Source organism: Aquirufa regiilacus, assembly GCF_032470275.1.
GTDB classification, from domain to species: Bacteria; Bacteroidota; Bacteroidia; order Cytophagales; family Spirosomataceae; genus Aquirufa; species Aquirufa regiilacus.
The window spans coordinates 1-57,671 of sequence record NZ_JAVNWW010000008.1; the positions used below are offsets into that span (position 1 = coordinate 1).

Annotated in this window: 56 protein-coding genes and 1 tRNA gene (1 of these 57 running past the window's edge); 27 read left to right on the top strand and 30 right to left on the bottom strand. The window is 41.4% G+C overall.

Annotated features, from left to right (window positions below; translation table 11 throughout):
- Window positions 1–91: 91 nt before the first annotated feature.
- The 11 genes from PQG45_RS11370 to PQG45_RS11420 form a co-directional block, all read right to left on the bottom strand.
- Window positions 92–358, bottom strand: a complete 267-nt coding sequence (locus PQG45_RS11370) for a hypothetical protein (protein WP_316070881.1) — start codon at window positions 356–358, stop codon at window positions 92–94.
- Window positions 359–366: 8 nt separating this feature from the next.
- Entirely contained in the window at window positions 367–1,026 is a 660-nt protein-coding gene (locus tag PQG45_RS11375) for a hypothetical protein (RefSeq protein ID WP_316070882.1), read from the bottom strand.
- 48 nt (window positions 1,027–1,074) lie between these two features.
- A complete protein-coding gene (locus tag PQG45_RS11380; protein ID WP_316070883.1) occupies window positions 1,075–2,286 on the bottom strand; it encodes a BaiN/RdsA family NAD(P)/FAD-dependent oxidoreductase in 1,212 nt (403 codons plus the stop codon).
- Between the two features lie 76 nt (window positions 2,287–2,362).
- Window positions 2,363–2,560, bottom strand: a complete 198-nt coding sequence (locus PQG45_RS11385) for a hypothetical protein (protein WP_316070884.1) — start codon at window positions 2,558–2,560, stop codon at window positions 2,363–2,365.
- Complete coding sequence (locus PQG45_RS11390) at window positions 2,557–3,570, bottom strand: endo-1,4-beta-xylanase (RefSeq protein ID WP_315577249.1); 1,014 nt, start codon at window positions 3,568–3,570, stop codon at window positions 2,557–2,559. Before PQG45_RS11390 ends, PQG45_RS11385 begins: the two co-directional genes overlap by 4 nt.
- Before the next feature lie 47 nt (window positions 3,571–3,617).
- Window positions 3,618–4,703, bottom strand: a complete 1,086-nt coding sequence (locus tag PQG45_RS11395) for an alpha/beta hydrolase (RefSeq protein WP_316070885.1) — start codon at window positions 4,701–4,703, stop codon at window positions 3,618–3,620.
- A 1-nt stretch (window position 4,704) separates the two neighbouring features.
- Window positions 4,705–5,442, bottom strand: a complete 738-nt coding sequence (locus PQG45_RS11400; protein WP_316070886.1) for a hypothetical protein — start codon at window positions 5,440–5,442, stop codon at window positions 4,705–4,707.
- A 1-nt stretch (window position 5,443) separates the two neighbouring features.
- Window positions 5,444–6,223 carry a hypothetical protein gene (locus PQG45_RS11405; protein WP_316070887.1) on the bottom strand — a complete coding sequence of 260 codons (780 nt, stop codon included), beginning with the start codon at window positions 6,221–6,223 and terminating at the stop codon, window positions 5,444–5,446.
- Between the two features lie 107 nt (window positions 6,224–6,330).
- Window positions 6,331–7,110: a hypothetical protein gene (locus PQG45_RS11410; RefSeq protein WP_316070888.1), complete on the bottom strand. Its 780-nt coding sequence runs from the start codon at window positions 7,108–7,110 to the stop codon at window positions 6,331–6,333.
- Window positions 7,111–7,120: 10 nt separating this feature from the next.
- On the bottom strand, window positions 7,121–7,909 hold the full coding sequence (locus PQG45_RS11415; protein ID WP_315577254.1) for a hypothetical protein: 789 nt from the start codon (window positions 7,907–7,909) through the stop codon (window positions 7,121–7,123).
- A gap of 92 nt (window positions 7,910–8,001) precedes the next feature.
- Window positions 8,002–8,727: a hypothetical protein gene (locus tag PQG45_RS11420; protein WP_316070889.1), complete on the bottom strand. Its 726-nt coding sequence runs from the start codon at window positions 8,725–8,727 to the stop codon at window positions 8,002–8,004.
- A gap of 138 nt (window positions 8,728–8,865) precedes the next feature.
- Here PQG45_RS11420 and PQG45_RS11425 point away from each other — a divergent pair, with 138 nt between their 5' ends.
- The 6 genes from PQG45_RS11425 to PQG45_RS11450 all read left to right on the top strand — a co-directional run bounded on the left by PQG45_RS11425 (window position 8,866) and on the right by PQG45_RS11450 (window position 15,836).
- Window positions 8,866–10,017: a helix-turn-helix domain-containing protein gene (locus PQG45_RS11425; protein ID WP_316070890.1), complete on the top strand. Its 1,152-nt coding sequence runs from the start codon at window positions 8,866–8,868 to the stop codon at window positions 10,015–10,017.
- Between the two features lie 128 nt (window positions 10,018–10,145).
- A complete protein-coding gene (locus PQG45_RS11430) occupies window positions 10,146–10,886 on the top strand; it encodes a hypothetical protein (RefSeq protein WP_315577257.1) in 741 nt (246 codons plus the stop codon).
- Window positions 10,887–10,890: 4 nt separating this feature from the next.
- Window positions 10,891–11,640, top strand: a complete 750-nt coding sequence (locus PQG45_RS11435) for a hypothetical protein (RefSeq protein WP_316070891.1) — start codon at window positions 10,891–10,893, stop codon at window positions 11,638–11,640.
- 5 nt (window positions 11,641–11,645) lie between these two features.
- A complete protein-coding gene (locus PQG45_RS11440) occupies window positions 11,646–12,425 on the top strand; it encodes a hypothetical protein (RefSeq protein WP_315577259.1) in 780 nt (259 codons plus the stop codon).
- Between the two features lie 10 nt (window positions 12,426–12,435).
- On the top strand, window positions 12,436–14,952 hold the full coding sequence (locus PQG45_RS11445) for a serine hydrolase domain-containing protein (protein ID WP_316070892.1): 2,517 nt from the start codon (window positions 12,436–12,438) through the stop codon (window positions 14,950–14,952).
- 2 nt (window positions 14,953–14,954) lie between these two features.
- Window positions 14,955–15,836 (top strand): alpha/beta fold hydrolase, encoded by an 882-nt coding sequence (locus PQG45_RS11450; protein ID WP_316070893.1) that lies wholly within the window; start codon window positions 14,955–14,957, stop codon window positions 15,834–15,836.
- Window positions 15,837–15,882: 46 nt separating this feature from the next.
- Here PQG45_RS11450 and PQG45_RS11455 read toward each other — a convergent pair whose 3' ends face one another.
- A complete protein-coding gene (locus PQG45_RS11455) occupies window positions 15,883–16,767 on the bottom strand; it encodes a proline iminopeptidase-family hydrolase (protein WP_316070915.1) in 885 nt (294 codons plus the stop codon).
- A gap of 200 nt (window positions 16,768–16,967) precedes the next feature.
- On the opposite strand from PQG45_RS11455, the gene PQG45_RS11460 reads away from it, so the two are divergent.
- Complete coding sequence (locus PQG45_RS11460; protein WP_316070894.1) at window positions 16,968–17,621, top strand: glycosyltransferase family 2 protein; 654 nt, start codon at window positions 16,968–16,970, stop codon at window positions 17,619–17,621.
- The gene (locus tag PQG45_RS11465) at window positions 17,621–18,361 is read left to right on the top strand and encodes a hypothetical protein (RefSeq protein WP_316070895.1); all 741 of its coding nucleotides are present in this window, start codon (window positions 17,621–17,623) and stop codon (window positions 18,359–18,361) included. Before PQG45_RS11460 ends, PQG45_RS11465 begins: the two co-directional genes overlap by 1 nt.
- A 2-nt stretch (window positions 18,362–18,363) precedes the next feature.
- Here PQG45_RS11465 and PQG45_RS11470 read toward each other — a convergent pair whose 3' ends face one another.
- The 3 genes from PQG45_RS11470 to PQG45_RS11480 are packed head-to-tail and all read right to left on the bottom strand — an operon-like array spanning window position 18,364 to window position 21,198.
- Window positions 18,364–19,509 (bottom strand): dipeptidase, encoded by a 1,146-nt coding sequence (locus PQG45_RS11470; RefSeq protein ID WP_316070896.1) that lies wholly within the window; start codon window positions 19,507–19,509, stop codon window positions 18,364–18,366.
- 10 nt (window positions 19,510–19,519) lie between these two features.
- A complete protein-coding gene (locus tag PQG45_RS11475) occupies window positions 19,520–20,437 on the bottom strand; it encodes a hypothetical protein (RefSeq protein WP_316070897.1) in 918 nt (305 codons plus the stop codon).
- On the bottom strand, window positions 20,434–21,198 hold the full coding sequence (locus tag PQG45_RS11480; protein WP_316070898.1) for a hypothetical protein: 765 nt from the start codon (window positions 21,196–21,198) through the stop codon (window positions 20,434–20,436). Before PQG45_RS11480 ends, PQG45_RS11475 begins: the two co-directional genes overlap by 4 nt.
- 176 nt (window positions 21,199–21,374) lie before the next feature.
- Between PQG45_RS11480 and PQG45_RS11485 the strand changes: the two genes are divergently transcribed.
- The 3 genes from PQG45_RS11485 to PQG45_RS11490 all read left to right on the top strand — a co-directional run bounded on the left by PQG45_RS11485 (window position 21,375) and on the right by PQG45_RS11490 (window position 23,191).
- On the top strand, window positions 21,375–21,605 hold the full coding sequence (locus PQG45_RS11485) for a hypothetical protein (protein ID WP_316070899.1): 231 nt from the start codon (window positions 21,375–21,377) through the stop codon (window positions 21,603–21,605).
- Window positions 21,605–21,913 (top strand): type II toxin-antitoxin system RelE/ParE family toxin, encoded by a 309-nt coding sequence (locus tag PQG45_RS11870; protein WP_391486433.1) that lies wholly within the window; start codon window positions 21,605–21,607, stop codon window positions 21,911–21,913. Before PQG45_RS11485 ends, PQG45_RS11870 begins: the two co-directional genes overlap by 1 nt.
- A 72-nt stretch (window positions 21,914–21,985) precedes the next feature.
- A complete protein-coding gene (locus PQG45_RS11490) occupies window positions 21,986–23,191 on the top strand; it encodes a DUF1624 domain-containing protein (RefSeq protein ID WP_316070900.1) in 1,206 nt (401 codons plus the stop codon).
- Window positions 23,192–23,315: 124 nt separating this feature from the next.
- Here PQG45_RS11490 and PQG45_RS11495 read toward each other — a convergent pair.
- Window positions 23,316–23,390: transfer RNA gene (locus PQG45_RS11495), tRNA-Val, on the bottom strand.
- Window positions 23,391–23,540: 150 nt separating this feature from the next.
- On the opposite strand from PQG45_RS11495, the gene PQG45_RS11500 reads away from it, so the two are divergent.
- Window positions 23,541–24,353 carry a TerC family protein gene (locus PQG45_RS11500; protein WP_315577269.1) on the top strand — a complete coding sequence of 271 codons (813 nt, stop codon included), beginning with the start codon at window positions 23,541–23,543 and terminating at the stop codon, window positions 24,351–24,353.
- 225 nt (window positions 24,354–24,578) lie between these two features.
- Here the strand turns inward: PQG45_RS11500 and PQG45_RS11505 are convergent, their stop codons facing one another.
- The 8 genes from PQG45_RS11505 to PQG45_RS11540 all read right to left on the bottom strand — a co-directional run bounded on the left by PQG45_RS11505 (window position 24,579) and on the right by PQG45_RS11540 (window position 34,735).
- Window positions 24,579–24,992 carry a thioredoxin family protein gene (locus PQG45_RS11505; RefSeq protein WP_315577270.1) on the bottom strand — a complete coding sequence of 138 codons (414 nt, stop codon included), beginning with the start codon at window positions 24,990–24,992 and terminating at the stop codon, window positions 24,579–24,581.
- A gap of 71 nt (window positions 24,993–25,063) precedes the next feature.
- On the bottom strand, window positions 25,064–26,188 hold the full coding sequence (dnaN, locus tag PQG45_RS11510) for a DNA polymerase III subunit beta (RefSeq protein WP_315577271.1): 1,125 nt from the start codon (window positions 26,186–26,188) through the stop codon (window positions 25,064–25,066).
- 71 nt (window positions 26,189–26,259) lie between these two features.
- Window positions 26,260–27,927: a gliding motility-associated ABC transporter substrate-binding protein GldG gene (gene gldG / locus PQG45_RS11515; RefSeq protein ID WP_316070901.1), complete on the bottom strand. Its 1,668-nt coding sequence runs from the start codon at window positions 27,925–27,927 to the stop codon at window positions 26,260–26,262.
- Between the two features lie 60 nt (window positions 27,928–27,987).
- On the bottom strand, window positions 27,988–30,105 hold the full coding sequence (locus tag PQG45_RS11520) for a peptidylprolyl isomerase (protein ID WP_316070902.1): 2,118 nt from the start codon (window positions 30,103–30,105) through the stop codon (window positions 27,988–27,990).
- Between the two features lie 122 nt (window positions 30,106–30,227).
- Entirely contained in the window at window positions 30,228–31,352 is a 1,125-nt protein-coding gene (locus tag PQG45_RS11525) for an aspartate aminotransferase family protein (protein WP_315577274.1), read from the bottom strand.
- Between the two features lie 571 nt (window positions 31,353–31,923).
- Window positions 31,924–32,874: an N-acetyl-gamma-glutamyl-phosphate reductase gene (argC, locus tag PQG45_RS11530; RefSeq protein ID WP_316070903.1), complete on the bottom strand. Its 951-nt coding sequence runs from the start codon at window positions 32,872–32,874 to the stop codon at window positions 31,924–31,926.
- Entirely contained in the window at window positions 32,874–34,070 is a 1,197-nt protein-coding gene (locus tag PQG45_RS11535) for an argininosuccinate synthase (protein WP_315577276.1), read from the bottom strand. Before PQG45_RS11535 ends, argC begins: the two co-directional genes overlap by 1 nt.
- Window positions 34,071–34,072: 2 nt before the next feature.
- Window positions 34,073–34,735 (bottom strand): GNAT family N-acetyltransferase, encoded by a 663-nt coding sequence (locus PQG45_RS11540; RefSeq protein ID WP_316070904.1) that lies wholly within the window; start codon window positions 34,733–34,735, stop codon window positions 34,073–34,075.
- 226 nt (window positions 34,736–34,961) lie between these two features.
- Here PQG45_RS11540 and aat point away from each other — a divergent pair, with 226 nt between their 5' ends.
- Both aat and proB read left to right on the top strand, forming a co-directional pair.
- On the top strand, window positions 34,962–35,570 hold the full coding sequence (gene aat / locus PQG45_RS11545; protein ID WP_316070905.1) for a leucyl/phenylalanyl-tRNA--protein transferase: 609 nt from the start codon (window positions 34,962–34,964) through the stop codon (window positions 35,568–35,570).
- Between the two features lie 47 nt (window positions 35,571–35,617).
- Window positions 35,618–36,646 carry a glutamate 5-kinase gene (gene proB / locus PQG45_RS11550; RefSeq protein WP_316070906.1) on the top strand — a complete coding sequence of 343 codons (1,029 nt, stop codon included), beginning with the start codon at window positions 35,618–35,620 and terminating at the stop codon, window positions 36,644–36,646.
- 71 nt (window positions 36,647–36,717) lie between these two features.
- Here the strand turns inward: proB and PQG45_RS11555 are convergent, their stop codons facing one another.
- Window positions 36,718–37,077, bottom strand: a complete 360-nt coding sequence (locus PQG45_RS11555; protein WP_315577280.1) for a four helix bundle protein — start codon at window positions 37,075–37,077, stop codon at window positions 36,718–36,720.
- A 141-nt stretch (window positions 37,078–37,218) separates the two neighbouring features.
- The gene (gene secA / locus PQG45_RS11560; protein WP_315577281.1) at window positions 37,219–40,578 is read right to left on the bottom strand and encodes a preprotein translocase subunit SecA; all 3,360 of its coding nucleotides are present in this window, start codon (window positions 40,576–40,578) and stop codon (window positions 37,219–37,221) included.
- A gap of 152 nt (window positions 40,579–40,730) precedes the next feature.
- On the opposite strand from secA, the gene PQG45_RS11565 reads away from it, so the two are divergent.
- From PQG45_RS11565 to PQG45_RS11605, 9 genes are all read left to right on the top strand, one after another.
- Window positions 40,731–41,195 (top strand): hypothetical protein, encoded by a 465-nt coding sequence (locus PQG45_RS11565; RefSeq protein ID WP_315577282.1) that lies wholly within the window; start codon window positions 40,731–40,733, stop codon window positions 41,193–41,195.
- Window positions 41,196–41,259: 64 nt separating this feature from the next.
- Entirely contained in the window at window positions 41,260–42,630 is a 1,371-nt protein-coding gene (locus tag PQG45_RS11570; protein ID WP_315577283.1) for a DUF1800 domain-containing protein, read from the top strand.
- 3 nt (window positions 42,631–42,633) lie between these two features.
- Window positions 42,634–44,169, top strand: coding sequence for a DUF1501 domain-containing protein (locus PQG45_RS11575; RefSeq protein ID WP_316070907.1), 1,536 nt, complete (start codon window positions 42,634–42,636; stop codon window positions 44,167–44,169).
- An 81-nt stretch (window positions 44,170–44,250) separates the two neighbouring features.
- Window positions 44,251–45,207 (top strand): hypothetical protein, encoded by a 957-nt coding sequence (locus PQG45_RS11580; protein ID WP_315577285.1) that lies wholly within the window; start codon window positions 44,251–44,253, stop codon window positions 45,205–45,207.
- Window positions 45,204–45,881, top strand: a complete 678-nt coding sequence (locus tag PQG45_RS11585; protein WP_315577286.1) for a DUF6089 family protein — start codon at window positions 45,204–45,206, stop codon at window positions 45,879–45,881. Before PQG45_RS11580 ends, PQG45_RS11585 begins: the two co-directional genes overlap by 4 nt.
- Before the next feature lie 66 nt (window positions 45,882–45,947).
- Window positions 45,948–46,697, top strand: a complete 750-nt coding sequence (locus tag PQG45_RS11590; RefSeq protein ID WP_315577314.1) for an isoprenyl transferase — start codon at window positions 45,948–45,950, stop codon at window positions 46,695–46,697.
- Between the two features lie 9 nt (window positions 46,698–46,706).
- Window positions 46,707–49,367 carry an outer membrane protein assembly factor BamA gene (gene bamA, locus PQG45_RS11595; protein ID WP_315577287.1) on the top strand — a complete coding sequence of 887 codons (2,661 nt, stop codon included), beginning with the start codon at window positions 46,707–46,709 and terminating at the stop codon, window positions 49,365–49,367.
- 12 nt (window positions 49,368–49,379) lie between these two features.
- On the top strand, window positions 49,380–49,919 hold the full coding sequence (locus PQG45_RS11600; RefSeq protein WP_315577288.1) for an OmpH family outer membrane protein: 540 nt from the start codon (window positions 49,380–49,382) through the stop codon (window positions 49,917–49,919).
- A 47-nt stretch (window positions 49,920–49,966) separates the two neighbouring features.
- Entirely contained in the window at window positions 49,967–50,545 is a 579-nt protein-coding gene (locus tag PQG45_RS11605; RefSeq protein WP_315577289.1) for an OmpH family outer membrane protein, read from the top strand.
- Window positions 50,546–50,757: 212 nt separating this feature from the next.
- On the opposite strand, the gene PQG45_RS11610 is transcribed toward PQG45_RS11605, so the two are convergent.
- The 3 genes from PQG45_RS11610 to PQG45_RS11620 are packed head-to-tail and all read right to left on the bottom strand — an operon-like array spanning window position 50,758 to window position 53,273.
- Window positions 50,758–51,483 (bottom strand): sulfite exporter TauE/SafE family protein, encoded by a 726-nt coding sequence (locus PQG45_RS11610; protein ID WP_316070908.1) that lies wholly within the window; start codon window positions 51,481–51,483, stop codon window positions 50,758–50,760.
- Window positions 51,484–51,492: 9 nt separating this feature from the next.
- Window positions 51,493–52,077: a lipoprotein signal peptidase gene (locus tag PQG45_RS11615; protein WP_315577291.1), complete on the bottom strand. Its 585-nt coding sequence runs from the start codon at window positions 52,075–52,077 to the stop codon at window positions 51,493–51,495.
- Window positions 52,077–53,273 carry a proline dehydrogenase family protein gene (locus PQG45_RS11620; RefSeq protein WP_315577292.1) on the bottom strand — a complete coding sequence of 399 codons (1,197 nt, stop codon included), beginning with the start codon at window positions 53,271–53,273 and terminating at the stop codon, window positions 52,077–52,079. The genes PQG45_RS11615 and PQG45_RS11620 overlap by 1 nt, the downstream gene beginning before the upstream one ends.
- Window positions 53,274–53,385: 112 nt before the next feature.
- On the opposite strand from PQG45_RS11620, the gene PQG45_RS11625 reads away from it, so the two are divergent.
- A complete protein-coding gene (locus PQG45_RS11625) occupies window positions 53,386–54,480 on the top strand; it encodes a chorismate mutase (protein ID WP_315577293.1) in 1,095 nt (364 codons plus the stop codon).
- Window positions 54,481–54,679: 199 nt separating this feature from the next.
- On the opposite strand, the gene PQG45_RS11630 is transcribed toward PQG45_RS11625, so the two are convergent.
- Entirely contained in the window at window positions 54,680–55,630 is a 951-nt protein-coding gene (locus tag PQG45_RS11630; RefSeq protein WP_315577294.1) for a DMT family transporter, read from the bottom strand.
- A 16-nt stretch (window positions 55,631–55,646) separates the two neighbouring features.
- On the opposite strand from PQG45_RS11630, the gene PQG45_RS11635 reads away from it, so the two are divergent.
- The 3 genes in view from PQG45_RS11635 to PQG45_RS11645 are tightly spaced (at most 3 nt apart) and all read left to right on the top strand, a layout consistent with a single transcriptional unit that may run on beyond the window.
- Window positions 55,647–56,021 (top strand): Rid family detoxifying hydrolase, encoded by a 375-nt coding sequence (locus PQG45_RS11635; RefSeq protein WP_316070909.1) that lies wholly within the window; start codon window positions 55,647–55,649, stop codon window positions 56,019–56,021.
- Window positions 56,022–56,024: 3 nt separating this feature from the next.
- Complete coding sequence (gene gltX, locus PQG45_RS11640) at window positions 56,025–57,530, top strand: glutamate--tRNA ligase (RefSeq protein WP_316070910.1); 1,506 nt, start codon at window positions 56,025–56,027, stop codon at window positions 57,528–57,530.
- On the top strand, window positions 57,530–57,671 hold the 5' portion of the coding sequence (locus PQG45_RS11645) for a hypothetical protein (RefSeq protein WP_315577297.1). Its footprint extends 41 nt past the window's final position; the window shows 142 of its 183 coding nt (coding positions 1–142); it begins with the start codon at window positions 57,530–57,532; its stop codon lies off the right edge, out of view. Before gltX ends, PQG45_RS11645 begins: the two co-directional genes overlap by 1 nt.

The window sequence follows — 57,671 nt, forward strand, 5'->3', positions numbered from 1 at the left end:
CCTTCTTGAAGAATAGCTAAGCGATCCTCCGGACTGAAAATTCTTCTTTCTCTTTTCATAGTTCCCTAATTTAATTGGTTCTAAACTCTTTTTAAAATTTAGTCCAGTCTATTAGGGGGTTAGTACAATCTGTCTTCGTGCATTGAACCTCTTGGTAATCTAAAAGGCCGGTTTTGTCTTGTAAACTAAATTTGATGCACACGTCACTTGAGCCATAAGGAAAGTTGGAAATGGTATTTCCAGGAACATCCAAAGGGTTCGGATTGAGAATGACGGCTTGGTAATTCAATGTTTTGGTCTGTGCCAAACTGCTAAATGCTAGCAATGACACCAATGCGATGCGTATATAGGTCAACATAGGAATGCTTATGGATTGATTTTAACGCCCAACGAAAAGGTTGTTGGGATAATGCGTAAATGATTCACCGGATAATCAGGTTCTTTTACGGAGCTTAGGTATTGGTATTTCACGAAGCCGCTCACAAACTTACTGAGGTGATGTACGAGTGAGATCGAATAACCCCCATAGATCCGAATCTTCGAAAATTGCGGTTGGTCGTCTAAGGGCATGTATTGGTTGGCGATATACTGATTCCCGTTCCACATTTTCGCCACAGAAACGATGCCTTTGATATCCAAGGAAATGGCTTGATTGATCGGGATTTCGGGTCCTATTTCGCCGATAATTCCTAAGTGGTCTGCCTGGTAACTCAAGGCGATACCTTGTGTATTTCCGACGCTGTTGTATTGATTGTAGGTGAAACCAAAGGCGTATTTGATCGTGGGCACGTAGAGCGGATTGTCGTCTTTGTCGAAAGCACCAAATAGCTTGGATACTTTCCACAACACGTTTTCGCGTTTCAGTTGGACATGTAGGCCGGTTGCGGGTTTCAGGTAGTCGACAATGGCGCCGTTGAGATTTTGGTACTGGTATTCGGTGGAGTTACCGCCCACTTCGAACACGAGTTCTTGAGCGTTTGCTTGATTGAGCACGAGGCAAGCAAGCAAGAGTAATAGTATGCGCATGAATGTGTTATAACGTTTTACGAAGATACAAAAATCTGTCAGCTTCGTTTATACACCCGCGTTTTTTCCCGCGATGTATCCTGTTGTCCAGGCAGCTTGAAAATTGAAGCCTCCCGTGATGCCGTCGATGTCGGTCACTTCACCTGCAAAATACAATCCGGGAACGCGTTTAGATTCCATGGATTTGACGTCAATTTCATGGAGATCGATGCCACCTGCGGTCACAAATTCCTCTTTGAAGGTCGTTTTTCCTTGAACTTCGTAGCGGTCGTTGATGAGTGTATTGATGAGTTTATTGGCATGTTTGCCTGCTAGATCTTGCCAACGGGTTTCGGGCTTGATTTCGTTTTTTTCCAATAAGTATATCCACAAGCGATTGGGAATCGGGAAGGGATTGTGGTTTTGAAGCATTTTGGCTCCATGATTTTTTTGGATGGACGTGCATGTTGCTCGGAGGGCTTCCTCTTTCACCTCGTCGAGCCAATTCACCAAGATCGAACAACAGTAGTCCTTTTCGGCTAAGATACGCGCACCCCAGGCAGAGAGCTGAAGTATGGCAGGTCCACTCATCCCCCAGTGGGTGACGAGTAAAGGGCCGATGCCCACGAGTTTTTGCCCTTCAATGCGCACCCGAGCATGTTCGACGACCACGCCCATCAAGGCTTTGATGGGTTCTTTCGGCATGTTGAAGGTAAATAGCGAGGGTACAGGTGGGATGATGTTATGCCCAAAGGATTCAATGGCTGAAAACCAGGTGGATTTCGGTTGGCCTCCCACCGTGATAATCACCCTGTCCGCGACATGTTTACCCTGATTCGTTTCGATCTCAAAGCCTTTGTCGGTTTTTCGGATGCTTTCCACGGAATGACTCGTGTATAATTCAATCCTCAGTTTTCTGGCTTCTTGTAGGAGACAATCGATGATGCTTTGGGATTCGTTGGATAAAGGGAAAATGCAGTTATCGGGATAGGTCTTCAGCGCCACACCGCGCGATTCGAACCAGTTGACGGTATCCTGCGCGTTAAACGTTTCGAATGCTTTTCGTAGGAATTTCTCGCCACGGGGGTAGTTCTCCGATAGTAAACGACTGTTGAAGGTCGCATTTGTTACGTTGCATCGTCCGCCTCCGGAAATTTTCACTTTGCCGAGGAACTTGCTTGTCTTTTCCAGGATGCATACATGTGCATCTGGGAAATGGGATTTGGCAGCAATGGCGGCAAAGAAGCCTGCTGCTCCTCCGCCGATGATGGTGATTTTCAAAGACAAGTGTTTTGACAAAATTAAGACAAATATTTCATGGACAAACCTATTTGTCAGTCGGTTTTATGAATTTTAGTTAATGGTATCGATTCGCATCAATTACTAAACACAAGCCTGCCTGGAAGACAATCAGTGCGCCTGTGCCGTACCAAAACCAATCACCACCTTGCATTTTGGTCATGCCGGCATCGATAGCTAGGGAAAGTCCACTTCCGGTGAGGATAAGGCCGCTAGTCGCTTGAAGGACCCAACGGGTCGTAGATTTTTGTTTCATGGGTATAAAAGGTTTGAGTAAACGGGTTTTCGATGGTACTGATCGTCAAATAGGAGTGGATATTCTTTGGGTCTTTTAAAATATCCCCGAAGCCAAGAGTCCCGATCTCCCACATTCCAAAACGTAATGCCATATTGTTGTTGCTTAGGTATGGCACGATAGGCATTAAAAACAAGATTAAATTTTTGCATTTGTGCCTCCTTTGCAGCTTCGTTGAACACAAATGTTGAGTCGTTTTTGGGATTCACAGCAATATCTAATTCCGAAAAATGGATCGCAAGTCCCGTCGCGGTGGATTGCTCGATGACCCGACGAATATCTTCATTTTTTGCGCTGATATTGATGTGCATTTGTAATCCAAGTCCGTGAATGGGGATTTGGCGTGCTTGTAAGTCTTTGACTAGATTCAGGATAGCTTCCATTTTGTGGGGCTTGCCATCTTGTCCATAATCATTGTAAAACAAAAGTGCGTTCGGGTCAGCTTCATGCGCCCATTGGAAACTTTTGGCGATGTAATCGGGGATATTTTTTGACCAAATGGATGGCCTCAAACTGCCATCGTCTAAAAATGCTTCATTCACGACATCCCAACCACTTACTTGGCCTTGGTAATGTTTGGCAACGGTTTGGATGTGATTTTTTAGCATGTTTTCCCATGCCTGAAGATCCCCTGAAAATGCCAACATCCATGCGGGTACTTGATTATGCCAAACCAAGGTATGGCCATGCATGCGTTTATTATTATCACGAGCAAACTGGATTAGCTCGTCCCCTTTGCTAAAATCGAAGAGTTCGGAATCCGGGTGAATGAGCATCATTTTCATGTGATTTTCGGCGGTGATGCTGTTGAATTCGGATGTGGCTAGGTTTCGATAGGCCTCATTCGTTGATAATAATCTGGGGTTGACAGATGCGCCGATGGGAAATGTATATTGGTCTTTGATGTATCTGTCTTGGCTGTAGGCCATGTAGGTCAGACTCAATAGGAGACAACACAGAATGTTTTTCATGTAAAAGAGGTTTTTGCAAGATAATCATGCCAAACCTTAAAACAGATTTATTTGGAAATATACTTTTCATATTTTAATGGATAAAGCTTTTTATAATAAGCACGCAGCTTTTGCTGTCCGCGTTTATCTTGATTAATGGAATAAAACATATCGAAATATTCGAGTTCGGAAGGGCTAATTTTGAGTGGGGTTTTTAACTTCGCCGACAAGTTTTTATAGTAGCTATTAATGCGCTTTTCCGGGTCAAAATTCGGGTTAACTACTTCGTAATAGGACAATTGATGTGCCCTGAAGATATTGCGAAGGCCATCATAAGCCCCCACAAACGGAACTGACCCGTGGTCATCGTATGGATAATATTGATAACTAAAGGGCATGGATTTGGAGCGGCTTAACTTTTGGCAGAAACGTAAAATGCTTTTTTCGTGGACCGAAAATGCTGCTTTGCTAACTAACACTTTATTCAGATTCGGTTCATTTGTTGTATTGGCTAGGCCAATGAACAAAGATTTGTTCCTTAGTTTTCCTGCTTGAATTGTTTGCAAAACAGTATTTGAAAATCGGCCATTATCGTACCAAAGACTTGGATCTATCACGATGTAATCATCGAATAAATCTGGGTGCTTCTGTAAAACAGACAGCGCAAAGATTCCTCCGAAACTATGGCCAATTAACGCTCGGTAAGGGCTCGTGGGATATTTGGCATTTATGTGCGGAATGATTTCTTTTTCGATGACCTGAGTGAATGCTTCCGCTCCACCTGTTACATCAGCCATGGCTTTGGGTAGCATCGCGGAGGCATTAACCCGATAAGGAGTCAAGTCGCGCGTCCGATTGGTATTGTTAATAAAAACGACAATCATTTTGGGAAATATGCGATTGCTATTTACCTCTGTGAGGTAATGCATCATTCCGGAAATTGCCAAATAATTATCATCTCCATCGAGGACATAAAGGACAGGATATTGTGCTTGTTTTTGGTTTTTGTCTATGATTTCTTTAGGTAGATAAACACGAAAGGTTCTGGACTCATGTAATACATTTGAATAAATTGAATCTAGGACGATGTGGGTTTGTTGGGCTGCCAATAAATGCGAACTCCATACGAGCAGCATGATTAAAAGTGGTTTCATGTTACAAAGCTGTTTTAATGAGTTTGATTAAATCTTGTCCTTCCTTCTTTAATTTCTCCTCAAAATGCATCACCACATAATTGCTTTTATCCATCGCAAAAAACTGGGCCATCATGACATTGATTTTTGCCCGGTCATAGGTCAACAGGGGAGGGTTGCCCTGTGGGATTAAATTTGACGTATAGTTGCTTACGTTGCTGCCTGCATATTTCATGAGGACTTTTACATCAAAGACTTCTGCATTGGCTTTGGAATATTCACGTAAGTAATTCATTTCCCCTTCTTGGAATTTCTCAATCGCCGAAATCGAATTTTCGTAATGTTGGATGGCTTGAATGATTTTGGGATTGTGGATAAGCCGCAATCCTCCTGCATTTTTCATGAGTTGGAATCCCGCATCGGTTCTTTCGAATAAATAGCGGACGTGCAGGCGCCGACCGTTATAATAAAAAGGGCCGGAATCTTTTTTGTATTCGTCTTCGGTAAAGTTTTTAGTGAATTTTTTACTGATGTCGGCGCGAATATTTCGGTAATGTAAATTCGAGTCAACCATCGAAATATCCATTTGGATATCTTTCGCAATTAGGCTCAGGAATTCTTTTTCACGGGCACGTTCGATGAAATGTTCCCGGTAGTTTTCCACGAAGAACCCGAGTGTGACTGCCATGAACAGCATGAAAAACTCGCTGAAATATTCTTTCCAATTCTTAGGTGCGTGATGGGGGTGATGTACTTCCATGTTAGTTTGATTTAGGGAAATTAGACTCAATTAATTTACGTAGTTGGTAACTTTTTGCTTTGTAGGACTTATAATAGCCCGTCTCAGTGACATTCATGAGCCAGTCGCTACCGCGAAGCATATTGGCGGTTTTGTGATTTAAATCTGGCTGATTTGTCTCTAGAAAAAAGGGTTGGCCAGGTGCAGAACTTTGGTTTTTCTCCAACATAGCCATCATTTTACTCCTTGCTAATCCATTCCGATGTGCATCGACATGTGCTAGATTTAAATGATTCACCACCCATGGCTGAATATTGGCATAGAAATATTCCTTTTCGCGGTCCTGTCGGTATTCAATGCGCTTTAATTGCATTTTCAAATCTGAGATAGCTTTTGCCAAGGTGTCGTTTTTAAAATAGCGAAGAGAACCCGAACTAATGATTTGATCTAGATTTGCTTGACGAAATTCAGGATGTCGCCAAATGAAAACACCGCGGATAAAGTGATAATAGAGTGTTGGATCATTGGGTTTTAGGCCTTGTGATTCAATGATTTTTATAGCCTGATTAACCGATTTTCGTTCGATGATTCGGAGTTCTTGGAATTCTTTGAAGTCAACAGAGTCCGCAGCTAGGTCTTTTAATAACGATTGCGCTAATTCTTTTTCGCGTAATCCTTCGATGTAATGTTCGCGCTGGTTTTCCACTAAGAAACCAAGTGTTAGTGCGACAAAAATGACAATGAATTCACTGGCATAATCTTTGAGACTTTTGGGTGGGTGGTGGGGGTGATGTACTTCCATTTGTATTTTTTATTACCTTTCGTTCACTAAATCAACATTGATATGCCTTTAGCACTCATTTTAGGATTGTTGGCCGTAATTATTATTTTTTACCGCCGCCGCAGAGATTAGAAATCGCTTCCGTACGTATCCATTAATAGCTTGTTTAATGCGATGCATTGAGCTTTTAGTTGGCCCAAGTGTCCATTGATGTACCGGGTCGAATTCACGGGTGCGATTCCCAGGTTCACTAATTCATTGATATCTTCTGGTGTATTATGCTGTAACGGTCGTACATGCTTGGGCAATTCAAAACGATTCAAAAAACGTTGTTTTTCAGATCCATTCGGTGAATAGTTTAACAGTTGTTTTTGGTTCATTTCCCAGACGGTATAGGCATCTAGGATACTCCCCGTTTTCATGCGAAAATAGAGTAAGTTTTGGTCCATGCTCTCCTGCAAAGCATCGATGTTCGCAATACGAATTTCGATGAGTTGGATTTGTTTGATGATTTCATCATTTTCAATCAGGCGTAGACCTCCCGCATTTTTCAATTGATCAATACCGTTTTTTGAATGCTGAAAATAGCTTCGCAACGCTAGAGACTTAATTAAATAGTAAAATTGTGGGATGTCTGATTGATACCCTTTAGCATATAAATTAGTTAATTGTAGACCTAGTTTTTGTTTCAAGATGTTGTACTGCACAATTTTGTCAATCTCAGACATATCCCGTTCAAGGTCTAAATGAATGTTTTTTAGGTATTGGATTTCGCGGTGTTTTTCGATCTGATGTTCGCGTAAATTTTCGGCAAAAAATCCGAGCGTTACCGCGGCGAATAACATGATAAATTCGGTGAAATATTCACTGACTTTTTTAGGCGGGTGTGCGTGGTGGTGTACTTCCATGTAGCGTTATTTATTCAAAGTGATAGACGCGTCGTAAGTCGTTCAGTAGTTTGGTATTAATCTCGCGGTATTTTCTCAATTGATTTTGCCGAGTTGATGCGAGTGCGAATCGATAAAATTCAAGTGATTTTCGAAGCGATTTTAAGTAAGCTGGACTAGGTTTGATTTTGGGGAATTCCAGGTAATTCGACGAAGCCAAATATTCTTCTACCAATAGCGTAAGGGATCGCGTGTTTTTTCCATTTTGAGTTAACGCTCGAATCAAATCCATATTTTGAATTTCAATAAAATTAGGAAGCACGAATTGATGATACAAATCCGTCTCACGCTGCATTCGAATGCGTATTTTTTCCTGATCATTGATGATTTTCAAAAGATCTGCTTGTATCGCTTCATCTTTGAAATAGCGTAACATGCCAGAGGATTCCAGCTGGCGCAAAATAGCACTCCTAGGTTCAAACAATATTTGGGAATTCGCATTGACCCCAATGAATTGTGCGGCTTGAATTCGTTTTTGCTGGCTCGGATCATCCACATCCCCTTGGTAATGAAGATAAAGCTCATTGAGATAGGATTCTTTTTTGATTCGGAATGGAATGATCGCACCAAGCTCGATGGAGTCCGCTTGGGTTTCCAAATACAAACTGTGGGCTAATTCTTTTTCGCGTAATCCTTCGATGTAATGTTCGCGCTGGTTTTCAACTAAAAATCCCAAAGTTAATGCGACAAAAATGACGATAAATTCGCTTGTATAGTCCTTGAGGCTTTTGGGTGGATGATGTGGGTGATGTACTTCCATGAATTTGTATATACCTCGAAAAAGTAAACAAAAAAATCAAAATTTAATCTTTTCTAGGATTAAATTTTGATTTTTTGAGAATAAATTATCTTTTATTTAGATGACAAATCAGGCTGAAGTGTCATATAAACGGATTCGTTTTCCACGATGTAATTACGCATGATAGCGATGTCGCGGTCATAAGATCCTTTGCCATAGATTTCCTCGTAGGATGCTTTTAATTTGGATGGTTCATCCATTTCTTTCCAACCGTTCGGGAAGCGGCGAGAGAAAATGAGGCGCGCAGCACCAGAGGTTTGATAAGTTGCGATTTTGATTCCTGCTTTGTCCCAGGCTTTTGGTAAGCGTTTTATTACATCCCAAAACTCAGTAGCCGGCGCATATTTCAATGTTAAGATACTTGAACGAATTTTTGCTGATCGTTCACTTGGATTTGAGTTACTATAATCAGCTTGGTAGGAGATGATTTCACCGCCTGTAACGCTTTCGATGTGTGGAGAAACTTTCAAGTAGAAATCATCAGCAGCTTCCGTGTTTGTGGGTGTTGCCCCTAATTCGTCACGTTTAGCCCAGGACGTACCTATATTGTACAAGGACATGACTTCCCCATGATGACTGCCACCTACGAGATTGAAAATGGCCCATGCGTAGGGAGTACCCGCTTTGCGATATTTTGCTGTGTGATTTTTGAGGGCCTCGTTGAAGGCGCCGCGGTGACCAGGTTTAACTTTATAATATTGGAAATTAGCTGTATTTGCTTGGCCGAAAATCATTGTGGTAAGCAAGCAAAAAATCGAGAGAATAAATAATTTTTTCATATGAATTGGGGTTAAATGATTTGTTTCTGAAAATTAGGCCAAAGAATTCCTGACCCGTATTTTTTTCAGCCATGCTTTGTCTTGTTTTTTGAAAAATTTGTCTAATTTTCAACACATGTCTAACGAAGCGATCATTTAATGTTTGATTTTGTCCCTTATTTGTCGTTTTTGACTAGTGGTTTCGGTCTGTTTTTTATCTGCTATTTGTTGGTGCGTTTCGGAAAATTCCCAAAAGTTTATGGTCTGATTTACATCATCTTCGCTGTCGTTTTTCTTGAGTTTTATATTTATGCATTGACCTCCAAGCATATCTATCACATGCTTTTTATTTTGAGGACTCCGAACATCATTCGGATTTTTTTGCCCGTTGCCCTTTTTCTTTACGTGCGTGGTATGTTGTTGCCCTATAACCAATTAAAAGGTTTGCATTTCCTGCATTTTGTATTTCCAACTTTGTTAACGATCGGTGTAATGCCTGATTTGTTTTTGTCGGCAGCAGAGAAGACTGACATCCTCAATCATTATTATGCGCAGAACAAATACTTTATTACGAGGCCTATGGGTTGGATTCCGGCGGGTTTTGTCCAGCCCGTGTCGATTTTGGTGGGGATTGTGTATGGAATAGCAACGTTGGTTTTGATTTCTTTGACGAAAAAAAGGCAAGGGGCTGATTATGTATTTATTAACAGACAATCATTGGTGTGGCTGAATATGTTGAGTACGGCAGTTACCCTATATTTTGTATTGCAACTGTATCAATATCTCAATTTATTCATCAATAATTCTTTTGATCCTCCATCGCAATTAATAAAATGTGTGATAGGTATCATGTTATTTACCTACTTCATTACAACACCGAACGTACAGGAGAATATGGATGGCTGTATTCTGCCAAAGGGAAAATTGTTTCCTTCGATCCTGGAGATTTACCCGCATTTAATCCCTGAGTTTAAAGTGGATCAAGTTGCGATGAATTTAGACAAGCAAGTTAAAGCATCGAAAGCCTATTTATCAGCCGAATATGATTTGTCGGCCATGGCAAAAGACTTGGAAATACCTATTTCAAAATTTCCAAAGCTGATTAAGAAATATTATGGGGTGTCCTTTGTCGAATTCCTCAATCGTTTGCGTATTCATCATTTTTTGGAACAGCGGTCATTTTTTGACCAATTTACCTTAGAGACCTACATGTACCAAAGTGGATTTTCGAATCGGTCCACTTTCTATGCGGCTTTCAAAAAATATGTGGGGGTGAACCCCAGTTTTTATTTGAAGGAAATGGCTAATTGAACAGTTTTTTTGGACAAGAATAGTTGATTTCTAGACAAATTTCTCGGGCTTTCCACTTCGTATTTTATCCGTTTTAGTCAACTTGTAGGTTAATAACAGATATCCTATCAAGCCTTTCAAGATTACTTATGGAAGTACACCACGGGCACCATACGCCTAAAAATTGGAAAGAATATGTGATCGAGTTTTTAATGCTATTTACAGCTGTAACGCTTGGTTTTTTTGCCGAGAATGTCCGGGAGCATTACATCGAATCGCACCGGGAAAGCCAATACATGGAATCCTTAATGGCTGATTTAAAAATTGATCAAACCAATCTGCAAAATTCGATTCCCTATCAAGAAAAAAGAGTTGAAGCGATGGATTCTCTATTTGCTTTTTTTAAAAATCAGCCTAATGCTACGCAAGTTCCCGTTTCTGTCGTAAGGCATTTCAAAAGAGCTTCTTGGGAAATCAATTCATTTCGTAACACAACAACGATAAGCCAGTTGAAAAACTCAGGCGGATTGCGGCTCATTCAAAATAAAAAAGTGGCAGATTCCATTGATGTATACGACATGCGTTGGATTAGAATCGAAGTGTCAAATAATCGCTTTGTGACAAATTCGCGCGACATCTATTTATTGGAAGAGAAAATTCTGGATGCCTTTAATTCACTCGATGCTTACATCAAAAATAACGGATATGACAATCAAGATAATATTCCCAAAGAAGGTTTTGTTAAAATAAATCGAGAACATTTAAGTGAATATTTAAACCTGTTGGCTCGACAGCAAACGGTAACCCGCCAAGATATCAGATCATATAAGCGTGCGTTGAAGACAACGGAAAATTTAATCAAATTAATTAAAAGCGAGTATAAACTTTAGCTGCATGGAAGTACATCACCATGGGCATACGCCCAAAAAAGTAAGCGAATATTTTACTGAATTTATCATGCTTTTTGCAGCCGTTACACTCGGATTTTTTGCCGAGAACTTACGCGAGCATGCAATCGAAAAAGATCGCGAAGTCGAGTTTATCCAAATTGTGCATGAAGACTTATTAAACGACATTAAGGATTTAGATACCATTTCGTCCATTTACCAGTCGCGCATGAAGCGAGAAGATACGCTGTTGAATCTGTTAAGCCACCCTGACTATAAACAGACAAATGATCTGTATTATTTGGCTAGATTAAATTCGATTCGCGTGTTTTTTCATCATTCGAAGAATGGATTCCAACAACTTAAAAATGCAGGAGGCTTGCGCTTGATTGAAAATATTGAGGTGATTAAGAAGATTCAAGCTTACGAAAATGATGTGGATAAAATGGATGAGTTACAAAATCTCACCGAGCAGTTATTGATGAATTATCGGGAAAAAATGGCAACTATTTTTGATGGACGAGTATTTAAAAACATGATGGTCAATGCGAGTTCGAGAATCATTGAAGAGCGTTTTGCGCGACCGCTTAATAACCCTGCTTTAATTAATAAAAGTCCCACTGAGCTGAATGAGTTTTTAATAAAGACTTTGTATGTGCACAACAATAATTTAATGATTGCGAGTAGGTGTAAAGATTTGAAGAGCGTCGCGTTGGAACTAGATGAATTGTTAGTCAAAACCTATCATTTAAATTAAAACGAATGGAAGTACATCACCACGGGCACACCCCTAAAAAGTGGACCGATTACATCACTGAATTTGTTATGTTATTTGCTGCGGTTACGCTCGGTTTTTTGGCTGAAAATTTTCGAGAACATCAGATTGAAAATCATCGCGCCAAAGAATACCTTGAATTATTCAAGATGGAAATTAAGCGAAATAATAACGCAATTGATTCCGTTTTGAAATTTGGAACCCCTGTTTTAATCCAAAACGAAAAGCTTTACTTTTCGCTATTTTCAGACAAAAACATTTCAAACGAGACGATTGCAAAATCCATGGATTTAATGGTTTATCGTTTTTCGAATGATAAACGGATTTTCGAATTAATGAAAAATTCAGGCTCTTTGCGTTACATCAAAGACAAAAAGCTCATTGAAGAAATAAATGCCTACGAAACAGATGCTGATTTTGCTGAATTCAGAACCTTTGATCAAGAAAGTTCTGCGGGTAAATTATTTTGGGATTTTTTGGTCCAAAAGATGCCACCTGCGCTGTTGATGAAATGGTTAAATCGACCCGATCTTGATTATATTTCGAGTCTATCTCCGGCTTATGCTGGGTTGTATGCAGCGAACCAACAAGCTATTGAGGCCGATTTGAAAAATGTGCAGCTGCCTGAGGATGTGAAAATTGTCTTGATGAAATATTTAATGAACAAATGTACTATACAAAAATTGAGTATATTAAACCTTAAAATAATCAAGGAAAAATCCGATCCGCTATTATCTCATATCGATACCTATTTAGCTAACAATTAATTCCAATTTTATGAAATTACTACGTCCCATTTTCCTGCTGCTGTTTTGCGCCCATGTGGTATTTGCGCAAAAATTTGGAGCACTTGATCTGTTTTTGAAAAATGAAGTTCAAGCCAATAAATTAAAAGGAGTTCATGGCCTCGTTTACCATAAGAACAAGGTGGTGTTTAATCAATTTTATGGGAATCGAGATGCCGACAATAATATTCCGATGACAGGAAAAGAAATTTATTATTTGCAATCGATGTCGAAGCCCGTCATCACGGTCGCACTGATGACGCTCTTTGAACAAGGTAAATTCACCTTGGATGATCCTGTTGAAAACTACCTCCCAGAATTCAAAAATCTCAGCGTTGTTCAAGATGTCAACAAAGGGATGGCAAGTAGTAGGGAGCCGGCGACAAGTAAAATGACGATCCGACAATTAATTAGTCACACCTCTGGAATGTCGCATGGAATTACGCTGGTGAAGATGGATCGGGATATTTGGAATTCAATTGTATTTGATCAGCAGCTGACAACAATTGAAAAGAGAGTGGCGGCACTGGCTAAAATTCCTTTATCCTACCAGCCTGGAACCAAGTGGAATTACTCGTTTGGGCCGGATGTAGCATCTCGATTGATCGAAGTATTGACTGGGGAGACTACGGATGCCTATTTGAAGAAGACTATTTTTAAGCCCTTAGGGATGAAGGATATGGGGTATAATTTAAGTGTGGAGCAAGAAAAACGGGCGATGATTGTGTATGATTTTGAAAATGGAAAAAATTTAGTTCGTTCCAAAATGCAACCTCAAAGCAAAGATGTGACCGTTTTTGCAGGCGTAAATGCTTTGTGGGGCACGATGGAGGATTATTTGACTTTCGCAAAAATGTTGTATCAAGGGGGAACGTTGCGAGGGAAGCGCATTCTAAAAAAGGAGACATTGGACTTGATGCAAATGGATGTTACGGGTGAAATTGCACGTAAGCCAGATCAAAATTCGCGCATCTATAAAATAGCCAATGGCATTTCATTAGATGAGGATGGAAGTACGAACTTAGAACCTGGTTATGGATTTGGCTTGGGCTTTGGGATTTTAACAAATCCCATGGTCGCAAATAAACCGAATGTTTCCGCAGGCGAATATTTCTGGAGTGGTGCCAATTCTACCCACTTTTTCATCAATCCGAAAGATGAGGTAATCGGAATTTTCATGACGCAAATAGGTTCATTAGGTTCACCAAATCCCTATCAATTTTATTTTGGCGATGAGTTTAGAAAAGGGGTGTATGCTGGAATAAAGAACGAAGTACCTAAAATCGTAACGACTGATATAGCAAAGCCAGCGGAGGTGAAAGCCTTAGGCTTTGATCAAAAAGTATTGGATGATTTCCAAAATGAGGTCTCCAAAAGTATCCAACAAAAAGAGATAGCTGGCGCAGTTACTTTAATTGCACGCAAGGGTAAAATTGTTCATTTTGAGGCCCAAGGTGAATCGCAAATGGAAACGCATATCCCGATGCAAAAAGACGCCATTTTTCGTTTGGCATCCATGACGAAACCCATAGCTACGCTAGCTCTGTTGCTATTAATGGAAGACGGTAAATGTAAACCGAATGATTCCGTGAGTAAGTACTTGCCAGAGTTCGCGTCCCAACAAATCATGCTATCAAAAGATAGTGTAGATGGCATGTGGCTATATAAAACGCGCGCGGCGACAAAACCGATGTTGATTCGTCATGTATTGACACATACAACAGGCCAACCGAGTGCTTATGGTGGCAATATGCCCGAGGCTTATGCGGCGATTACCAAAAACGCCTATTCAAGTGACATTGAAAATTATGTGAAGAAATTAGCCAAATTACCTTTAAGCCATGAGCCGGGTGAGGGTTGGATTTACGGCCCTGGTCTATTGGTTGCGGGTCGTGTAGTAGAAGTTATTAGTGGGATGCCTTTCCAAGATTTTGTGCAGAAAAGAATTTTAGATCCCTTGGGGATGAAGGATACGCATTTTTTCTTGGAGCCAAAGGACGCGCCGAGGTTCACTTCGTATTATCAGCCAGATGTAAAAGGGGGATTGGCATTGATTGATCCTGGATCTGAAAAGAGTATACGTATTAGGGGCTCAAAAACGTATTATTCGGGCTCAGGTGGATTAAACTCAACGGCAATTGATTATTTTAAATTTAGCCAAATGATCCTTCAAGATGGGGAATTAAATGGGGTTCGTATCGCGAAACCGTCAACGATAGCGATGATGAAAACAGATCAAACGCCGTTGAATTTAGAGGCGGCGATTACGCCAACAGATGATTTGAAGAATAATGGCTTTACGTTTGGCTATGCGATTAAACGGAAGGATATTGGTAATGACCCAAGGCCAGCGGGGACCATCTATTGGAGTGGTGCTACGGGTCCAATATTCTTCATTGATCCGTCACATGAGATGATCGCCATGGTTTTGTATCAACGTCCATCTACTTCGCCAATAAAAATTCGGACGGATTTTAAGTCTTGGGTCATGAAAAGTTTAATCAAATAAATATGAAAGCATTCATTTTTTCGATTTTAGTTTGTTGGGCTGCAGTCGCACACGCGCAGATTCGGTATGGTTCAAATCCAGCTGTGGGCAAACGCATCCAAGTAGGTGACATCTCCATGTACTATGAAACCTACGGTAAAGGGGAGCCCTTGATTCTCTTGCATGGCGGCTATGGCTCTATTGAAACAATGGGAGGAATGATTGCTGCATTCTCAAAAAAATATCAAGTCTTAGCGGTCGATTCTCGCTCCCAAGGCAGAACCACTGATAGTGATGCGAAAGAATTAACCTATGCGCAAATGGCGCTTGATGTCAATGGCTTGATGGATTTATTACAAATTAAGAAAGCTAAATTCGTAGGCTGGAGCGATGGGGGAGATATTGCGTTAGAATTAGCCTTGATTCATCCTGAGAAAATGGATAAAGCGGTCATCATGGGGGCTAATTTTTTAGGGGAATCGAAGGGAGTAGCATTGACAATGGATACGACTTGGAAAATGAATTCCACAGATCCCCTATTTGCCAAAACCCGAAAGCCGCTTGCACAGTATTTTTCTACTTATGAGCGTTTGGCTCCAGATAAAACTAAGATTGCGGCCTCTAAAAAGAAAGTGGCGGATAATGCGTTTAATAATCCCAACATCAGCTTGGTTCAATTAAATTCTATTCAGGTACCATTTTTAGTGATGGCTGGAGATCATGATATGTTCACAATCGATCATACAATTGCCTTGTACAAGAATCTTCCTCGGGCTTCTCTTTATATAGTACCTGATGCTACGCATATCTCCCCTTTTGAAGAGCCAGAATTAGTCCATTCAGAGATTTTACGGTATCTGGCTAAACCCTATCGGAAGTTGGATGCCTTGTATTTTTGGAGATAAAAAAAAGCCACCCCTCTCGAGGCGGCCTCCTACTGAATAAGGGAGATTATTCCCCATCCACCTTCTTAATGAACGAAATGACACCGTTCATGTAGACTTTTTGGTCGTCCCACATGGCTAAGTGGCTGCCGTTAGGGCAGTATAAATAGGATCCTTTTTGGACTAATTGACTTTGTTTTTCCATTGCTTTAGGGTCCATGGTGTCGTATTTTGCCCCGATCATCAACGTAGGAACATAGAGTTCTTTTAAGCGATTTTTGATATCCCATTTTTCCAAAAGTCCGCTAATTCCGAACTCACTCGGACCTTGCATTCTCACATAAATCGAACTGTTTCCGTGTTTAAATGATCGATTTACCGCATCTGGCCATTCTTGTAAGCGGCAAATATGTTCTTTGTAGAAGTTCGGAATCAATAATTCTATATAACGCGGATTGTTAAAATCCTTTTTTGCTTCGATCGCCCTTACTTCCGCTAGGACTTTAGGGTCCATCTGTTTGGCCAAAACCTCCTCCGCATATTTTCCATATTCTGGAGCGCTTGCTACCATGTTTGAGACCAAAAGTCCCTTCATATTCTTCTGGTATTTCAGCGCATATTCCATGCCTAAAATGCCGCCCCATGAATTCCCAATGATGTAAAAGTTCGACGAATCTGCACCGATGGCCTTGCGTACTTGTTCTACCTCTTCTACGAATCGCTCCGTTTTCCAAAGTGTCGAATCCGTCGGTTGGTCACTATAATACGAGCCTAGTTGATCGTATTCGTAGAATTCGAAGCCCTCTCTTTGGAAAAAAGTCTCAAAACATTCCATGTATTCGTGCGTCATCGCCGGGCCGCCGTGTAATAAGAGAATTTTGATCTTAGGATTAGTGCCAAAACGCTTCGTCCACACCTTGAAGGTACCGGCAGGTGTTTGAATGGGAATCATTTTCACTCAACCAGCTTCTAAACTGCCTGAATAAGAGAAGTAGTTAGCAACCGTTTCTCCACTTTTCGTGCAGGAGGACAGGGTGAAAATGAAAAAGGCTAGTAGTAGGAGTTTGTTCATCGTTTTTTTTCTTAAACATAGTATTATTTGATTAAATTTGCTCCCCTAAAGCCTATATTGGTGGAATTTGATTTGATTTCATGTCTAAGCATGTAAAGATTTCCGTGTTAATGGCGGTATACAATACCGACTTTCAATTAACAAAAAGAGCCATAGATTCTGTTTTGCAACAAGATTTTCAAGATTTTGAGCTAATCATCATCGACGATGGCAGTACCGAAAATGACCGTAAAGCCTTGTTGGAGTACGTAGAAGCCCACGAAGAAAAAATCGTTTACATCCGGCATCGTAACCGCGGACAAGCGGAATCGATCAATCGGGGAATATTGAATAGTGTGGGAGAATTTATCACGATTCTTGATAGTGATGATGCATACAAACCGTTCCATTTAAGTACCTGTTTGATGGAGGTGGAAAATGTGGATTTAATTTGTTCGACGGCGGAGGCGGTGGTGGATTCCCTGGATGACTATTATGTTCCGGATAAAAATGACCTTACCAAAACGATACATTTAGATGATGCGGTGCTTTTTGGAACCTTGTTTGGCCATCAAAAAGTGTTTAAAAGCATAGACTTCAAGGGTGGTTTTTCGGCTGATTCAGCCTTTTACGAACGTGCCGAGATTCAGTTCAAAACGAAGAAGGTATTCCAGCGATCTTATATCTATTACCGAAATAATCCGAACAGCACCTGTGCTTTATTGAAGCAAGAACTCCTGTTGAACGCCAATTAATGAAGCCTCACCTTGTTTTAGCTTGTCACATTACGGGTGTGTACGATGTGAATCGGAACACGACCTTAGCCGATGATTCCTATGAACTCGTTCGGGCATGGGCGGAATCCGTCGCGGATGCCAAATTACAAGGGATTATTTTTCACAATAGTTTCTCCGAGGAAACCTGTGCACGGTATCAAAATGCGTACATTTCCTTTGTTCGGATTACGTACAATCCGGCTTTTAATCCGAATGTCTATCGGTATTTTGTTTACCGGGACTTTTTAGCGCAATACAAAGGTGCGATTCAGGGGGTATTTGTGACCGATGTGTCGGATGTGACCCTAGCTCAAAACCCTTTTATTCACCCGCTGTTTACCGCGAATCCAGGTGCCCTTTTCTGTGGGGATGAACCGAAAACCTTGCACAATGAGTGGATGCTGGCGCATGCGGAGCATTTGCGAGGCCAAATTTCGGATTACAGCGCTTACGAAGCGCGCTTTGCCTCCGAATCGCTCTTGAATTGTGGTGTTTTTGGCGGAGCCTTTCCTGTGTTTTATGATTTTTTACAGCAATTGTGTGCCTTGCATTCAACCTATAATCATAGTAACACAACGGCTTATACGGGCGACATGGGTGCCTTTAATTACCTAGCAAGAACCCGATTTAATGCTCAACTGCAGCACGGGGTCCCCGTGAATACAATCTTCAAAGCTTACGAAAATGAGCGGATGGATTGTTGGTTTCGGCATAAATAAGTCTAATGATTTGCCTGATAAACCCTCAGAAAATTCCCGCCTAAAACCTTGCTAATATCTTTGTTCGAATAACCTCGTGCGATAAGTGCCTGGGTAAAAACAGGGTAATCCAATACTGTTTTTAATTGCTTTGGCGCGGAATTAATTCCATCGAAATCTGAGCCTAATCCCACATGATCCACCCCAATAAGCTTGACGATGTGATCAAAATGCTTCATTAATTGCTCTAAATCTGGTTTAATGGCATCGCTTTCTGCTGCGTATTTATCTCCAATCAAGTTAAACGCATATTCCATTTGCATGCCTGCGCCAACTAATGAATCAATCTCAGAGCTATGCTTTTTACGAAATGCTTCATCTTTTTGCCAAAAATCGATATCCACAAAAGCCGAGTAAAAGTTTAAATGGATCACTCCGCCATTTTTTCCAATCGCTATAATTTGCTCATCTTTCAAGTTTCTAGAAACGGGACAAACACTATAAGCGTTGCTATGAGAAGCTATAATTGGTTTCGTAGTTGTGTTTATTACATCCCAAAACGTCGCCTCACCCACATGTGAAACATCTACTAACATGCCCATTTGGTTCATTTTTTTGACAACTTTTTTGCCAAAGTCATTCAACCCTTTGTGTCCCTTAAAGCTGGGATTCTTTTCATCCGCATGTGAACTCGCCCAGCTCGGTGAATTGTTCCAAGTCAACGTCATATACTGCACTCCTCGGTTATAAAAGGTCTCTAATTTCTGTAGATCATTCTCGATCATATGACCACCTTCCACTCCGAATTGCGCTACTAATTTTTGCTCTTTTAAGGCGCGCTGGATGTCTTTCCAGGTTTTAGCAATCACTAACTTATCCGAATTTCTGGCTGCCACCGCATACAAACTGTCCATCTCCCGCATCGCCCACACATATGGATTCGCTTTCTCCCCATCACACCAAACAGAAAATAATTGATAATCCACACCGCCCTTTTTAAAACGGGCTAAATCTGAATGATTAATTCCTGTCAAATCCTGATCTAGTGAAACGTTCTTTTCGATACATGCGGTTAAACAGTCGTTGTGCGTATCCACTAGAATCGATTTGAAATGGATATCTTGGGCGAAGGTGGAGAAAGAGAGGAGGAGGAATAAAAGGTGTTTCATGGGGTGTTTTTTAGTTAGATAGCCAATGTAACGTGTTCAATACGAACTGTTTCCAGTTATGATCCGTTACTTGCATGCCCGCAAAGAATTTTTTCCCAGCACCCATGTTGATGTACATGGCTGTAAATCCATTGCAATCTCCTAAAGCCACTAATTTGCCTTTTCCTACTTTGCCCACTAAACCTTGTGATGTGGCACTGCCGGAAGGATTAATGCCGCTCCAGCGTTTGATTTCAGAGGACGGTGAAAGCGTAAAAAGCGAAGTGTACTCAGGGCCAGTTAGGCCGCTGCCGCCATAAGTGACGATGGCATTAATTTGCTCGCCGGCTTGTTCGCCTTTGGTGATGGGATGTTCCGTATTTAGCAATCCGTTTTCTTTATTGAATTTTAAAAGTGTTTGAAAACCCTTCATTGGTATCGTTTTGTCGCAATTCAAAGAATCCCAAACAATCCCGATACTGGACTGAATCCCAAATTTGTTCAACACAGGCGTCATTGATTTGTCAATGGGCGCATGCTCGCTCAATAATAGTAAAGATCCACCATTATTCACCCAATCATGTAAGGCATCAATCTCAGCAGGAGTGAAGGTGGATTCCGTGGTGACCTCTTTTTTCGATCCAAACGTGAATGGCATAGCAGGGGTAATAACGACTATTTTGTAGTTCGATAAATATGCTTTTGTAAATAAAGAAGAATCGATGCTAGGCCTGTATCCATCAGCCGTGGCCACATCTACTAAAGGCTTCGCTAAACCCATTTCAACAATGAAATTGTGGTGAGCTGCATCGATAAGGAGGGCAGGGCCTTTGCCTTTTTTGAATTTTGGACGTTTTACACTCGCATCAAAGGTGCTGTCATTTACCATTTGTGCATTCATCGAAAATGCCGCTGCACAACATAAAAAGAGGATTTTTAGGTAGTTCATTTGATTTCGGCTCTTAGTAATTTGATTAGGGTATCATTACTTTTTTTAGCTTGTCTTAGGCTAGTTCGGTACACAAAAATGTAGTTGTAGTATTTTTGGACTTCATAAATAAAGTCATCTGATTGTAGTAATGCTTTCGTTTTAGGAAGGCTCAAGATGAAATTTTCAAAAAAAACTGGATTGTTCATTTCATAAGTTGTTTGAAACTGATTTTTATCCCTGATAAGCGATCCTAAGCCAATTGGTAATTGATTATTGAAATTGTTACCAATTTGGTCAAAAAATTCGTTCAGTGATTGAATCGCTTTAAAGTCAACTTCGTAGTAAATCGATAAGGTATGTTTTAGTTCACTTTCCTCTAATGACGTGAACAGGCCACTAGATTGCATGTTTTTAAACGAACTATTATTCATGTATAGAGTGCTGGTTCTAGCGAAAAACTCAGGTATAACTTTTATTGAATCAATAAATTGGGCCTGACTTATTCTATTGGTTTTAGATAAGTATAGAATGTGATTGACCTTATTAAATTTTTCAATCATTTTATCCCCAGAAGTAAGAACCTTCGCTATTTCAGATGAATCTGCTTGCAGATCTTTCAGAATAGCTATTTTATTCAGTTCGATCCGATGCTCGATCACCTGATGTTCTCGGTAATTCTCCGCTAAAAATCCAAGAGTTACAGCCGCAAAAAGCATGATAAATTCGGTAACGTATTCTTTCCACTTTTTGGGGTGATGGGAATGGTGGTGTACTTCCATGGTAGTTTAATAAGATAAGTTTCCTTGAAATTATCAGTTTTAATTGGTTACGCCAAAGAAGAGAAGTTAAGAGTTGAAATTAAGGTACCTGTTGGAAAAAATATCAATTTCTTGATTGTTGAAAATTCATTTTCTCGCATGTTTTTTTTGTATGTTTGTTCAATTAGAATAGACCTATGACAACTTCAGCCATTAAAAAGCAAGTGGATAATTATTTGCCTTTATTACCTAAAGGTCAACAAACCCTGGTTTTAGAGGTAATCAAAAGTTTAGTTGAGGAGCATAATACATCTGAACGAATTGATCACGCGCAGTACAATAAAGAAATAGATGCAGCTGTTGCGCGAATGGATGCTGGAGATTTTGTACCCCATGAGCGCGCTTTGGATGAACTATCGAGTTTGTAATGACTGCCAACTATACGGTAATTTGGGATAGAAAGGCTTTAGCGGAATTTAAGGCTATTTTAGTCTATCTGAATAATCAAAGTTCTATTGCCTCTGAAATCGTAAAACTCAAAATATTCAAGCAATTAACATTGATACAAATTAATCCAAGGTTAGCTGAAACCGATAAACTGAAAAGTGAGCCCAATTTGAATTTCCATGCCTTTGTTGTATTTAGTTATAGGCTCACGTATCAAATTGTTGATGAACAGAATCTTATCAGAATAGTAAGGATAAGGCACACAAGCAAAGAGCCATTATATTATTGATCGAAGCACTTCATTTTCTATGGAAGTTACCCCCTTAAAATCAAACCATTTCTACATTATTCATTAGCATTTATGTCGTCCAGTATATCGAGTACCACAGTAAAAAGAATTGATTCCATTGATGTATTGCGCGGCATCGTTATGGTCATTATGGCGATCGATCATGTGCGGGATTTTGTACACGATCAAGCCTATACGGGTGATCCCTTAAATGTGTTGACGACCACACCAGTTCTTTATTTTACACGTTGGATTACGCACCTATGTGCACCTACCTTCGTTTTTCTTTCGGGTCTTTCCATCTATTTGCAAAGCATTCGGAAAACAAAAGGCGAATTGAGTTCATTTCTTTTCAAACGGGGGATTTGGTTGATATTCGTCGAGTTTGGCTTGATTTCCTTGGCGATGACATTTAATCCTTTCTATAATTTGCTTGTTTTCCAGGTGATTTGGTCCATTGGAATAAGCATGATTATTTTGAGTTTGTTAAGTCGTTTGCCTTATAAAATTGTGTTGGCCGTTGGGTTGTTGATCGTACTCGGTCATAATTCCTTGGACTTTTGGGAGGCTGAACCTGGTTTTAAAGCCGGTTTTTGGTGGGATTTATTGCATCATGGGTCATTTGCGATTTATCCCATCAACGGGGATCATTTCCTTGCCATCATGTATCCATTTGTTCCTTGGACGGGTCTGATGATTTTGGGTTATTGCTTTGGTATTTTCTTTACTTCCAAATTCACCTCGGCTCAAAGGCAAAAAATCTTATTGTGGTTCGGGATATCTCTGCTTGGCTTTTTTGTGGTTCTCAGAGGGATCAATGTCTATGGTGATCCGCATTCGTGGACGACTCAAACAGATGGATTTAAGACCTTTTTGTCCTTTATCAATGTCCACAAATATCCCCCATCGTTGGCGTATATGTCGGTGATGATTGGAATTGCCATGCTAGGTTTAGCGTTTTTGGAAAATCTCCATAACCTCATAACGAACGTGTTCCGTACATTCGGTCGGACGGCATTTTTCTATTATATCTTGCATTTTTATGTTGCTCACCTGTTTGCCATGATTTTGTTTTTTTACAATGGCCATACAATGGATGATGCTAGGAAAGCTTTGCAAAAAATACCGTTTCTTTTTCAGATTCCCGGAGAAGGTGTGGGGCTTGGCGGTGTTTACTTGTTATGGATTCTTTTGATTATAGGCTTGTATCCTTTGTGTAAATGGTACGATGGCTACAAGTCGGCGCACAAGGAGAAATGGTGGTTGAGTTATTTGTAATCTTGCAATTGCGGCTATCTTGGTTTGATAAAATGCTTCGGTGCAATATGAATTGAGTCCTTCTAGTCGAAGTTGAGAAATAGCCGTAAAATAAAAAAAACCACCTCGTTTGAGGTGGTTTAAGTGGTCCCACTAGGATTCGAACCTAGGACCCCCTGCTTGTAAGGCAGGTGCTCTGAACCAGCTGAGCTATAGGACCATTCCGTGTGAATCGGTTTGCAAATATCTGCTTTTTATTTTTTTTATGCAAACCGGCACCTAAAAAAAGTTTATAAATTTTCGTTCAAATGCACTTTTGGTTGATTATCTGCCTGAAACACACCATCTTTACGCTTCAATATTTTTTTACATGGAATCACTTTTTAGTCTGGATAATCTGATCAGTTTACTGACATTGACATTTTTAGAGATCGTTTTAGGAATCGATAACATCATCTTCATTTCCATTACGGCCTCTCGTTTACCCCAAAAGGATCAAGCCAAAGCGCGTAACATCGGTCTTTTTCTTGCCATGATTTTTCGTGTTATCTTATTGTTTGGAATCTCCATTCTCATTTCCTTGCAAAAACCCTTCGCTCACATCGACTGGGGATTCATTAAAATGGCTCCCAGCGGCCAAGCGATTATCCTTTTCGTAGGGGGCTTATTCTTGCTTTATAAAGCCACGAATGAGATCTTCATGAAACTGGAAGGAGAGGAGGAGCATATCGCACAGGGTGGCAAAACGGTCAATAGCATTGCGAAAGTCGTAACCCAAATCGCACTCATCAACTTGGTCTTCTCCATCGACTCCATTTTGACAGCCATTGGCCTCTCTGATAACATGGGCGTGATGATCATTGCCGTAGTCGCTTCAGCGATTATTATGATGGGCTTTTCAGGGCCGGTTGGCCGATTTGTCAACAATCACCCTTCTTTACAAGTCTTAGGTCTTTCCTTCTTAATTATGATTGGTTTTATGCTCATCGCAGAAGCTAGCCACGATTCGGAATTAAGTATTTTGAACAATAGCATCGGTCAAATCCCGAAAGGCTATTTATACTTCTCGATTGCCTTCTCATTATTTGTTGAATTCATCAACATCCAAATGCGTAAACGTTCCAAGAAACCAGTTGCCATTCACGATTTGAAGAACCAAGCGGAGGCAGAGGGAATTATCTAGTGAGGTTAGAGTTAAGAGTGAAGAACTAAGAATGCAGAGTTTTTTCCATTTCATGACTCAAATTCTTCAACTTGATAACGATCTAGTTCTAAGTAAATCGTTTTCATAACGTTTGTTGAATCTTATTGCCATCAAAACAAAAAAGCCCAGGAAACTTTCCCGGGCTCTCAAAATCTCTTAACTTTTATCTCTTCACTATTAACTCTTCACTCTTAGTTCGAACCTCTATTTAACCCCTTTCGCCACTCCCAGCAACTCTTTCGCGCCGCCCTGTGGCAAGCCTAGTACTTTCTTTTTTACCTTCCCTGATGCATCTAAAAACAAGATGGTCGGGTAGCCTTCTACCGGATACATATTCGCTAAGGCTGGGCCTTCACCGGCTTCCATGTCTACGCCAATGGATACAAAGTGCTCATTGATATAAGCCCCTAATTCCTTGTTTGGGAATACCTTGTTTTTTAAGACCTTGCAGGGGCCGCACCATGAGGTGTAGGCGTCCAACATAACCATCTTCTTTTCCTTCTTCGCCTTCGCCAATGCCTGACGGAAACTTCCTTCAAAGAAATTCACCCCATCGCCTTCTGCGAAAGCGGGTAGTGTCAATAAGGCAAGAAACAGGATACTTAGTAGCTTTTTCATATTTACAAGTCGCTAGTTTATGTTGGTAAAAACCTCTCACTTCTTCATTCTTAACTCTTAACTCTTCACTCTTAATTATATGAATTTAACATCACCGGCATCACCAATAACAAGATATCTTCCGCCTCATCTTGATCCGATGGGATGATTAATCCTGCCTTGTTTGGCTCGCTCAATTTAATGTCCACAAACTTCGACGATAAATTGCTCAATAATTCAGATATCAATTTCGCATTGAAACCAATCTCCATGTCTTTACCTGCGTAATCACATGTCAATGCCTCATTCGCCTCGTTCGAGTAGTCTAAATCTTCTGCCGATAAAGTCAATTTATTAGCCGATAATTTTAAACGAATCTGATGTGTTGTCTTGTTTGAATAGATTGAAATACGCTTCACCGAACTCAAGAATTCCAAACGATTAATCGTCAGGATCTCATTGTTTTCCTTTGGAATCGCGTTTTCGTATTCTGGGAAACGCTCGTCGATGATCCGACAAATCAACTGAAAGCTTTGGAAACTAAAGAAGGCATTCGATGAGCTGAATTCTACCGTTACCGGTGTTTCATCGGATGGCAAGGTCGACTTCAACAATGACAATGCTTTCTTTGGCAAAATCAATGAACTGCTTCCTTCTGTCTTCAAATCCGTTCTGCGGTAACGTACCAAACGGTGTCCGTCCGTCGCCACAAAGTTTGTATGATCGCCCATCATCTGAATCAACACACCCGTCATCGCCGGACGCATGTCATCATTGGATACCGCTAATAAAGTATTGGCAATGGCCTCACCTAAGGTTAAGGCAGATAATGAAATCGATTGATTCTTTGCTACTTCTGGAATGCGCGGGAAGTCGATCGGATTCTCACCGCTCAACTTAAAACGACCGTTTTGTGTCGCAATTTCCGCTCCGAAGGTTCCTTGGTCAGCACCGATAGTTACTGGTTGCTCGGGTAAGCTGCGAAGGGTCTCCAACAATAATCGTGCCGGCAATGCAATCGAGCCGTTTTCAAAGCCCTCAACTTCTAAGGTCGTTGTCATCACCGTTTGCAAATCCGATGCTGTTAACATCAATTTGTTCCCCTCCAATTCCACTAAAATGTTTTCCAAAATAGGAATGATTGGATTGCTCGCTACCACGCCATTGATGGCTGATAGTTGCTTCAATAAGACGTTAGAGGCTACTAAAAATTTCATTGCTTTTAATTATTGATTAATGTTGAATTCAGACCTTGAAGTTAAATCAATTTGACTACAAAGCCAAGTGTTTAAGCTCTGTATTTGCGCTTGCGGTAAAGAATTACCAAAAGACTGATTAGGATTCCAAAACCGACCGGGACGAGCACATTCAAGAACTGATAATAGCTTCTCCCTTCCTGAACCTTTACCATGTCCAAAGGTCTCAATCGGATATTTTTATTACGAGCCAATAGGGCCTTTTGGTCATCTAATAAATAATGAAATGCATTTAAAATAAAATCTCGATTGGCGAAGGTATGCTTCGCAAAGGGATCAAATCCCAAAGGCGTCGGCCCCTTCGTATTCGGATCAATTCCATTCAAGGCCAAATCGCCATCTCCCACCACAATCAATCCGCCCGCTTGTTGGCCCTGTGCCACAAATCCATTCGCCAAACTATCCTGTGGCAATGGCCGATTCGCAAAGATGGACTTAAATTGCCCTTCGAGTAAATACGAAATCACCTGCGGTCCCGATGTATACTGCGCCGGATTAAAATCCTTTCCTGACGATGCAAAGGGTAGGGTAGCGGGTGCCTTTTGTGCTTGGGTGTAGGCACTTGTTACCAACAATGGGGTTTTCTTCAATCCACTGCTTCCCGAAACGGTATCGATGCTCGATACGAATTTGCCATAGATTGCATCTAGGTTTTTGGTAATAACAGAGGCTGGATTTCCTGTCAATAAGGGGAATGCCGGCCATGGCATTAATTGTAAGTTAGCTTTGTTACCAAAGTTCCCAACTTCCAACGGAATCATGCCGCTCAATTGCGCGTCTTTCACCCAGTTGGCATTCAGCCGTAATCCATAACGATACAACATCTCCTCCAGTCCCACATCCATGGGTGAACTCACCAAGCCTTGTCCTTGAATCGTATCCACACGAACCCCCTCGAGAAAGAATATTCCCTTACCCCCTTTGACTAAAAATTGGTCGATTTTAAATTGGTCTGTCGGACTGAATTTCCGATCAGGTTGGATCACACAAATGGCATCTAGTCCAACCAAAGTCGAGGAAGCACTTAAGTCGACGGGATATAAATCATAGCTTTTTCGTAAGGATGCAATCAAGCCTAATTGCTTGATGGCCGGAACTCGGCTGTAGTCCAAGAAGAAACCAATCTTTTTGCGGGCCGTGTCCATCAGGCTTTGGATGCCCTTCATGATCTCGTATTCGAGGCCTTCGACCGACTGGTTTAATACCTCTTGTGAGGACGCTAATTGGTTTCCTTTTAATAACAGAACTCCTGTTTTCTTATCACCTTTCTCAATCACCAAACCCGGGAAGACCATTTGTTGGACTTGCTTTCCACCCTCATTATTGACCAAATTCGTAGGAGGTAAGCCCAAAGAATCTAATTGGAATATTTGTTGCTCGCGTAATGAGGCATCCGGATAGGCTTCGTAAAGATCAATCGTCTCAATGCTAATCGTTTGCGGACTGCTTCGCTGAATGTCCTGAAGAATAGCAAAGCTTGCTTTTTGAAGGCGCTTAAATCCACCGGGAAGATCCTTGCCGGCCAGATAGACTTTGATTCGAATAGGGCCGTCTAAGGCTTGTAAGGTACTAATCGTAGACTCACTCAGGGTAAACTTCTTTTCTTCGCTTAAATCCCAACGAACGAGGATATACGGACTTGCCAGGAGCAATAATAGCCCTGCAGAAATAAATAGTATCCAAGCACGTATATTTTTCATGGCATCTAAACAAGAAAAGCATCCCTTCCAGAATGCTTTTCTCTTAATGGGTAAGTACTACTAATAGAACTTGTAACGCTGATCTACAATCTTAGCATTCTCTTTGATTGCCTCGTTGATGTAGAACGATGAACGTTGAACGCCCATCATTTGAATTTGATTTTTGTACAATGAGTAATCCGCTAATGCCGGAGCTGCAACACCGCCTGTTTTTTCAGCGATGAAAACACCATTATCACCTACGAATACTGCACTACGTTTTCCGTTTTTCAAACCTGCAATACGTCCCAATGCAACAGCATCTGGACCTGCCGTGTTCAACATACCTGCTGACAATGTTTGATCTTGTACCGTTTCAACCAAAGCACCCGCACCATATTTCTGTGCAATTTGCTCCAATGTACCTTTGATACCTGCTAGTTTCTTCGAGATTTGCTCGCCTTTGATTTCGTTACGAACCAAAGCCGTCAATTCAACTCGGAAGTCTTCTACCTTCACGTTCTCTTTCTCCGTTTTACCCGTCAAGAATGCTACGATGTATTGGTTATCTTGCTCAAATACTTTCTTTGAACCGTCACCTACCGCTGTATTGTCATCAAATGCCCAACGAACGATTTCACGTGCATTAGCCAAGTTGTTTATAGCAGAAGAGTTTTCTTGTAAACGATCTGCACGCATCATGATGATCGATTTATCTTTCTTCATAGCTGCTTCGAAAGCTGCTACGGTTCCATTCGCATTAGCAAAGGCATCCGCTTGCGTGAATACTTTGTCCAATGTCGCTTGAGAAGGAGCGATTGTCTTGTTGATAGCTGCTAATTTATAGCTTGTGTTTGTTTTAGCATCCGTTACTTTCACAACATGATAGCCAAAATCTGTTTCAATAACACCTGGCATCAAACCTGTTCCATTAAATCCAAACAAGGCTTTTTCGAATGACTTCACCATTCCGCCATTGTTTTTGAAATAGCCTAAATCGCCACCGTTTTGCGCAGTGCCATCCATGCCATTCATTTGAGCTAATGTCTCAAAGCTTCCGCCGCCCTTTACTTGCGCTAAAATTGCCTCAGCACGTTGTCTTGCTTGTGCTTTCGCTGAATCCGATTTGTTGGCCGGTGCAATCAAGATATGACTCGCACGCATCGTGAACAAAGAATCTTTCTTCACACCACCGTATTTGTAAATCGAATAAGTTAAACCTTCTTTGAATGGACCATAGATACCACCCACTTGGAATGTTGGCAACATTGATTTCACCGCTGCTGGAATTTCAGCATAGGGCAATAAGTAAGGTGTGCGAACATCTGAATTCAACATGGCAAAAGCTGAATCGTTTGGTGCAACCGCTAAGTCTTTCGCTAATTTCTTGATTGACGAATAGAACTCTGCTGTATCTTGTTTCGTAGGAATAACGGGGAAAGACGCGTATTGGATCGCACGTGTGTTAGTTCCTTTGAATTGATCTTTATGTTTAGCTAAATACTCCTCTAATTGTGCATCAGTTACTTTCACAGTTGTGTCAGCTACCGAGAAGAATGGAACAAATAAGAAACGCGCATTGAACTTTGCGTTTTGCGCTTGGTATTCTTTTTGTGCATCTGCTTGCGTTACATAATTAGATAAACGCAATAAGTTCTCATATTTTGAACGAATACGATCTTGAGAAATTGATTTCTCAAACGCCGCCCAAGCTTGTTGTTGCTGTGCTGGCATCGTTTTCAAATTCTTCAAAAATTGGATCACAAACGTTTTGTCAAATTGACCCGTTTGTGGATTCGTGAATTGTTGGCGTACCGATGGGTGGATGTAATTTCCTTGAACCATGTCGATCAACTCCTCTTCCGAAACCTTTAATCCTAAGGCATCAAATTCTTTCTTGTAAGCGATATCCAAAACGAATTGGTTCCAAACTTGCTCACGAATAGAGGCAGCTTCTTGCTCAGATGGGCCTTTTCCTGTTTGAGCGGTGTAATTAGCCGTAGCTTCTTCCACTTTCTTTTGGAAGTCTTGAATCATGATGCTTTCGCCCGCGATTTGACCTACTTCTTGTGAACTTGAACCGAATAAGGATGATTTACCTTGGAAAATATCACTTCCCACGAGAAATAACACTAAACTGATCGCGATAGCCGCTGCCGCAATTCCCGATTTCTCTCTAATTTTTGTAATTAATGCCATTGATACTATTATCTAATTGTTTGTACGCTTTCTTTTTCTTTTTATTGTCGACTTTATCTTGAACAAAAGAAACGCAAAATAATCACATTTCTAATGAAAAAGCAAGTCATTTGTAAACTAATCTAGCCTTTTAAAACAGCTCGTAAACTTTCAAGGAAACGATCCGCAATCGGCTGGTCTATCGCCAAACTTGGTAATAAACGTAAGGTATGCTTACCTGCATAGCCCATAAAGATGTGGTGCTGATGCAATAAGGCATCCCGAATAGGCCCCACAGCCTCTTCTAACTCGATTCCGATCATCAATCCACGTCCGCGTACTTCTTTGATACCTGCCATTCCCGCTAATTCTTGCTCAATATAGGCACCTATTTTTGTAGCGTTGTCCAAAAGATTATCTTCTTCCATGATATCCAAGACCACATTCGCTGCTGTACAGGCCAAATGATTTCCACCAAATGTAGTACCTAACAAGCCATAACTCGCCTGAATATGGGGGGCGATCAACACACCACCAACCGGGAAGCCATTGCCCATGCCTTTTGCTGTGGTCATCATATCCGGGTTAATGCCTGCATATTGGTGTGAGAAGAATTTTCCCGACCGACCGTAGCCGCATTGCACCGAGTCCAAAATCAATTGTGCTCCCGTTTCATCGCAACGCTGACGCAAGGCTTGTAAAAAGGGTGTTGAGGCCACTTGGATACCGCCTACGCCTTGAATTCCTTCTACGATAACAGCTGCCGTTTCTTCGGTAATGACATCCGATAATCCCTCGATTTGATTGAAGGGATGGAATGTTACATGGGAAGTATCGTTGATAGGTGCCACAATGCTCGGATTATCCGTCACTGCAACTGCCCCAGCCGTTCTGCCATGGAAGGCTTTGGTAAATGATACAACCTTTTTGCGACCCGTATGGAAAGAAGCCAATTTTAGTGCGTTCTCATTCGATTCAGCTCCTGAATTCGTTAAGAATAATTGGTAGGTCGGGTAGCCCGAAATGCGGCCCAGCTTCTCGGCTAATTCAGCCTGACCACCGATGACGATCGAATTTGAATAAAAACCGATGTTGGACAATTGTTCCGACATCTTCGCTACATAGGTCGGGTGAGAGTGACCAATCGAGATCACCGCATGCCCGCCATATAAATCTAAGTATTCCTGTCCATTTTTATCCCAAACCGTGCTTCCTTGGGCTTTCACCAATTCGATAGGGTAGAGGGGATATACGTCAAATAGTTTCATGTTATCAGTCGCTAGTCTCTAGTCGCTCGTTTAAATTTTAAAGGTTCCTCAGGTTAAAACCTGGGGTTAATGTTTTTTATAGCCCCGGACTTTAATCTAGGGATTCCTCAGGTTAAAACCTTGGGTTAATGTTTTTTATAGCCTCAGACTTTAGTCTGGGGAATCCTCAGGTTAAAACCTTGGGTTAATGTTTTTTATAGCCCCAGACTTTAGTCTGGGGAATCCTCAGGTTAAAACCTTGGGCTAATGTTTTATTTTATAGCATCAGACTTCAATCTAGGGATTCCTCAGGTTAAAACCTTGGGTTAATGTTTTTTATAGCCTCAGACTTTAGTCTGGGGAATCGGCGCAAAGCGCCTCAAAATTTGGCAATCCTAATAGGTTTGCCAAAGAGTCTAATGTCTAAGGTCTAATGTCTAACATTTTCGTTGAAATAGACGCGAAGTATCGCGCCTCTACAATCTATCGACTAATCGCCGCATTTCATGCGTCTCAAACTTTGGCAATCCTGAAAGGTTTGCCAAAGACAAAACCTTTTAACTCTTCACTCTTAACTCTTAATTCTTACCTCTTAAAACCCTATCGCCTTCAATCCCAATCCCGCCGTTTCCGGCCAGCCCAACATCAAATTCATGTTTTGAACCGCCTGTCCCGATGCGCCTTTGATTAGGTTATCAATCACAGAGCTGATCAACAATTGGCCATCATATACTTCTAGATGTAAAAAACATTTATTGGTATTCACCACTTGCTTCACATCGACATCCTTTGGACTAACGAAAACGAAGGGAGAATCTTGGTAATAGTTTTCATATAATTCAATCGCCTCTTCCTGTGTTCCCGTGTAAGCGGTGTAGACATTGGCCATAATGCCGCGTGAAAAGTTTCCTCGGTAGGGGATGAAATTCACCTTCGGTGCTGGAGATTTTGCTCCCAATACCATCCCGATTTCGGTTAAGTGCTGATGCGTAAAGGCCTTGTAAATACTTACGTTATTATTTCTCCAAGAGAAATGACTCGTATTTGACAAGGATTGCCCTGCGCCTGTTGAGCCCGTCACCGCGGAGACATGTACATCCGATTGCAATAAACCCGCTTGTGCCAAAGGCAACAAAGCCAATTCAATCGATGTTGCGAAACAGCCTGGGTTGGCGATTTTAGTCGCCGACTGGATTTTTGACTTTTGAAATTCGGCTAATCCGTAGACAAATCCCTCCGACTCATCACGGAAATCCGTGCTCAAATCGACGATTTTGGTATGCCATGGAATCTCATTGGCCGCTAAGAATTTCTTAGATTCGCCGTGGCCTGAGCATAAGAATAGGACATCAACGGGGCTCAAATCAGCGCAGAAACGGGCATTCGTTGATCCCAAAAGATCCGTGTGCACATCCGATACCAATTTGCCTGCTTGTGAATTCGACATAATGCACGTCAAGTGTACATCCGGGTGATTTACCAAGATGCGCAACAATTCGCCACCTGTATAGCCCGCAGCGCCTACGATTCCTATTTTTGCCATTAGTTTGATTCGTTTACTTTCCGGTGAATCATTGTTTGATTCGAAACGATTTTGGAGAATCCTCGCACATCATCGCCCGACCAAGCTTTATTCATCTCTCCATATGCCCCAAAAGCAGATGACATCAAATCAAATTTCGATTCAATACCCGTCACTTGGAACTGATAAGGTGATAAAACAACGTTTACGGTTCCTGTTACATTGTCCTGCGTATCGGCTAGGAAAGTTTCGAAATTCCGCATAATCGGATCCAAGAATTGTCCTTCATGTAACAAGGTGCCGTACATATCGCCAATGTTTTGTTTCCAGTACAATTGGTGTTTTGTCAACACATGTTTTTCCAATAAATGGTGTGCCTTGATGATAATCAATGGGGCAGGAGCCTCAAAGCCCACACGGCCTTTGATACCAATGATCGTGTCACCTACGTGAATGTCCCGACCGATTGCATAAGCACCCGCACGCGCTGTTAGTTCGCGAATTGCGTCAACAGAGCTTGGGTATTTCTCGCCATCGATTCCGACCAATTGGCCATATTCGAATTGCAAAGATATCTTGCTTGGTTTCGTTTCAGTTAATTGAGTTGGCCAAGCCTCTTCAGGCAAATAGCCATCGGACGTTAAGGTTTCTTTTCCACCGACAGATGTTCCCCAAAGTCCTTTATTAATTGAATAGGTTGACTTATGCCATTCTTGTACAACACCTTTTGATTTCAAGAAATCGATTTCGGCCTCGCGAGACAATTGCAAATCACGAATGGGAGTGATTACTTCACACTCGGGAGCCAAAATGCGGAATACCACATCGAAACGAACTTGGTCATTCCCTGCACCTGTACTTCCGTGCGCGATTGCTTTGGCACCTAATTTAGCTGCATATTTTGCCACAGCTGTTGCTTGGAAAACACGTTCAGCCGAAACAGATAATGGATAAGTGTTGTTTTTTAACACGTTTCCAAAGACCAAATACTTGATGCAATCTTGGTAATATTCTTCTACGACATCTAATGTCACGTGTGAAGTCACACCTAATGAATAGGCTTTTTCTTCAATCGTTTTTAATTCCGCTGGCGAAAATCCACCTGTATCTACCAAAGCCGAGTGCACTTCCATGCCGCGTTCTTCGGTTAAGTATTTCACACAAAATGATGTATCTAATCCTCCACTAAATGCTAGTATTACTTTCGGCTTGCTCATATTTATTTGGATTTTCCTTTCTTGTGAAAAGGCATTAATAATTTCTCTTTAATTTTTTTCAATTGGGTGAAGTCGGCAAGGTTCTTTAAAAAGATCCATTTTTCATCTTTTTCTGGCGTTGCTACGGCTTGGTTAGGGTCATAAATCATTCCCGTACACAAACAAATCTTACGTTCGGTACGTGTGAGAATGTCATAATTCACACAGGATTGACAGCCTTTCCAAAAATTATCATCTACTGGTAATTCCGAAAAAGTCGTTGGTTCATATCCCAAATCCGAATTAATCTTCATGACCGCCAATGAAGTCGTAATACCAATGATTTTGGCATCCGGAAAACGGCTACGTGATAAATCAAAAGCTTTGGACTTAACCGCTTTGGCTACACCATATTGGCGATAGGATGGCTTAACAATCAAACCGGAGTTGGCCACAAACTTACCATGTTGCCAGGTTTCGATGTAGCAAAAGCCTACGAATTCACCCGTCACATCGTCTGTTGCGATGATGGCTTTGCCCTCCGACATTTTTTCTTGTAAGTAGTCTGGTGTTCGTTTTGCGATACCGGTGCCACGTGCTTTGGCAGATTCTGCCATCTCGTGGCAAATAGATTCCGCTAGGTCAAAATGGGCTTGACTAGCGATTTGAACAGTATATGAATTCATGAATGGAATCAAGTATAAATGAAACAAATAGGTAAATCAATCTTATAGGGGATCATACCCTAAAGATGAATCTTCGTCGTCGGAGTGACGTGACTACATACCTAATTGAATTATTTATCTTCATGTTCTTGATAAACAGCGTGATTAAACGCTAATTTTGTCCAGATAATAGGGGACAAATTTCAGTAATTCAACGGGGAAATCCCAACAATCAACTGATTATTTCATGGAAAATGATAATTCTTTAACTGCTGAAGCGTTGATTTACGCCTATACCTCGGGCGTTTTTCCCATGGCGGAGGCGGATGGAACGATCTATTGGTACCGACCAGATCCCCGGGCCATCATCCCGATTGATACCTATAAGCCTGCCAAATCCTTGAAACCGATTCTGAATCGGGGGCAATTCGAGGTGCGCATAAATACCCAATTTGAAACCGTGATGCGTGCTTGTGCGGCTCCTCGGGCCTACGAGCAGGAAACATGGATTTCGGAGGAAATCATTCAGGCCTATGTTGATTTGCATTTCATGGGATTTGCGCATTCGGTGGAGGTTTATGAGCATGGTGAGTTGGTCGGCGGATTATATGGCGTCCATATTGGTTCGGTGTTTTTTGGCGAATCGATGTTTATGAAAGTATCAAATGCCTCCAAAGTAGCTTTTCATTACTTAATTGAGATTTTGCGGTTCAATGACTTTGGTTTGTTGGATACCCAGTTTATAAACGATAACGTGCAGCGCTATGGGGCAATAGAGATCAAGCGCACAGCTTATGAAAAGTTATTGTCCAAATGTTTGCTTCGAGCCAGTGAATTTAAATTGCCAGCCAAATAGCCTAAATTTCAACTGAAAGGGCTAAATTGTATCAAATTTTACAGATTATGTCAAAGCCGATTCTCGTCATTAAGTTTGGTTCATCTTCCATTACCCATTCAAATGGGGATGTGAATGAGCAAACACTCGAGAAAATCGCGGCTCAGGTTTCAAGTCTGCAAGCAGAATATTCCATTGTATTAGTATCCAGTGGTGCCGTGGCAGCCGGAAAAGCTTCTTTGAAACAATACAAAGGAACTTTGTCGGAGCGCAAAGCCGCCGCCGCCGTGGGTAATCCTTTGTTGATCGCCAAATACAACCATTACTTTCAAAAATACGGTATCTCCATCGCGCAGAGCCTTTGCGAACGCCATCATTTTTCGAAACGCGAATCCTTCTTACAATTGAAGGAAACGTATCAAGAGCTTTGGCGCAATGACATCATTCCTATCGCGAATGAAAATGATGTTGTCAGCAATGTGGAGTTGAAGTTTTCGGATAACGACGAGTTGGCGACCTTAATCGCCACGGGATTCGGAGCTGAAAAATTATTGATCTCCACATCCGTGGGAGGTTTATTGGACGAGCAAGGACAAATCATTCGACATGTCCCCGAGATCAATGCTTCCATTTTGGATGTAGTTAATACGGACACCTCTAGTACAGGTTTGGGTGGGATGATTTCCAAACTAACGTTTACCCGTTTAGCTACGAGGATGGGAATCAAGGTGGTGATTTTTGGACTGGATCAAGCCAATGGGATCATTGATGCTTTGCATGAAAATATCGGAACAGTCTTTGAACCACAAACGGCTACTTTATCTGCCCGACAAAAATGGTTGGCCTCCGGCAGTGTGATCACAGGCAGAATTGTATTGGACAAAGGTGCTGTCAAAGCTATCCAAAATCGGAAGAGTCTTTTGTCGGTCGGTGTACTTGAATACATCGGCGATTTCGAAAAAGGGGAGGTGGTCGAGATGCTTGACCCACAGCAAAATCCGGTGGCAGTTGCCCGTGCGCGCTATTCCAAAGCGGAGTTAGTTAATTCATCTGAAAGCAAAGAAGTTGCGAATGCGGATGATATTGTGATTTGGTAGGTTAGAGTGAAGAATTAAGAGTGAAGAGTTAGAGTATAGGGTTTCTGATATTTATATTTATTTGATGCAATTTATTTCTGATTTTTTCTCAGTGTAAGCAATGTAGAGCCAAGTAATCGCTGCAGCTCTTCCAAATCCAAAATTAATTCATCAAATGTTTCTAAGTCAATGATATGACTTGCCTCTAGTAGTTTAAGCCAATAAACGGTTTCTCTTGCCTCTTTGTAGGCAATCGATATTTTGAACTCAAAATCTTTACGCGAAAACGCGTAAAGACCTTCCGCTACATTTGCGCCGATTGACGTACCTGATCTAAGCAATTGTTTGCTTAAAATAAACTCCTTGTGGGTATGATTTATTATCCGGTGTGTCTTGATGATTTTCAAGGCAAACAGAAAGGATTTAACAGATATAATACTTTCTGTTTTCATGAATTTGGATTTATGTCACAAGCATAGCAACATAAATCCAAATGATGTATTGTAGAACTGATAATCTTGAAAATTATCAATTAACATATCTTTTCACTCTTCACTCTTAACTCTTCACTCTTAATTCTTCACTCTTAACTCCTAAGCAACCACCACCGCTTTCCCGCTCTCCACATCCGCCTCAACGGCTTTATATTTCACATTTTCCTTAATGCTTCCATCTTGGTATTGTACCGTTACCCGTTGGTTACGGTCCGCGATTTTAATCGCTTGACGTGGTGCAACGCGCTCCGCTTGACCTGCCGATGGATCATGGTAACCTGGTTCGTCTTGTGCTCCAGCTAGTCCTCCCAATAAAGATGATAAAGCCTCGTCTTTGCTCATTTGCAATTTAGGTGCTTTCTCCTTCGGTGCTTTTGGCGCCGTTTGGTTTGTCGATTGCGCCGCTGGAATTTCCGCTTTGATCACAAAGCTGATTGTATCGGAATTCACGCGCGCCACAAAGCGCTGGAATAAATTAACCGCCTCAAATTTGTAAATCAATAATGGGTCTTTTTGCTCAAATACCGCATTTTGTACGGATTGCTTCAAGTCGTCCATCTCACGTAAATGCTCTTTCCACTCTTGATCAATCAAGGTCAACGTGATGAATTTCTCCATCTCCGTAATCACTTCTTTACCTTGACTCATCAACGTTTTGTCAGCATCTACCACAACACCTGTGACCATTTGGCCATTCGAGATGGGTACTTGAATACCTGAGAAACCTTGACGTTTCGCCTCTTCCGCTACTTGAATAACTTGGTGAGCAATAGCCTCATTCTTCGCCTTGTAATGTAATTCTGCCGCCAAGAACAATTGCTCAGTACGCTTGTCTACCGCCAAACGATTGAACTCCTCCGCCGTGAACGGTGGCTCCATGCCCAATAATTCAATCACTTTCAATTCAAGCTCCTCGTAATTCGAATAGCTCGTTGTGATGTCTTGGCATACATCGAATAAAATGTTGATGATGTCCAATGATAAGCGCTCGCCCAACAAAGCATTTTGGCGACGCTTATATATCGCATTCCGTTGGTAGTTCATCACGTCATCGTATTCCAATAAACGCTTACGAATACCAAAGTTGTTTTCTTCTACTTTCTTCTGAGCACGCTCAATCGAATTCGTAATCATGGAATGTTGAATCACTTCACCTTCTTCCATGCCCAAACGATCCATCACTTTCGCAATACGATCCGAACCGAATAAACGCATCAAGTTATCTTCCAAGGATACAAAGAACTGTGACGAACCCACATCTCCTTGACGACCCGCCCGACCGCGCAACTGGCGATCAACCCGACGAGATTCGTGGCGCTCCGTACCGATGATTGCTAAACCACCTGCGGCTTTTGATTCCGGACTCAATTTAATATCCGTACCACGACCAGCCATGTTGGTCGCAATCGTTACTTTTCCTGATTGACCCGCTTCAGCAACAATTTCCGCCTCTCTTGCATGTTGTTTGGCATTCAAGACATTGTGCTGAATCTTACGGATATTCAATAAACGACTCAATAACTCCGAGTTTTCGACCGAAGTCGTACCCACCAATACCGGTCGGCCAGCTGCAACCAATTCCTGAATTTCCTCCGCAACGGCATTGTATTTCTCACGAACCGTGCGATACACTTTGTCCTCATGGTCTTTTCGTTGGATCGTTCGATTCGTCGGAATCGAAACTACATCCAATTTGTAAATTGTCCAGAATTCACCCGCTTCCGTTTCCGCCGTTCCCGTCATACCGCCTAATTTGTGGTACATACGGAAGTAATTTTGCAACGTAATCGTCGCATAGGTTTGAGAAGCATCTTCCACGTTCACGCCTTCTTTGGCCTCAATCGCCTGATGTAATCCGTCAGAATAACGACGGCCTTCCATCACACGACCCGTTTGTTCGTCGACAATCTTCACTTTGCCTTCCACCAAGATGTACTCGGTATCTTTTTCGAATAGGGTATAGGCTTTTAATAATTGGTTGACCGTGTGAATGCGTGATGCCTTCTCATTGTATTCCAAGATCAATTGCTCCTTTTGTGCCAAACGCTCCGCGTCCGACAAGTCCTTATTCTTTTCAATTTTATTTAAATCGATCGACAAGTGTGGCAAGACGAAAAAGTCGGGATTCTCCGTGTTTCCACTCATAAAGGCTAAGCCTTGTTCGGTCAATTCTACTTGATTGTTCTTCTCCTCAATCGTGAACAATAATGGCTCATCAGCCTGTGGCATCAATTTTTGGTTTTCCGCCAAATAAATGGATTCCGTTTCGTTCATCAATTGCTTCATGCCGCTTTCCGACAAGAATTTAATCAAGGGTTTTGATTTAGGTAAACCGCGATAAGCACGGAATAAAGCTAAACCACCTTCTTTTTTATTGCCGGCTGCAATTTCCTTTTTGGCCTCAACCAAGAAGTTTTGAACGATTTGCTTTTGTGCTTCTACTAATTTGTGAACGCGTGGCTGGAATGCTTCAAATTCCTGCTCATCTCCTTTTGGAATAGGACCTGAGATAATCAATGGCGTACGCGCATCATCAATTAACACGGAGTCAACCTCATCCACCATCGCAAAATGATGTGGACGCTGAACTTGATCCTCTAAGCTGCGCGCCATGTTGTCACGCAAATAATCAAAACCAAATTCGTTATTTGTTCCGTAAGTAATATCGGCCAAATAGGCCTGACGACGCTCCTCGGTATTCGGTTCGTGTTTGTCGATGCAATCCACCTTCAAACCATGGAATTCAAATAAAGGGGCATTCCATTCCGAGTCACGTTTCGCTAAGTAATCATTCACTGTTACTAAGTGAACACCGCGTCCGGCTAAGGCATTTAAATAGGTCGGCAAGGTCGAAACCAAGGTTTTTCCTTCTCCCGTACCCATCTCAGAAATCTTTCCTTGGTGTAAGACGATACCACCGATCAACTGTACATCGTAGTGGATCATGTCCCAGGTAATCTGGTTGCCAGCGGCTAACCATTGATTATGCCATATCGCTTTGTCGCCTTCAATCACGACATTCGCCTTTTTGGCAGCGATGAATTTATCTTCAACCGTAGCGCTTACAACTAATTTCTTGTTTTCAGTCAAACGACGAGCCGTTTCTTTTACAACAGCGAAGGCCTCTGGAAGAATTTCCATGAGAACGACTTCCAATTGTTTGTTGCGATCCTCGTTTAATTTGTCGATTTGAAGAAAGAAAGTTTCCTTCTCATCGATATCCTCAGTCGCGTTTCCCTGCTCGCGCAAGGCTACAATTTGTGCATCGATATCTGCTAAAAATGCTTGAATGCGTTGCTTGAATTCGTATGACTTTCCACGAAGTGCATCATCGGAAAGCTCATGCAAACGAGCATATTCCTCCTTGATTTTATCCACAATCGGCATGATTGCCTTGATGTCACGTTCAGATTTCGTGCCAAATATTTTTGTAACGCTTTTGCTTAGTATTGAAAACATGGTAATATAGGGCCTACCTAGGCTTAGTGATAATTTAATTTGCAATTTACCAATTTGAATTTTTATCCTCGCTATGTTCCGACAATTAATCCGAAATTTTTACGGATTTCAATTCGAAAATCATTTGTTTTGTAGTTCAATGTTGAATCCTTATGGCTGATAATCCAATTCCTCCACGTCGCGCACCCCGGAAAAAACTCAAGATGCCACTTTTTGGCGATATGATGAGCGGTTCTTCAGGTCAAGGAGCATCGAAAAATTTCACAACGTATTTATTTGTGTTGGTAGGTTTGGGGATGATAGGCCAACTCCTTTTGCCGCAATTGTGGGCCGAAAAAGTCTATGATTCTGAATCCGAGGTTCGCGAGATGGAAATCGATGGCGTCTTACGTAAAAAGTATGCAGACGCGAGTGATCGAAGAGAGGTTCATTACTTGTTAGTCGTCGTAGAAAAGGAGGGAAAGCGCAAGAAACTCGACCTGTATCGTGCAGATTCCTTATTTTTTGAACAAGTGGCTGTTCCTCAGCGTATTAAAAAAGAGTCGGGAAGTTTGAAAGTTCGTGTTACTCGCTATTCAAAGCCTGATACGACCTTGGAAATACGATTTAAGAAATAAATTTTATCAGTTTTTTGATAATCTATATATTCAATTTACCTTAGGGCAAAATTCTACTAGATCAATGCCCATCCTTTCCCTACCCAACGCTAAACATTTGTTGGCCAGAACCTTATTTGGTTTTTCCAAAGAGCAGCTGCAACAAGCCATGGGGTATGGTACCATGGAAGATCTGGTGGACAAGGCATTGCTGGCTGATGTAAAAACTCCAGCAGCACCGAATACCTGGGTGAATACAACTCCGGCGCAAGTACAACAAGATTCAGGGGATACTGCAAAATGGTATCGTGAGTTGACCTATTGGTGGTATAATCGCATGTTCTCCGAAGGTTTATCGATGCAGGAAAAGATGGTTTTGTTTCTGCATAATCATTTTTCATGTGAGCGCGACAAAGTGAATTATCCGCAATACATGTACCAACAAAATCAACTGTTTCGAAAATTCGCCTTTGGCAATTTCAAGCAATTGGTCAAAGAAATAAGTAGCGATCCTACCATGCTGATTTATTTGGATGGAAATAATAGTAGAGGAACAGGACCCAACGAAAATTACGGTCGGGAACTCATGGAGCTTTTTACGCTCGGAATCGGAAATTACACCGAAAATGATATCAAGCAAGCTGCAAAAGTTCTTTCGGGTTGGCAAGTTAAAGGTCTAACGGCTGTTTTTGATCCAAACCGATGGCACAAAGAGGCCAATCTGACGATTTTTGGAAAAACGGCTGCATTCAAAGTCGATACCTTGGTTGATTTGATCTTTGAACAAAAAGCGTGTGCTGAATTTATTTGCCGGAAACTTTATAAAGCCTTCCTTTATTATAAGCCTGATGAGGCATTTGTGTCTCAAATGGCGACTGTTTTTCGCTCGAATAATTTCGAGATGAAACCCTTGTTGCGTTTCATGTTTTTGTCTGATCATTTCTATCAAATAAGTTTTCAGGCAACACGCATCAAAGATCCTCAGGAATTAATGGTCGGGTCGTTAAAAGCCTTACAAATTAAGGTGCCGGATATTGTCAACTTATATGACATGGCAAAACTGATGCAAATGCAATTGTTGCAACCACCCGATGTAGCCGGTTGGCCAGGTCAGCGTGATTGGATTAGCTCAACAACCTATTCCTATCGCGGAGGCTTCACGGATTCATTGTTAACAGGTAAGCGCTTTAATGGAACGACTGTTACCGGGAAATTAGATGTGTTGGCTTATGCAAGGAGTTTTCCCAACAGCGAAAAAGCAGCCTTATTCGTGAATGATGTCATTGATTCGTTGGTCTCATTCCCGATTTTAGAATCCAAACGTCAGTTTTTGTTGAATACGTTGTTGGATGGAACCATTGCTGCCAACTGGTCTACCTATACACCGCAGGCGGATGCTCGGATTGTCCGACTGTTGAAAGCGATTATGCGATTACCTGAATATCAACTGAATTAGGCCATGAAGAAGCAAATGAATCGGAAAGCATTTTTACAGCAAATGGCCATCTTATCAGGTGGTGTAGGGATCGGTTTAGGGACTGTGACAGGAAAAGCCTTTGGTCAAATACCAGCTGCATATGCCGGTAATGCAGAAGCAGGAAAAGTACTTGTTATTATACAGTTGGGTGGTGGAAATGATGGCTTAAACACCGTTATTCCGGCAGAAGATGATTTATACCATGCGGCGCGTCCGAATATTTCGATCAAAAAAGATGCGGCATTAAAACTCGATCAGGGGATGTATTTGCATCCATCAGCGGTGGGTTTAAAGAAATTGTACGACGAAGGTCAAGTTAGTATTGCTCAAAACATTGGTTATCCGAATCCCAATCGTTCGCATTTCCGTGCAACCGATATTTGGAACACCGGGTCGGATGCTGGCACCCTTTGGGATGAAGGCTGGGCAGGTCGTTATTTAAAGACGCGTTACCCTGAGTTTCCGATCGCATTAGCCAAACATCCGATGGCCATTCAATTGGGTTCCGTCGAATCGCTTTTGTTTCAATCAGATCAAGGAGGATTTAGTACCGTTTTTGAAGACCCTAATTTATTTTATCAATTAGTCAGTGGCACCCCCGCTGATACCGATATTCCACCGGCGACTTTGGCTGGGGACGAGCTCGGGTTCTTGAAACAGATCGCTGCGGCTTCCGTTCAATACGCGGGCGTTATTCGGGATGGGGCAACGAAGGGGAAGAATTCGCTTTCCTATCCGACGTCAAATTTAGGTCGGCAATTCAGCATCGTTTCAAAATTAATTTCAGGTGGTTTAGAGACCCCTGTTTATTTATTGAACATCGGTGGTTTTGATACGCATGCCAATCAATTGACGCAGCATGCCAACTTGTGGAAGACAATATCGGAAGCCGTGAAAACCTTTCAGGTGGACATGGATAATCAAAATTTATCGGACCGAATCAATATCATGACCTTTTCGGAATTCGGTCGGCGTGTTAATCAAAACGGTACAGCCGGTACCGATCATGGTACGGCCGCTCCGATGTTCTTTATCGGCAAAACGGTGCGCGGAGGCTTGATCGGAGCAAATCCTAATTTGAAGGCATTAGATAACAATGGCGACTTGAAGTTTAATTATGACTATCGCCAAGTTTACAGCACGGTTTTACGGGATCATTTGGGATTGGATAATGTACGCACGCAGCAAATCTTTAATTCAACCTTTGAGCGTTTGCCTATTTATAAAAATTCGCCAGATGCACTTCCTGAAGCGGTTTCAATCGAATTAACTTCGCCTTGGCCAAATCCAGCGACAGATAACACGTTGTTGCAATTTGGCATATTTGAGGAGGCGTATATCAACCTTGCGCTATTTGATTTGCAAGGTCGCCAACTGAAACTCATCGACTCAGGCTTGCGTAAAGTAGGGTCTTATTCGGTTCGTTTTGATGTGAATGGATACGCTTCGGGTCATTATTTGATCAGTTTAAGTACAAATCGGGGTGGTCGAGTGACGCGTCAATTGGTGATTCAATAGATAAATTGTTATCTTCGAAACTTGAATTTCGCACAACAATCAATTCAGTAATTCGTTGTTGCTAAAACGCTAGGTATATCTATGTTTCGAATAATCGTAATGGTCTTGTTATTGGTTGGTTTGAATCGCGTTGATTCAAATGCCCAAATGTGGTTCTTAGGTCAAAAAGGCAGGAAGAAATCACCTTTCCCTGTATTTAAAAAACATACCTCTGTATCTTTTGGAGCGGGTTCCTCACATTACATCGGTGACTTAGTGCCTGTGGCAGGCTTATTTTCGGTTGCGGCACAAACGACTCGATGGAACGTGGGCGTTAATTTTACGCGGCATTTATCGCCAAATTTCAGTGCTAATCTGGGCTTGAATTACATTCGCATTGCGGGAGATGATAGTTATTTTTCTCCGGTAGGTGATTGGGATGCCAATTTTTTGCGAAATCTTCATTTTCGAAATGATATCAAAGAATTATCGCTTGTGGGGATGTATGAAATCGGAGGTAATCCGGAAAATAACTTGAAGCGCAATGCTGTTTCGCCCTATGTTTATTTAGGAGTGACGGGCTTTTTACATTCCCCCGATGCACGCAAGCAGGCGGGTGTTGATGGATCTGGTAATCCCGTTCAGAGTCCTTGGTTATCGGAGAGCAATGCAAGTTTATTAGATTATAAAAATGAAGGTGTTGATTATTCGCTCATGGGTATTTCCATTCCCTTTGGCGTTGGGTTTCGCTATAAGATTACGAGCAGTATGGATGTGGGTTTCGATTTTGGTTACCGCATTGCCTTGACAGATTATTTGGATGATGTGACGGATATTCGAAGCTCCGTGGTTCCTTTATCTATTGCTGGAAGTATGCTTTATACAGACCGTTCCGGCGAGCCATTTGCTGCGAATACCTTGGTGAATCGAATTCCTGTTCCCTCGACCGTATCGGCACCTAAAATTTCAACGGGTCCTGACCAGTATTTCACGACGCAAATTCGGTTAATCTACCATTTGCGAAATAAAATTGATTGTCCACCATTGCCCATTCAATGAGTAAGTTAGTCACCTTATTTTTAGCTGTTTTTCTGAGCTTTTCCTTGCATGCGCAACGCTGGAGTATGTCGGCAGGTGCTGGGGCAAGTATGTACAAAGGGGATTTGTCCGACTGGCATTTGATTCCTCATTTATCTCAGTTGAAAACACTTAATACGGCGGTCAACTTTCAGTTGCGTTATCAGCCAGATCAAGCGATTGCTTACCGGGCGAAATTAACTTTTTCGGGTTTAGATGGTGATGGAGCTAATTATTTGCTTCCCAGTAGTTCGTTTTCGGAAAATAAATTTTCGAGTCCCTTGATTGAACTTTCGGGATTGGTCGATTATAATTTTAAGGATTACCAGGCTAACCGTAATCTTCGAAATTGGACACCCTTCATTTATGGAGGATTGGGTTTTTTATTTGTAAGTCCTGAGGGAGTCATCGATACACCTAAGACCTATTTTACGTGGGCGATCCCTTTTGGAGTAGGCATAAAGGCACAATTGAATAACCGAGTGGGCTTGCAATGGGAATTTGGCATGAGTAAGTCTTTGTCAAATATCTTGGATGGGCAAGCAGCCTGGGGAGAGCAGCCCAAGATTTTTACGCTGAATAAAACGGACCAATATTTGCAAAGTTCGGTATCGATAACCTATTCGTTAATTTCAGTTTATTGCCCTCGGGATTAATGTTTTGAATAAGGGGAGGGATTAGCTATCTTTGCCTCTTGTATTTATTAAGTTGTGAGTCAAGAAATAAAAGATTCTATTGATGTAAACAATCTGCCGGCACACATTGCCGTTATCATGGATGGTAATGGTCGATGGGCGAAACAGCAGGGGTTTAAAGACCGTATATTCGGTCACCGACACGCTATTGCGGCTGTTCGAGAGACGATAGAAGGCTGTGGAGAACTGGGTGTAAAGTATTTGACTTTATATGCCTTTTCTACGGAAAACTGGAATAGACCCCCAGCAGAGGTGAAGGCTTTGATGAGTTTATTGGTGAGTTCCATCCACGATGAATTGCCGGGCATGATGAAGAATCAAATACGCCTCAAGGCAATCGGAGATTTGGAATCGCTACCGAAAGGTTCACAGAAAGAATTAGCTTCAGCGATGGAGCAAACGGCTGATAATAAGGGACTTACTATGGTTCTTGCATTATCTTATTCCGGAAAGTGGGATTTGACGCAAGCGACAAAAAAGATTGCGGAAAAGGTTGCTTCCGGCGAAATAGATGCTTCTCAAGTAGATGCAAATATGATTAATGCGCATTTGTCAACGGCAGGAATGCCGGATCCCGACTTGATGATTCGCACTGGAGGGGATCACCGAATTAGTAATTTTATGCTGTGGCAATTGGCCTATGCAGAGTTGTATATTTTTGAAGAGTTGTTTTGGCCAGATTTTAGAAAAGTCAATTTGCATCAAGCGATTGTGGATTTTCAGATGCGTGAGCGTCGATTTGGTAAAACGAGTGAACAAGTTAAACGTGAGGGTTAAACCCTAGAAATGAAAAAAGACATTTGCATGAATTTTCGTAAAGAATCAAAGGGGTATCGTTTAGGGCAACTATTTATCGTGGTCTTGGTTCTTTTCATTACACAAGCTGCTCAAGCACAGGTTTTGGGTGGCCGTCGGTTTGCACCTACTAATTCTGCTTCAACGAGTTTTTCTTGGGCTGATCCCAAGGAATATGAAATTGCAGGTATCGAGGTAACGGGTTCTCAATTCTACGATGGTGCGTCCATGATTAATATATCGGGCTTGCAAGCAGGTGATAAAATTAAGGTTCCAGGTGATGCGGTTGCAACGGCGATTCGTAAAATCATGGACCAAGGGATTTTGGAAGAGGTTGAAATTTATGCTTCTAAGGTGGAAGGAGATAAGATTTGGCTTCAAATTGAGCTAAAAGAACGTCCACGCTTATTTGCGATTAATTATGTTGGTATTCGTAAAGGCGAGCAAGAGAGCTTAAGTGAAAAGGTGAAAGCCTACAAAGGAAAAATCATTACTGAAACGCTGAAGAAGAATTTGGAATTAGCGATTCGTAAGTATTATCAAGAAAAAGGTCGTTTAAATGTAACAACCAAATCAACAATTCGTGTTGATACCTTGCGAGGAAATAATGCAACATTAATTGTTAATGTTGCCAAAGGGGAGAAGGTTAAAGTACACAAAATTATCTTGGATGGAATTGATGCCAAATCACGTGGATTAATCTTACGTAAAATTAAAAATACGAAGCAGGTACGTTTAGGGCGTATTTTTAAGCCATCGAAATTTGTTCCTAAAAAATGGGATGAGGATAAGACGAAGTTGCTTGAGGCGATGAATAAATTGGGCTTTCGTGATTTCCAAATCAAGTCTGATTCAATTAGTAAGGTCGATCAAAAATCGGTGGACCTCTACATCAAACTAGTTCAAGGGAAAAAGTATTATTACCGGAACATCAGTTTCGAGGGAAATTATATTTACCCAGATTCGGTATTGAACATGGTATTAGGCATCAAAAAAGGGGATGTATACAATACGGAAGAATTAGACAAGAAATTGCAAGGAAATCCGGGGGATGACTTGAGCTCTGTCTACATGGATAATGGGTATTTGTATTACAATGCTGAGCCTGTTGAGTCAGCCATCGAAGGGGATTCGATTGATTTGTCGATTCGTATTTCTGAAGGGAAACAAGCTACGATTAACAAAGTTATTTTGAATGGTAACACGAAGACTTCGGATCATGTCGTTATGCGTGAGATACGTACGTTACCTGGTCAGAAGTTTAACAAGTCGGCCATCATACGTACCGTGCGCGAATTGTCTACGATTGGTTATTTTAACCCGGAAAAAATTACGCCTAATCCTCAGCCACGTCCCGATGGAACAGTTGATATTGAATACAATGTCGAAGAAAAGCCATCGGATCAAATTGAGCTGTCAGGCGGTTGGGGCGGCTACATTGGTTTTGTAGGAACCTTGGGTGTAGTCTTTAATAACTTCTCTGCTAAAAACTTGACAAATTTGTCGGCATGGCGTCCACTACCTGCAGGAGATGGGCAAAAATTATCTGTTCGTTTTCAAGCCAATGGTGCCGCGTATCAAAACTATAGTTTAACATTCACAGAACCTTGGTTAGGTGGTAAGAAGCCTAATTCATTCTCCATCTCCCTGAATCGAAGTGTTTCGTATCCATATCAATTTAGAACAACCGGCTATGGCGGTGGTTACGGTGGTGGTTATGGCGGCGGATTGGGTGGCGGCTTAGGCGGCTACGGTGGCTATGGAGGTTATGGGGGATATGGTGGATATGGAGCGAGTGCTTATTCTGTTCCCGATTCGTTATTGGATGCCCATTTTAATGTTAACTCTGTCTCATTCAGTTTAGGAAAAAGATTAAAATGGCCGGATGATTATTTCTCATTAAGTAATTCCCTGTCTTTTGCACAATATGATGTAGATCGTTATTATACGTGGGCATATCCGCAAGGAAAGTCAACATCGATTACCTTGATGACGAATTTCTCACGCAATAGCATTGATAATCCAACCTTCCCACGGATGGGTTCGAGTTTCTCATTGAATGCCTCGATAACACCTCCATATTCATTGATGGGAGGAAATAAAGATGGAAGTTTAATCGAATACCATAAGTGGATGTTTGATGCTAGTTGGTTTACGCCATTACTAGGAAAGCTTATCCTTCACACACGTGCGCATTTAGGATTCTTGGGATCTTACGGCGGTGCCCCTACGACGCGTTTCGAGCGTTTTGATTTAGGTGGATCTGGGATGGTTCAAGGATTCTCGTTCAATCGTGATATTGTTGGCTTACGTGGATATAAAGATCGTGTCATTGGACCATCAGGTTCATATGGAAATGGTGGGGTTGCTTACAATAAATTTGTGATGGAAGCACGTTATCCAGTTTCATTGAATCCATCTGCGACAATTTTTGTGTTAGGTTTTGCTGAAGGAGGAAACAACTTTGCATCGATGGCCGACTATTCGCCATTTAATTTGTATAAATCAGCTGGATTTGGAGCGCGTATCTTTATGCCGGCGTTCGGTATGATTGGAATTGATTATGGATTTGCGTTTGATAAGCCTCGTCCGGGTGATTCGGATTTTGGCCGACAAGCATTTACATTCTCGATTGGGCAGCAAATTCGCTAGGAAGTATTAACAATGAAAAAGTCAATTTTTTTCTTAATTTTGGGAATCCTGTGCATGGGACAACGGACCTACGCACAGAAATTTGGCTACATTGATACGGAATTTATTACGTCTAAAATGCCTGAATTTCAAAAAGTTCAAGCTGCTTTAGATGTGAAAACAAAAGCGTGGTTAAAAGAAGTGTCGGATAAGCAAGCAGCAGTTGCGCTCATGGAAAAGGAATTCCATTTAGAAGAATTGCTATTGACGGATGAATTACGTCAGCAACGAATCGCTGCAATCAAGTCGAAAGACCAAGATGCGAAGGCTTTTCAAGAAAAGGTTTTTGGAGAGGAGGGAGAGTTGTTCAAAGCGAAACAGAATGCGATGAAGCCCATTTTGGATGAAATATCCAAGGCATTAGAACGTGTTGTTCGACAAAAGCGTTTGGATTTTGTCTTTGACAAGGCAAATGATGGTTTAGCGTTAATTTACACGAACCCCATTCATGATTATTCGGACTACGTGTTAGAGGAATTAGGCTTGGAATTAGATCCGAATTTGAAGAAGTAATTAGAGTGATTAAGCATACAAAACAAAAACAACTAGATTAATTTTTTATGAAAAACAAACTATTCTTAGCTATGAGCCTTGTGTTCGGAATGGCTATTTTACCAGCGAAAGCACAAGTAAAAATTGGATTTATTAATGCAGATTACATCTTAAGCCAAATGCCTGAAGCTAAGCAAGTGGAAGAAGATTTGAAAAATACGCAAAAGCAATATGAGACGCTTTATCAAGGAAAAGTAAAAGATTTTCAAGATAAATTAGCTGTATTTGAGAAATTGAATGCTGATCCTAAGACAGCTGATATCATCAAGCAAGACAAGGAAAAGGAATTGCAAAATTTGCAAACTTCGATTCAAGAATTTCAGCAAAATTCACAAACTTCTTTACAAAAGAAACAAGCTCAATTGTTACAACCTTTGTTGAAGAAAGTTGAAGAAAACATGCACGCAGTAGCAGCTGAGAATGCTTATACGTATGTATTCAATTACGATGCAGGTATGGGAACAGCTCCAATTTTATTGCACTACCCTACAGATGCAAACATGTCTGATTTGGTATTGAAGAAAATGGGCATTACGCCTAAGCCAGCTACACCAGCAGCGGCACCAGCAGCTCCAGCGAAGAAGTAAGTTAGCTGATTATTTTGAAGAAAGCCTCGATGAAAATCGGGGCTTTTTTGATTGTGCTTGGTCGGTTGCTTTAAAATGGACTTTCGGATTTTATTTCTAGCACCAGAATTTAGTCTGGGGGTCCCTAGGCTATAGCCTAGGGTTAAATTAGATTTTAATATAGCTTACCTCTTAATTCTTACCTCTTAATTCTTAACTCTTACTTCTTAATTCTACCAAAAATACTTACCCCCTTGTATCAAAGACGTCAAAAGAATCACCCCTAAAACAATATATTGAAATGTCTTCTCAGGAATATAATTCAAAATTATTTTACCTGCATAAGAGCCAGCAATGGAAATAATGATGAGGAATGGGATTAATATGACGTGTTCTCGTTGGAAATACCCACTGGCGATGTAAACACCTGCCCGACTCACATCTACGCCCATATCGATGATTGCTGATGTTGCTATGAAGGCATCTTTCTCCAAATTAAATGCCGCCAAGGTAATGCCACGAATAGCGCCCCCCGTACCGATTAAACCAGCAAAGAAGCCTGACAGCGTCCCACCTAGATATAAATTCGTGTTTGATTCTTTGATTCGTTTGTGATGCCCCGACATCATGTACAAAGCAATTGAAAAGATGATGAAATTCATCCCGAGTTCGATTTCTTTTTGTGGGATGTAATTTGTTAGCCATGCGCCTAAGGTGACGAAAAGAACGGCAGGAATGCCCAGTTTTAGCGCAATCTGTTTATCAATACCTTTTTGAAATAAATAGATCTTCGACAAATTGCTGAAAACATGAAAAACGGCTGTTATCCCAAGTACAACCTTGAAATCTAATACGATCGAAGCAAGGGGTACAAATAGGATAGAGGAACCAAATCCACTGATGGTTCCAACGATTTCTGCGAAGAGGGCTAATAGAAAGAAGATGAAATATTGCCCCATAATTACAATTTATTCGTTTTCCTGCTTAAAAAGATAGTTTTGAAAGAACAAGATCGTCACAACGCCGCAAAATATCGCCGCATCAGCAAAATTAAATATGGGTGTGGAATAATACGTGCCTCCCCAAATTGGAATCCAAGTGGGTAAGATGCCTTCCCAAAAATCGATGAAAAACATATCAATTACCTGTCCATGAAACCATTGCATGGGTGCATCCAGTGGCGCATTATTTAAAAAGACACCATAAAACACGGAATCAATTAAATTGCCGATAGCACCTCCTAAAATCAATGCGGTACAAACCAACAATAAAGGTTTAGATTGATTTACCGTCAACTTATAAAGGAAATAACCTATCCCAAACATGGCCAAAATGCGAAAACTCGTCAAAATCAATTTGCCATAGTCGGATCCCAATTGAATTCCGAATGCCATTCCTGGGTTGAGGGTATAATGTAATTTGACATAAGGACTGATAAGTTCAATCTGGCCATAATAGCCCGGATCCATGAAATGATGCACGGCCATTTTTATTCCTTGGTCCAACAGTATAATCAATAAACTAAGAAGGAAATAGCGGTAATTAGATTTCATTATGCGTTTTTTCTGCGTTTTACTTCGTTAAGTAACAAGGTGAATTCACGGGATGTTTGACCGGCAATGGAGCTGTTTTCCTCTGCCCGACGGAATAAATAAGGCATTACAGATTCCACAGGACCATAAGGGACATATTTGGCTACATTATAACCAGCTGAAGCAAGGTTGTAGCTAATATTATCTGACATGCCCAATAGTTGAGCAAAATAGATGTTAGGATGATTGTGTGGGATATGCTGTTTGGCCATTTCTTCAAGCAGCAATTTACAGCTGTATTCGTTATGGGTGCCGATACAAAAATGTACACGTTCGATATTAGTTAGGCAAGCTAACATACCGGTATTGAAATCTTGGTCGGTATGTTCTTTGTCTTTATGCAAGGGCTCAGAATACTCATCCTCGTGCGCACGCTGGCGTTCTTTCTCTAAATATGCCCCACGAACCAATTTGACTCCTAGGAAATAAGATTTGTCCTTCGCAGCTTTAATCGCATTTGTTAGATTTTCCAACATATCTACACGGTACATCTGGAAAGTATTGAATATGATAGCGGTCTCGTGATTGAAACGTTCCATCATTTCATACGTCAAAGTGTCGATTGTTCCTTGTAGCCAACTCTCTTCCGCATCAATAAATAGGCGAACCTTAAGGTCGTAGGCTAGTTGGCATATTTCAATCAGTATTTCTTTGCTATGTTGAAAAGTCTCTTCATTATCTTCTGTCAATCCTGATTCCGTTTGAAATTCTTCCAAAAGGTCTGCTTGAAAGATTCCCGTCATTTTAAAAACAGCGAATGGAATTGCTTGATTCTCATGCGCTTTTTGTATCGTTTTTAATATTTCGTGTTTGGTGATTTGAAAGGATTTTTCATTTTCTTCCCCCTCAACTGAGTAGTCTAGGATCGTTCCAATCTTTCCTTGTTGCAGTTGGTCTATCGTCTGTTTGCATTCTTGGATCGTTTCTCCACCGCAGAATTGTTCAAAAATCGTAGATTTTATGAGTTTTTTGATGGGAAAATGAAGGAAAAGAAACAATTTGATAAAAAAAGTCCCTAACTTTACAAGCCAATTTTGGTTCATTAAGGCAAATATCCAATAGGCCTTTTTGAGTTTAAAGTTGGACTTTGAAGCAAAGGCAATTTGGGTGTCTTCGAACGATAATTGAGGTAAGGTTGAAGCGTTGGTTTTGTTCATTGATTTTGAAATAGCTTGCAAATATAAGAGAATTAATAATCCGTTTAAGCGGTGAAGTATAAAATAAAATAAACAAAATGTTTGGGGCGTTAGCCTTGTAAATCCGAAAATTATGAATGCCAATTTAGACATTGTACCAATGCAAGAGTGGATTCAGACTGGTGGAAAGCCGTTGATTATTGCGGGTCCATGTTCAGCTGAAACTGAGGAACAAGTATTAGAAACTGCCCGTCGTATCAAGGCGGAAGGTTATGCACACATTATGCGTGCAGGAGTTTGGAAACCTCGTACACGTCCAGGTAGCTTTGAAGGTATGGGTGAACCTGCTTTGAAGTGGTTGGTTGAGGCAAAAAAAGAAACTGGTTTGCCATTGGCAATCGAAGTCGCTACGCCTGAGCATGTTGAGTTGGCTTTAAAATATGGTGTTGATGTGTTATGGATCGGTGCACGTACAACCGTGAATCCATTTAACGTACAAGATTTGGCAGATGCCTTGAAAGGGGTAGATGTTCCTGTGTTAGTGAAAAATCCGGTTAATCCAGATTTAGCATTATGGGTTGGAGCATTCGAGCGTTTACAAGGTGCTGGAATTAAGAAATTAGGAGCAATTCACCGTGGTTTCTCTAATGCACAAGAGACGAAATACCGTAACTCACCGATGTGGGCAATGGCGGTTGAGTTGAAGCGTTTATTCCCTCAAATGCCACTTATTGGTGATCCATCACACATGGCTGGAAAGCGTGCTTTATTGATGGAATTGTCTCAACGTATTTTAGATTTGAATTACGATGGTATGATCATCGAAACGCACCGTGATCCAGATGCAGCATGGTCGGATGCTTCTCAACAAGTAACTCCTGAGAAATTAGGTGAAATGTTGCGTGAGTTAGAAGTTCGTAATGCAAATTACGGATCTGACTTCTCTGATGAATTAGCGGGTCTACGCGAGAAGATTGACAACATTGATCGTGAATTGATGGAAGTATTAGCTGCTCGTATGGCTGTTGTTGAGAAATTAGGTGAGTACAAGCGTGATAACAACGTAGCTGTGTTGCAGTTGGATCGTTGGAAGCAATTGCACAACGACCGCGCAAACCAGGCAAAAGGCTTAGGCTTATATCCTGAATTCGTTGAAGAAATGTTCAAATTAGTTCACTTGGAATCTATCCGTAAACAAACGGAAGTGATGAATAATGCTACGGCATAATTCGAACTAACAATATTTTATTGATGAACCCTGAGAGAAATCTTGGGGTTCTTTTTTTTGAAATGAGTGAAGAATTAAGAGTGAAGAAGTAAGAGTTTAGGACTGAAATGTAGCGAGTATTTGTAAAATCATAATTTTAAATCTATCACGCTAATCATCCGACTTCTTAATTCTTCACTCTTAACTCTTCCCTCTTACCTCATTTCCTACTCACCTGATAACTCCCCCAAACCACCAAACTCATCCCCAAGCATACAAGTAACGAAGGAAGTCCATTTCCAAGGGCAATTTCAATCGCAATGGAGAAAACCACCGCACTATTTCCTACAGCACCCACAATGCTTGTTTTTTCATTCAATAATGCCTGTGTCGTAAAGTACTGAACGCCTAGGGCCAATAAGCCCATGACCAATGCTTTTAGCCATTCGAAGGGCGTTGGCATCACCCAATGTCCCGTGAAAAAGCTATTGGGCATCTCGCCAAATGTACCTAAGCACAAGGAAATGGTTGAAGCGATTAAGCCTGCTCCCATGAAGGAAACGACAACCCAACGTGAATCATAATATTTCTGCGCTTCCTTAATTGCCAAATATCCGAGCGCGGTTCCCATAGCATAAATAATTCCGGTCGCATGATTGAACCATTGTCCGGTCGCTTCGGGTTGGAAAATGAGTAGAATTCCCAAAAAACCGACAAGCAAAAATAAAACCTGTTTGGCGGATAAGCGCTCATTCGGAATCAAGAAAAAACTAAAAATGGCGATGAATAATGGGAATGCCTGCCCGTAGGTGTTCGTTAAGGATAGTCCCAAATGTTCCAAGGTGTAGAATAGGCAATACAACGTAAACGCCCCCAATAAACCCCGAAGAATGATGAAGTAGAGCTTCCCGCCTTTTTGGATAGCTGGCCGACGAACCAAACTTGTTAACAGGAAGGGTAGGCCGACAGCACTTCGGAAAAAAACTAATTCCACCGAGCCGAAACGATCACTCATGGATTTGGCAAGTGCCGACATTAACGCAAAACACAAAGAGGAGATGAGCATGTAGCCGATGCCCTTATTTTGGTACCAAACCCTGTGTACTTTTTTTTGCATGAAAATCGATCCGTTTCCTAATTCGAGATTCGAGCAAATTTTGGTAACTTGCATCTCTTATTTCAAAGATATGACAAAAAAAATAATTTTTTCTCCTGACGCACCAGCTGCCATTGGTCCTTACTCGCAAGCGGTCGAAGTGAACGGCATGGTTTTCGTTTCTGGTCAAATCGCTTTGAGCGTTTTTGAATCCGGAGCGAGCATTGAAGAGGAAATGGATCAAGTCATGAAGAATATGGGACACATCTTAAAAGCGGCAGGTTGCACGTATACGGATGTTGTCAAATGTTCCATCTTTGTGAAAGACATGGATAATTTTGCTAAGATTAACCAAGTCTATGGGGCTCATTTCCCCGAAAATCCGCCCGCGCGGGAAACGGTCGAAGTTGCGAGACTTCCCAAAGATGTGCGTGTGGAAATTGCTTGTATTGCCTATAAATCATAATATATGTCTGCTTCTGTTCGAGTACGTTTTGCCCCAAGTCCAACCGGTCCATTGCATATTGGTGGCGTAAGAACGGCTTTATATAATTACCTGTTCGCGCGCAAAATGGGCGGAACTTTTATCCTTCGCATTGAAGATACCGATCAAACGCGTTTCGTGCCTGGAGCAGAACAATATATACTAGATAGTTTAGCCTGGTTAGGAATCAGCCCAGACGAGGGAGTGGGTGCCTCAGGACCTCATGCACCTTACCGACAAAGCGAGCGTAAGGACCTATATTTAGCTTATGCGGATCAATTGATCCAAGAAGAAAAGGCATATTATGCCTTTGATACAGCCGAGGAATTGGATGCCATGCGTACGATGTTTGAAAGCAAGGGTTCCGCCTTCCAATACAATGCATTGACACGTGTGAAATTGCGTAATTCATTAGCTTTACCTGCGGCAGAGGTTCAAGCCTTATTGGATGCGAATACGCCTTATGTTATTCGCCTTAAGGTTCCTGCCAAAGGAGAAGTACGTTTCCAAGATTCTGTACGTGATTGGGTTCATGTCCATACGTCAAGCATAGACGATAAAGTCTTGATGAAATCAGACGGAATGCCTACCTATCATTTGGCGAATGTCGTAGATGATCACATCATGGAGATTACTCATGTGATTCGTGGAGAAGAATGGTTGCCTTCAGCACCTTTACATATTTTATTGTACCAAGCTTTTGGTTGGACAGCCCCTCAATTTGCACATTTACCCTTATTGTTAAAACCCGAAGGAAATGGTAAATTATCCAAACGCGACGCGGACTTAGGTGGTTTTCCGGTATTCCCTATGGAATGGACGGATCCTCAATCGGGGTCAATCTCCAAAGGTTTTAAGCAAGAAGGCTATTTGCCTGATGCAACGTTGAATTTCTTAGCCTTTTTAGGTTGGAATCCAGGTACTGAACAAGAATTATTCAGTTTGACAGAATTAGTAGATGCCTTTTCTTTAGAACGCATCAACAAAGCAGGAGCAAAATTTGATGTCAATAAAGCCAAATGGTTTAATGAGCAGTATTTAAAACAACAAGCTCCGGAGGTATTGGCGAAGGAATATTTGGGACATTTGCCTGCCGAAGAAGCTTTGGCATTCGTATCTTTATTTTTAGATCGGATTACTTTTCCGCAAGAACTAGCAACATTGGTTGATTCATTTGTTGAGAAACCGGCTACTTACGATGAGGCAGTCATACAAAATAAATGGAATGCGGAAGCGGAAAAGGGTTTACATATATTAGCTGAAGCATTACCAGCGGTGGCCGTTTGGCAAGCAGATGATATCAAGCATGCGATTCATGAATCGTTGGAAGCTGCAGGTATCAAAATGGGTAAGGTGATGCAAATATTGCGCGTGGCCTTAAGTGGCAATGGAGCAGGTCCAGATTTGATGATTTCGATGCAATTGTGGGGAAAAGATCAGGTAATTGAACGATTAGCAGCAGCTTTGAAAAATTTTCCTAGCAACAATTAATGAAAGCAAAACCGAAAGCCAAAGCGCCAAAAGTACATCCTGATTTAGCAGGATTTGAAATGAACATTGATTCATTTGGCCAAATTACGGCGAATTTAGATCGCGATGCGTTGAATGCATTTTTAGATAAAGAAATGCCCG

Coding starts and splice junctions, on each gene's coding strand:
- PQG45_RS11385 (WP_316070884.1), bottom strand. CDS start 2,560: ATGAAACAAAAATCTACGACCCGTTGGGTCCTTCAAGCGACTAGCGGC.
- PQG45_RS11440 (WP_315577259.1), top strand. CDS start 11,646: ATGGAAGTACATCACCACGGGCACACCCCTAAAAAGTGGACCGATTAC.
- PQG45_RS11575 (WP_316070907.1), top strand. CDS start 42,634: ATGAAGAAGCAAATGAATCGGAAAGCATTTTTACAGCAAATGGCCATC.
- PQG45_RS11610 (WP_316070908.1), bottom strand. CDS start 51,483: ATGGGGCAATATTTCATCTTCTTTCTATTAGCCCTCTTCGCAGAAATC.
- PQG45_RS11635 (WP_316070909.1), top strand. CDS start 55,647: ATGACAAAAAAAATAATTTTTTCTCCTGACGCACCAGCTGCCATTGGT.
- PQG45_RS11480 (WP_316070898.1), bottom strand. CDS start 21,198: ATGGAAGTACACCACCATTCCCATCACCCCAAAAAGTGGAAAGAATAC.
- PQG45_RS11490 (WP_316070900.1), top strand. CDS start 21,986: ATGTCGTCCAGTATATCGAGTACCACAGTAAAAAGAATTGATTCCATT.
- PQG45_RS11405 (WP_316070887.1), bottom strand. CDS start 6,223: ATGGAAGTACATCACCCCCACCACCCACCCAAAAGTCTCAAAGATTAT.
- PQG45_RS11625 (WP_315577293.1), top strand. CDS start 53,386: ATGAATGCCAATTTAGACATTGTACCAATGCAAGAGTGGATTCAGACT.
- gltX (WP_316070910.1), top strand. CDS start 56,025: ATGTCTGCTTCTGTTCGAGTACGTTTTGCCCCAAGTCCAACCGGTCCA.
- PQG45_RS11605 (WP_315577289.1), top strand. CDS start 49,967: ATGAAAAACAAACTATTCTTAGCTATGAGCCTTGTGTTCGGAATGGCT.
- argC (WP_316070903.1), bottom strand. CDS start 32,874: ATGGCAAAAATAGGAATCGTAGGCGCTGCGGGCTATACAGGTGGCGAA.
- PQG45_RS11455 (WP_316070915.1), bottom strand. CDS start 16,767: ATGATTCCCATTCAAACACCTGCCGGTACCTTCAAGGTGTGGACGAAG.
- PQG45_RS11420 (WP_316070889.1), bottom strand. CDS start 8,727: ATGAAAAAATTATTTATTCTCTCGATTTTTTGCTTGCTTACCACAATG.
- secA (WP_315577281.1), bottom strand. CDS start 40,578: ATGTTTTCAATACTAAGCAAAAGCGTTACAAAAATATTTGGCACGAAA.
- proB (WP_316070906.1), top strand. CDS start 35,618: ATGTCAAAGCCGATTCTCGTCATTAAGTTTGGTTCATCTTCCATTACC.
- PQG45_RS11390 (WP_315577249.1), bottom strand. CDS start 3,570: ATGAAAAACATTCTGTGTTGTCTCCTATTGAGTCTGACCTACATGGCC.
- PQG45_RS11465 (WP_316070895.1), top strand. CDS start 17,621: ATGAAGCCTCACCTTGTTTTAGCTTGTCACATTACGGGTGTGTACGAT.
- PQG45_RS11585 (WP_315577286.1), top strand. CDS start 45,204: ATGAGTAAGTTAGTCACCTTATTTTTAGCTGTTTTTCTGAGCTTTTCC.
- PQG45_RS11445 (WP_316070892.1), top strand. CDS start 12,436: ATGAAATTACTACGTCCCATTTTCCTGCTGCTGTTTTGCGCCCATGTG.
- PQG45_RS11565 (WP_315577282.1), top strand. CDS start 40,731: ATGGCTGATAATCCAATTCCTCCACGTCGCGCACCCCGGAAAAAACTC.
- aat (WP_316070905.1), top strand. CDS start 34,962: ATGGAAAATGATAATTCTTTAACTGCTGAAGCGTTGATTTACGCCTAT.
- PQG45_RS11620 (WP_315577292.1), bottom strand. CDS start 53,273: ATGAACAAAACCAACGCTTCAACCTTACCTCAATTATCGTTCGAAGAC.
- PQG45_RS11505 (WP_315577270.1), bottom strand. CDS start 24,992: ATGAAAAAGCTACTAAGTATCCTGTTTCTTGCCTTATTGACACTACCC.
- PQG45_RS11485 (WP_316070899.1), top strand. CDS start 21,375: ATGACAACTTCAGCCATTAAAAAGCAAGTGGATAATTATTTGCCTTTA.
- PQG45_RS11570 (WP_315577283.1), top strand. CDS start 41,260: ATGCCCATCCTTTCCCTACCCAACGCTAAACATTTGTTGGCCAGAACC.
- bamA (WP_315577287.1), top strand. CDS start 46,707: ATGAAAAAAGACATTTGCATGAATTTTCGTAAAGAATCAAAGGGGTAT.
- PQG45_RS11555 (WP_315577280.1), bottom strand. CDS start 37,077: ATGAAAACAGAAAGTATTATATCTGTTAAATCCTTTCTGTTTGCCTTG.
- PQG45_RS11535 (WP_315577276.1), bottom strand. CDS start 34,070: ATGAGCAAGCCGAAAGTAATACTAGCATTTAGTGGAGGATTAGATACA.
- PQG45_RS11435 (WP_316070891.1), top strand. CDS start 10,891: ATGGAAGTACATCACCATGGGCATACGCCCAAAAAAGTAAGCGAATAT.
- PQG45_RS11525 (WP_315577274.1), bottom strand. CDS start 31,352: ATGAAACTATTTGACGTATATCCCCTCTACCCTATCGAATTGGTGAAA.
- PQG45_RS11370 (WP_316070881.1), bottom strand. CDS start 358: ATGTTGACCTATATACGCATCGCATTGGTGTCATTGCTAGCATTTAGC.
- PQG45_RS11615 (WP_315577291.1), bottom strand. CDS start 52,077: ATGAAATCTAATTACCGCTATTTCCTTCTTAGTTTATTGATTATACTG.
- gldG (WP_316070901.1), bottom strand. CDS start 27,927: ATGAAAAATATACGTGCTTGGATACTATTTATTTCTGCAGGGCTATTA.
- PQG45_RS11375 (WP_316070882.1), bottom strand. CDS start 1,026: ATGCGCATACTATTACTCTTGCTTGCTTGCCTCGTGCTCAATCAAGCA.
- PQG45_RS11425 (WP_316070890.1), top strand. CDS start 8,866: ATGTTTGATTTTGTCCCTTATTTGTCGTTTTTGACTAGTGGTTTCGGT.
- PQG45_RS11870 (WP_391486433.1), top strand. CDS start 21,605: ATGACTGCCAACTATACGGTAATTTGGGATAGAAAGGCTTTAGCGGAA.
- PQG45_RS11540 (WP_316070904.1), bottom strand. CDS start 34,735: ATGAATTCATATACTGTTCAAATCGCTAGTCAAGCCCATTTTGACCTA.
- PQG45_RS11400 (WP_316070886.1), bottom strand. CDS start 5,442: ATGGAAGTACATCACCCCCATCACGCACCTAAGAATTGGAAAGAATAT.
- PQG45_RS11600 (WP_315577288.1), top strand. CDS start 49,380: ATGAAAAAGTCAATTTTTTTCTTAATTTTGGGAATCCTGTGCATGGGA.
- PQG45_RS11520 (WP_316070902.1), bottom strand. CDS start 30,105: ATGGCATTAATTACAAAAATTAGAGAGAAATCGGGAATTGCGGCAGCG.
- PQG45_RS11580 (WP_315577285.1), top strand. CDS start 44,251: ATGTTTCGAATAATCGTAATGGTCTTGTTATTGGTTGGTTTGAATCGC.
- PQG45_RS11415 (WP_315577254.1), bottom strand. CDS start 7,909: ATGGAAGTACATCACCCACATCATCCACCCAAAAGCCTCAAGGACTAT.
- PQG45_RS11475 (WP_316070897.1), bottom strand. CDS start 20,437: ATGAACTACCTAAAAATCCTCTTTTTATGTTGTGCAGCGGCATTTTCG.
- PQG45_RS11450 (WP_316070893.1), top strand. CDS start 14,955: ATGAAAGCATTCATTTTTTCGATTTTAGTTTGTTGGGCTGCAGTCGCA.
- dnaN (WP_315577271.1), bottom strand. CDS start 26,188: ATGAAATTTTTAGTAGCCTCTAACGTCTTATTGAAGCAACTATCAGCC.
- PQG45_RS11470 (WP_316070896.1), bottom strand. CDS start 19,509: ATGAAACACCTTTTATTCCTCCTCCTCTCTTTCTCCACCTTCGCCCAA.
- PQG45_RS11410 (WP_316070888.1), bottom strand. CDS start 7,110: ATGGAAGTACACCACCACGCACACCCGCCTAAAAAAGTCAGTGAATAT.
- PQG45_RS11630 (WP_315577294.1), bottom strand. CDS start 55,630: ATGCAAGTTACCAAAATTTGCTCGAATCTCGAATTAGGAAACGGATCG.
- PQG45_RS11430 (WP_315577257.1), top strand. CDS start 10,146: ATGGAAGTACACCACGGGCACCATACGCCTAAAAATTGGAAAGAATAT.
- PQG45_RS11500 (WP_315577269.1), top strand. CDS start 23,541: ATGGAATCACTTTTTAGTCTGGATAATCTGATCAGTTTACTGACATTG.
- PQG45_RS11460 (WP_316070894.1), top strand. CDS start 16,968: ATGTCTAAGCATGTAAAGATTTCCGTGTTAATGGCGGTATACAATACC.
- PQG45_RS11395 (WP_316070885.1), bottom strand. CDS start 4,703: ATGAAACCACTTTTAATCATGCTGCTCGTATGGAGTTCGCATTTATTG.